Origin of the sequence: Curtobacterium salicis (assembly GCF_011759505.1) — a bacterium.
GTDB lineage: Bacteria > Actinomycetota > Actinomycetes > Actinomycetales > Microbacteriaceae > Curtobacterium > Curtobacterium salicis.
The window spans coordinates 628,606-684,985 of record NZ_JAAOYO010000001.1 but is presented as its reverse complement, the minus strand read 5'-3'; the positions used below and the strand labels follow the sequence as shown (position 1 = coordinate 684,985).

Here is a 56,380-nt window from a genome sequence, read left to right as displayed (position 1 = left end):
GGGTGATCTGCCTCCCGGGCCTGTGTGATGACGAACTCCTCGCGGCAGGATCGGCGTTGATCGCCGCCGCGAGGGACGCCGTCAGCGAGGGATCGAACTACGTCTCCTTCCTCTGGCCACGCGGGAGCCGACGGTCGCCGGACAGCTACGTGCGGGTGACGGTGCTGCCCTGCGAACGCGATCTCGTCACCGTTGCGTGCGGGGTCGTCGTCCTCTCGCCCGCCCCACGCCTCCGGGGGTTGACCCCGCGGGAACTCGAGGTGCTGGGTCACGTGATCGAGGGGTGCTCCAACTTCGAGATCGCCCGCGCGCTGGGTCTGGCTCCACGCTCCGTCGCCGCGCACATCGAGCACATCCTGTTCAAGCTGGACGCCCCGTCTCGGACGCTCGCCGCGGTCCGCGCTGAGCGTGCCGGCCTCTACGTCCCGCTCGCGCGAGCCGGGGCGGAGTGAGCGCCGCGACACCGGACGGTGCGCGGCCAGTCGACGAGGAACCACCAGGAAGGCAGCCTCATGTCCCACCTGTCAGTGAAGGCGTCCGTCGCCGCGGTCATCGGTCTCGTGGTGGCGGTGATCGCCGTGCTCCTCGGCGTCCCCGACCTGTCGCCGCTCCTGGGGTGGACCGCCGCCGCCGCGGTCTTCCTCGTGTGGGTCTGGTCCCGGGCGTGGCCCGCCGATCCCGGACGGACCCGGTCCCTCGCCCGTCATGAGGACGAGTCCCGGAGCCTGGTCGACTCGCTCGTCGTCACGGCCGCGCTCCTGAGCCTGGTGCTGGTGGTCTTCGCGCTCATCCGCAGTCAGCAGAAGGACCCGGTCGGTTCGGCAGCCGCCATCCTCGCGGTCATCGGCGTCGTCGCAGCCTGGGCGCTCATCAACACCGTCTACGCCTTCAAGTACGCGCGGATGTACTACCTCGACGACCGCCACCGGTTCGACTTCGACCAGGACGAGGACCCGTCCTACAGTGACTTCGCCTTCACGGCGTTCTCGATCGGGATGGCGTACAGCGCGAGCAGCATCACGCGTTCATCGACCCCCTCGCGCCGCGTCGCCATGGGCCACGCGCTCCTCTCGTACTTCTTCGGCACCTTCGTGGTCGCTGTCGCCATCAACCTGATCACCGGTCTGACGCAAGGCGGATGAGCAGAGCGGCGGCATGGCCAGAGGCCGATCCGGCCCGCTGTGGTGAGGTCGGCCATCCGTCGAGACCAGTTCGTCGGTACCACGATGCCGCTTCGACCGAACCGCCCATGTGACTGGGCGAGGGCCCGAATCGGAGCGAAGTCCGCTCCGATCCGGGCCCGGCGTACGGAGACCATCACACGGCTGCCGGGGCAGTCAGCGGGTCCGGTGCCCGGCGGGACCGCCCCGCGTCCGAGACGACCGCGAGGCCCTCACGCGCCCAGTACTCGAACCCGCCGATGAGCTCTCGCACGTTCGTGTAGCCGAGCTGCGAAAGCGTGAGTGCGGCTCGGGTGCTGCCGTTGCAGCCCGGCCCCCAGCAGTAGACGACCACGGCCGCGCCGGGGTCGGGCAGGACCTCGGCCACGCGGGCCGCCAGCTCGGCATTCGGCACGTGCACGGCACCCGGAATGCGCCCCTGAGCCCAGGCGGCCGCATCGCGGACGTCGAGCACGGTGAGCGCCGTGCCGGCGGCCCGGTCAGCGGCGAGGTCGGACGGGTCGGTCTCGTAGGTCAGCTTGGCGGCGAAGAAGTCAGCCGCAGTCAGTGTCGTCTGCACCAGACGATCAAAGCGCGACTTGGCGTGCTCGTGGAAGAGCGATCGCACGGTCGTCCGCGCGTCCCGCCGCGGAAAGAACGGTAGATTCCCGTCCGTGCCGTTGAATGCGCAGCAGACCCTCGATACCACCGATCACGACATCATCGCCGAACTGCAACGGGACGGCCGGACGAGCATCGCGCAACTGGCTCGCGTCGTGAACCTGTCCGCGAGCGCAACGGCAGAGCGGGTCCGTCGGCTCACCGATGGTGGCGTGATCACCGGGTACTCGATCACTGTCGACGCCGAGGCCCTCGGCTACACCGTGACCGCTTTCGTGCGACTTGCCTACCCGTCGGGGAACTACCGACCCTTCCACGACCTCGTCGCGGACATGCCCGAGGTGATCGAGGCGCACCACGTCACCGGAGCGGACTGCTTCATCATCAAGGTCCTCGCTCGTTCGATGCGTGACCTCGAGCGGATCACCGGACGACTCGCCACGCTCGGCGGGATCACCACCAACGTCGTCTACTCCAGCCCGGTCCCCGCACGGCACATCACCCCTGCCGAGTGAGCGTCGGGCGGAGGGTCGGACGTCGAGGTGGGGTGCAGCGGGCGACGGTAATTGCGAAGGGGACGAACCCGATCGCGCCGAGGAGGCCGGGCACCATGAGTGCCATGGCTCGGTTCCGCGGGCGGTGCTGATCCCGCCGAGGTCGACGACCCAGTCGTCGTCCCACCCGAGATCGTGCAGGGTCCGCACGAGATGCTTCGCGGCGAGGTCGGAGCGGCCCCGGTCAGAACGACATCGGCGTCAGGAACCACAGCAGGAACAGGCACCCATCGGCGACCAGCGCCAGTGTGCCGAGCGCGGTCCCTGCGCGTGCGGAGCGAGGCCGATCGACAGCGGTGGCGTCGGCGCGGCCGATCCGGATCGCGATGATGCCGAGCAGCACGGACGCCACGCACCACAGGTCGAGCAGGATGCTGACCCAGGGCAGCAGGGGGAACCCGAACTGCGTGGGGAGGTTGCCGGCGACCAACAGGACCGGCCCGGAGAGGCTCAGCGATCCGAACGTCCAGGCCCTCGACCTCGGCGGGGATGTCTGTTCTGCGGTCGTCACGTCGTGTCCCCTCGGTCGGGCGGGTGATCGTCGTCGATCAGGTCGCACTCGTCGACCTGCGACTCCGTCCGTCGACATGGTCCCAGCCCGGCATCGCACGGGGCATCATCCTCGGTGATGACTCACGACCGGATGCCGTGGTGCGGCGTCCGTCGTCGGAGCAGCAGGCACCCTGGTCGCACAGGAGCCCCGGCGGCGTCGTGCGACGCCACGACTGACGCCCGCCGCACCGTCCGCAGTCGTGGGACGTCAGCCGCGGTTCGCCAGCCGAGTGGCGTGCTCGCGGTCCTTCTGGTGTTCACGGACCACGGTGCTCACGGCCAGCCAGGTGACCAGCGTGCTGAACGCGCCGATGAGCAGTGTCCGGGAGATGCTCGACATCCAGACGATGGTCTGCACGTTCGCCGCGATGGTCGCGATGTCACCGCCGGTCTTGGAGAAGACCACGAGCGCGCTCACCCCCGTGCCGATCGCGCCGGCGAACATGATGATCGTGATCGCCGCGAGGGCTCCGCGCCAGCCGTTGTCCATGGTCCGACGGTACTGGGCGTCCTGCTGCACCGCGAGCACCACTCGAAGACACGGGAGGCGCGGTGCGGCACCCCGCGCCGGTCACGCGGGACGTGCCTCCAGGCCGGCCACCGGCCGCCCTCGTCGGTTCCGCGTGACGGGCCCGCGACTCAGACCGCCGGCCTCCAGCCGAGTGCCGGACCGAGTCGCTCCGCGATGTCGGTGATGATCTGGGCGGAGTCGTCCGGCTCGAGGTCGAACGGCAGGGCGAACGCGACCTCGGTGACCGCCTGGTAGCCGGCGTCGGCGCGCAGGCGGTCGGCGATCTCCTCCGAGCTCCCCATCAGGTCCGCGGCGAAGAGCAGCCCGCCGGGCCCGAACGGCACCCCGACCCGTCCGGAGCGCGAGTCGACGTACCGGCGGTACCGGGCCTGCTGTTCCGGTGTCGCGCTGTCCGTCGGGATGACCACGAGGCCCTGGGAGATCCGGGCGGTGTCCGGGGTGGGGTGCGCGTCGAGGTAGGCGTCGATCTGGGCCCGCTGGTTCGTGGCGAAGTCCGTGCCGACCTCGCTGCGTGTGACGCTCGAGGTGAGCAGGTGGAAGCCGTTCTCGGCGGCCCAGACGGCCGACCGGGTGCTCCCCGTCCCGTACCAGAGCCGGTCGACCAGGCCTGCGCTGAGGGGTTGGACCGAGCGCGAGAACTCCTCGATGCCGCGTCGCTCGACGGTGGCGGTGACCGGGTCTCCGCGGACGAGGTCGCGGAAGCGGAGGAGACGGTCGTGGCCGAGGTCCTCCTGGTCGGCGGTGTCCGGGTAGAGCGCGTCACGGTAGAGGTCGTAGTTCATCGGGGGCCCGGCGGAGAAGCCGGGGTTCAGGCGTCCGCCGAGCAGCACGTCCACCGTGCCGAGGTCCTCGGCGAGGCGGAAGGGGTTCTCCGCACCGATCGGCGTGACGGCCGTGCCGAGCTCGATCCGCGACGTCCGCTGCGACGCTGCCGCCATCACCGCGACCGGGGACGAGATGCCGTGCTGCAGGTGTCGATGGCGGAGCCAGGCGCTGTCGAGGCCCAGGGCCTCGCCACGCTCGATCACGCGGAGCGTGTCCTCGATCCCGAGTGCGGGGCGAGCGGGGTCGAACGTCCCGATGGTCAGGAAGCCGACACGGTCCGGGGGAGTTCCGTCGAGGGGCATGCGCCGATCGTGTCAGACATCGACCGCCCGGCGTGCGGGTGTCACGGTCCACCGCCGCGGACGCCGTCGTGGAGCGGCTCCGGAGGCCGGTTCATGACGTCCGGTTTCGTCCCGTGCCGTTGTGTTTCGCGAGGCGTTGTCACGGGGTTGCCGTCCTCGTAGCGTCGGGCCACCGACCGGGTCCCACTGGTCGGACGACGACCTGGGGACATGATGACCGACACGGCAGACGCCACACGAGTGCGATCCCGGACGCTCACCTTCCGCACGGTGCGGCCGGACGACCCGGCTGCCGCTCCGATGCTCGCCGACCTCGAGCGCGAGTACGACGACCGCTACGGCGACGACCTGGGGGAGCCGGCGTCGGTGGAGATCCACCGGTACCCGCCGGAGCAGTTCACCGCGCCGCTCGGCACGTTCGTCCTGCTGTACGAGGGTGGCCAGCTCGTCGCCGGGGGTGCGTTCAAGCCGTACGACGAGCAGACCGTGGAGTTGAAGCGCATCTGGACGGCCCCGTCGGAACGCGGCCGCGGTCTCGCCGCCGAGGTGGTCCGGGAACTCGAGGCGGAGGCTCGTGGCCGCGGCTACTCGCGGGTGTACCTGACGACGGGGCCGCGTCAGCCCGAGGCGGTCCGCCTGTACCGCCGGCTCGGGTACACCCCGCTGTACGACGTCACCCTGCCGGCGGAGGAGGTCGGCATCCACCCGTTCGAGAAGACCCTCCCGTCGGCCGTGCCGCCCGTGCAGGCCGGACCGGCAGCGCCGGACGTGTCGGGGGCCCTGAGCCGTCCGGTCGTGCCGCTGCGGCACCCGTTGCGGTGGATCGCTGCCGCGCTCGTGCTCGTCCTGCTCCTGAACCTCGTGCAGACGCTGTTCACCAACCCGTCCTGGGAGTGGCCGCGGGTCGGGAAGTGGCTGTTCAGTCCCGCGATCCTCACGGGCCTGCAGCTCACCCTGGTGGCGACGGCCCTCAGCGCGGTGATCAGCTTCGCCGGGGGAGTCCTGCTGGCGATCGCCCGGCTGTCCCGCAACCCCGTCCTGTCGAGCCTGGCGTGGGGGTACGTCTGGCTCTTCCGGTCGGTGCCGCTGATCCTCGTGCTGGTGTTCCTCTACAACCTCGGCAACCTGTACCCGTCGGTCGGGATCGGGATCCCGTTCGGACCGCAGTTCTCGGTCCCGACGGCGAACCTGCTCAGCGACCTGGCGATCGGGGTGACCGCGCTGAGCCTGAGCGAGATCGCGTACGCGTCCGAGATCGTCCGCGCCGGGGTCCTCGCCGTCGACCACGGTCAGCGCGAGGCGGCACAGGCCCTCGGGCTGCCGCGGCACCGGCAGTTCCTGCGCATCGTGCTGCCGCAGGCGCTGCGGTCGATCGTCCCCGCGTTCGTGAACCAGGTCGTCGGGCTCCTCAAGGCCAGTTCGCTGCTGTTCTACGTGTCCCTGCTCGACCTGTTCGGGGTGGTGCAGAACCTCAGCAGCACCTACCCGACGGACATCATCCCGCTGCTCGTCGTCGCGACGATCTGGTACCTCGTGCTCACCAGCGCCGTGTCGGTCGTCCAGTACCACGTCGAACGGTGGACGGCCCGCGGCACGGTCCGGGTCCTGCCCGCGACACCGCTGCAGCGCGTGTGGTTGGCGGTCCGGCGACACCGACCGGTGGTCCGGACGAGCGCGGAGACCACGACGGCGAACCACGACGACGGGAAGGTCATCTGATGTCCGCGACGATCAGCATCCGCGGTGCGGTGAAGGCGTACGGCGACCACCGCGTCGTCGACGGCATCGACCTCGACCTGCCGGCCGGCAGCGTGACCGTCGTCATCGGGCCCTCCGGCTCCGGGAAGTCGACGCTCCTCCGGGCGGTCAACCACCTGGAGCCGCTCGACCGCGGTGTGGTGACGATCGGCGACGAGACCATCGGGGTCCGCCTGCACCGGGGCCGTGACGGCACGGCCCGGTACCGGGAGCTGCCGGAACGGACGATCCTGCGGCAGCGCGCCCGGATCGGCTTCGTGTTCCAGCACTTCAACCTCTTCCCGCACCTGACCGCGCTCGAGAACGTGGCCGAGGGGCCGATCGCGCAGGGGGTGGCAGCGGACGTCGCGAAGCAGCGGGCTCGTGACCTCCTCGGCCAGGTCGGTCTCGCCGACCGCGCCGACTCCCGCCCCCGTCAGCTGTCGGGCGGGCAGCAGCAGCGGGTCGCGATCGCGCGTGCACTCGCCCTGTCGCCCGAGGTGGTCCTGCTCGACGAACCGACCTCCGCGCTCGACCCGGAACTGGTCGGGGAGGTGCTCGGTGTGATCCGGGACCTCGCCGCGACGGGCTGCACCCTCGTCATCGTCACCCACGAGGTGGCGTTCGCCCGGGAGGTCGCGGACCACGTCGTGTTCCTCGACCACGGACGGATCGTCGAACAGGGGCAGCCCGCAGAGGTCCTCGACGACCCGCGACACCCCAGGACCCGGTCCTTCCTCGCCCGCTTGCGCTGAGCACGCCAGCGACGGACGAACCAGATCCGGACCGGGACCCAGACCCGGACCCAGACCGCACCACGCCGCACCACGACCCAGGAGAACCATGTCCCGCACCCACACCCACCGCTGGCGCACACATGCCGGCGCGCTCGTCCTCGCCGCCGGAGTGGCCGTCGCCCTCACCGGATGCAGCCCGTCCGCGAACGCCGACCCGTCGTCCGCCGACGGGACCGTCACCATCGGCGCGGCCTCGAACGGCGCGGCGAAGGAGACCCGGATCGCCGTCCAGGAGGACGCGGCACTGCACGACGCCCTGCCGTCGGCGGTGCGGAAGTCGGGCGAACTCGTCATCGGCATCGGGGCACTGCCGGCGGGCTTCCCGCCGCTCGCGTTCACGGGCGACGACCAGAAGACGCTGACCGGTGCCGAGCCCGACCTCGGACGGCTGGTCGCCGCGAAGCTCGGGCTCGAGCCGAAGGTGCAGAACTCGACGTGGGACAACCTGTTCGTCGGCATCGACACCGGCCGGGTCGACGTCGGCTTCTCGAACGTGACGGACACCGAGCAACGGAAGGAGAAGTACGACTTCGCGTCCTACCGGCAGGACAACCTGGCGTTCCAGGTGCCGAAGTCGTCCGACTGGACCTTCGCCGGTGACCCGTCCGTCCTGGCGGGCAAGACGGTCGCGGTGTCCTCCGGGACGAACCAGGAGAAGATCCTCCTGGAGTGGCAGAAGCAGCTGGAGGCCGCCGGCGAGACCCTGACGATCAAGTACTACCCGGACGCGAACGCGACGCTGCTGGCGTTGCGTTCGGGCAAGATCGACGCCGCGTTCGGGCCGAACCCGTCCATCGCCTACCAGAACACCCAGAGCGCGGGGAGCGCGAACCCGACGAAGACAGCGGGCACGTACTCCGGCGCCGGGTCGTCACTGCAGGGCCTCATCGCGGCGACGACGAAGAAGGACAACGGCCTCGTCGAGCCGCTGCAGAAGGCGATCGACGAGCTCATCGACGACGGCGCGTACGCCACCTGGCTGCAGACCTACAACCTGTCGAACGAGGCCGTCCCGCGGTCCGAGGTGAACCCTCCCGGCCTGCCGCTCGACAACGGGTGACGGTCCGGCGGGTGACCGCCATGACGGGAGGCCGGTCAGCGATCCGCTGGCCGGCCTCCCGTCTCCTCGACCTCGGGTCTCAGACACCCCAGGCGTCGGCGAGGAGCCGGTACGACCGGACACGGGCGTCGTGCGCATGGGTGATCGTGGTGACGAGCAGCTCGTCCGCGCCCGTCACCCGGCGCAGGGTCTCCAGCCGCTCCACGACGTGCTCGGGTGTCCCGACGAACCGGGTCGCCAGGCGGTCGGCGACCGTGGCGACGAGGTCATCGGACAGCTCCGGGGCGTCGTCGGGGGACGGGTACGGGATCGCGCCGATGCCGGAGCGGATGGAACGCACCCAGGCGCCGTACCCGCGGGCCAGCCGCGTCGCCTCCGTGTCCGTGTCGGCGACGACGACGTCCGCTGACACGACGACGTGCGGCGCGTCGAGGACGCCCGGTCGGAACGCCTCCCGGTAGGCCCGGACCGAGTCGAGCACGGTGCCGGGTGAGGAGTGGTAGTTCGCACCGTAGGGGAGTCCGAGGGAACCGGCGATCCGGGCGCTCTCGCCACCGGTGGACCCGTGGATCCACAGCTCCGGAGCCGAGTCCGGACGGGAGGCAGGGGTCGCCTCGACGACGACACCGTCCCGTTCGAAGGTGCCCGCGAAGAAGGCGCGGATCGTGCTGAGTTCGTCGGCGAAGCGTTCCACGTCCCCGGGCACGCGGCCGAGGAGTTCGCCCTGGAGGGCGAACCGGCTGCCCGGCGCGACACGGAACGGGAACGGGGCCGGCACGACGAGACCGTCCACGACCTCGTCCGACCGCGCGGCTGCGGTCGCCGGTGCCGGCGGGCGGACACCCGTGCCGGGCGCGGGCGCGCCGGAGCGGCCGAGTCCGAGGTCGAACCGCGGGCCGTGGAGGCCGACGAGCGTGCCGAAGGCCTCAACGATCTGCAGCGCCCGGACGTTGCCGACGAGGGTGGCCGCGCTGCCGACCCGGATGGTCGACGTGGCAGCGGCGACCGCACCCATCACGAGGTTCGGCGCGCTCCCCGCGACGCCCGGGTTCAGGTGGTGCTCGGCGAGCCAGTACCGGGCGTAGCCGGCGGCTTCGGCCTCGCGAGCCAGGTCGACGGTGTTGAGGAGGGCTTCGGATGCGGTCGAGCCCGCGCTGACGGGCACGAGGTCCAGGACGGACAGCGGGACGCGGGTCATGCTGCGTCCAGCCCGAGGGTCTGCCGCAGCGTCGCGTCCGGGTCGTACGCCTGCCGGTACACGCCCCGCTCCTGCAGCAGCGGGATGACACGGCCCACGAACTCGTCGAGCCCGTAGGGGTTCGTGTGCGGCACGACGACGAAACCGTCGGTCGCCCGCGCCTGCACGTACCGGTCGATCTCCGCAGCGATGTGCTCCGGCGTGCCGACGAAGCCGCCCCGGGTGGACACCTCGATCACCAGGTCCCGGATCGACAGGTGTTCCGCCTCGGCACGCTCGCGCCATCCCCGGACCAGCGGCTCGACGTCACGGACGTGCCGGACCCGGCCGCGGGTGATCGGTCCGCCGTCCAGGTCCGGTTCGACCTCGGGGAGCGGACCGTCGACGTCGTACGCGGAGAGGTCGCGGTTCCAGACCTGCTCGAGGAACGCGATGGCGGTCGCCGGACTCACCTGGGCGCGTCGGATGGCCCGTGCACGCTCCTCGGCCTCGGCGGTGGTGTCACCGAGGACGAACGTCGCCCCCGGCAGGATCACCAGGTCGTCCGCCGACCGTCCGGCCCGCTGCAGCCGCGCCCGGAGGTCCTCGGAGAACCGTCGGGCGTCCTCGAACTCGGTGTGCAGCGAGAACACCACCTCCGCCCGGGTCGCAGCGAGGTGCCGGCCCTCGTCGGAGTCGCCCGCCTGCACGACCACCGGGCGCCCCTGCGGGCTCCGCGGCACCGGGAACGTCCCGGTCACGTCGAACTGTGGCCCGTGGTGGTCCACGTCGCGGATCCGGGAGCGGTCGGCGAAGCGCCCCGACGCACGGTCCACGACGACCGCGTCGGCCTGCCACGAGTCCCAGAGGTCCCGAGCGGTGTCGACGAACTCCGCGGCCCGGATGTACCGGTCGGCGTGGTCCAGAAAGCCACCGCGTCGGAAGTTCGCCCCGTGGAAGGCGTCCGAGCTCGTCACGACGTTCCACCCGGCTCGGCCACCACTGAGGTGGTCGAGGGTCGCCAACTGCTTCGCGAGCTCGAGCGGCTCGTTGAAGGTCGTCTGCAGGGTCCCGACGAGACCGATGTGGTCGGTGACCCCGGCCAGGGCCGCGAGGATCGTCAGCGTGTTCGGGCGCCCGACGACGTCGAGATCGTGGATCCGGCCCTTCTGCTCCCGCAGCCGCAGCCCCTCGGCGAGGAACAGGAAGTCGAACAGGCCGCGTTCGGCGTTCCGGGCGAAGTGCTCGAACGACGAGAACGCGATCTGGCTCTCCGCCCGGTCGTCGCTCCAGACCGTGGTGTTGTTCACGCCGGGGAAGTGCGCGGCGAGGTGGACCTGGCGCTTGCTCATGCGCGGACCTCCGGAGTTCGGGCGTGGCGGCTGACCGCTGGGGCGATCCCGAGTCGGGAGCGCAGGTCGGCCACGGGGCGGGACGAGACGTCGGCACGGAGGCCGGCGGTGACGAGGGCCGGGACCAGCTGGCGTGCGATGGCCGTGCTGTCCCGCGGCGTGCGGAGCGGCCGGAGCCGGACGCCGGCGATCCCGGCATCTCGGAGCGAACCGATGCGCGCCACCAGCTCCGGGACGGTGGTCGCGAGCACCGCGGCGTCCGACCCGGACCCGAGCGCGTACGGTCGACCGGCGGCCTCGTCGAGCGCGGCCAGTTCGTCCTCGGCCAGGGCTCTCGACTGCTCGATGAGCACCGCGAGGTCGGCGATCACCGGACGGGAGGTCCGCGACGGGTCCGTCTCCTCCAGGTGACGGATCTCGGTCACCAGGTCAGGCGCCTCCCGGCCGTCGAAGCCGGGCGTGACCAGGACGACGTCCGCGACGTCGACCGCCAACGACGCTGCGTCCGCGCGGTGCGCGAGGACGAACACCGGCGGGCGACCCTGCGGCGACCGGGGGACGATCGACGCACCGTGCACCGACACGAACTCGCCCCGGAACTCGGCGTTGTGGATCCGGTCGCGGTCGATGAAGCGACCGGTGCGGACGTCGCGGATGATCGCGTCGTCGTCCCAGCTGTCCCAGAGCCGCGAGACGACCTCGGCGACCTCACGCGCCTCCGCGAACAGGGCGGCGGCGGTCTCGCCGTCCGGTGCCGACGTGGTCGTCGGGAACGTCCGGCGGCCGAACAACGCGGCCTCGCGGGCGGTCGGACTGACCTGCAGACGCCAACCGGCCCGACCGCTCGAGAGGTGGTCGAGGGTCTGCACGCTCGTCGCGACGTGGAACGGTTCCGTGTGCGTGACGCTGACCGTCGGCACCAGACCGATCTGCCGGGTGGCGGGCGCGACCGCAGCCGTCACGAGCAGGGCGTCGAGTCCGCCGACGACGGTCGTCACGTCGAGGTCGCCGTCGTCGCCGAGCGGGCCGGCGGTGAACGAGTCCTCGACGGTCACCGCGTCGACGCCGAGCCGGTCCTGTTCGACGATGACGTCCCGCCAGTGACGGAGGCTGCGGAGTCGTTCGGCGCCGGAGTCGGGGGCACGCCACGCTGCGGGGTGCCACCCGGCTCCACGCAGCGCCGTGACGAGGGCGAAGCGATCAGGCATCTGTACCGCCCCGGTGCGTGCGTCCGGCGGGGGTCTGCTGCTCGTGGACCGTCGCCCAGGTCGTGTCCTGCTCGCGGTCGAGGGGGTCGCTCATGCCGCGACGGTACGACCCCGGCCAGCGTCGGCCTCGCTCTGTTGCGACACATGACCGCGGGTTGCGTCACATGACGCCGTCCCCGGTGCAGGTCAGCGGTCGAACACCTCCGGCAGGGTCGCCACGAAGGCGTCGAAGTGGCTGTACCAGACGGAGTGCGCCGCACCGGGGATGCTCCGGACGTCCACACCGGACGCCGTCAGCGCCGCAGCGGTCGCGTCGTCGACGAAGTGGCTCGGGTCCGCGCGGACGACGATCGAGCCCGGCCGCGGCGGCCACGTCCCACCCGGTCCCGCGGCGATGGCCGCCGCCGTCACCGGGTCGAACCGGGAGGCTGCCCGTGCCTCCACCTGACAGTCGCGCTCGCCGTAGTGCGGCTTCTCCGCGCGGAGCCGGTCCTCGGTCCGGCTGTCCCGTTCGGCCTCGTACTCGGCCTGCACCTCGGCCCGGTCGTACCCGCCGCGGGTCCTGAACGGGGCATCGACGCACACCGTGATGCCGGCGTCGAGCCGTCCGGTCGCGACGGCCGCGGTGAGCACGAGGCCGCCGAACGAGTGTCCGAGCGTGGCGACCGGTCGGACCCCCAGCACGTCGAGCGTCCCGGCCACCGCCGCAGCGGCGTCGAGGACCGTCATCGTCGGACTGCGCGGGGAGCGTCCGTGCCCGGGCAGGTCGAGGGCGACCACACGGAGGCCACGTTCGGCCAGGAGATCCGTGATGCGCCACCAGCTCTCCGCCGCGCCTGTCATGCCGTGGAGGAGCACCACCGTCTCGTCGCCGTCCCCGGCCGTCTCGGCGTGCAGTCGCATCCCCACATCGAAGCACGGCCGATGCGTTCAACGGCGATTCACCGTGAGTTCCGCACGGTGCAGGGAGTTTCGCATGTTCGGCCCATATCGTCATCGCAAGCGCGCTTGCGTGAACTCCTCTGCGCTGGTCGAAGGACCGCGATGACGGAAGGTCGGTCCCTCGTTGACCACCACTCCTGTCCAGTCGGGCTACACCCGCACCCGTCCCGCGACGAGCGGACGGGGTTCGAGCACATCGACGTACTCGGCGGTCCTGGCACAGGTGAAGGAGCACGACCTGCTCCGACGCCGCACCGGCTTCTACTGGTCCCTGTTCGGCTCCCTGGTCGGCGGGCTCGCCCTCGCATGGGTGGCGTTCTCGTTCCTCGGTGACTCCTGGTTCCAGCTCATCGTCGCCGGCGTCCTCGGCGTGCTGTTCACCCAGTTCGCGTTCCTGTCGCACGAAGCGGCACACCGTCAGGTCTTCGCCTCCCAGCGCTGGAACGACCGGGCCGGCCGCTACGTCGGGACGTTCCTGGTGGGCCTGTCGTACTCGTGGTGGATGAACAAGCACACCCGTCACCACGGCAACCCGAACACCGTGGGCAAGGACCCGGACATCGCGCCCGGCGTCATCGCCTTCATCCCGGAGGACGTGCCCGCGTCCGGCCTGAAGCGTGTCTTCACCCGCTTCCAGGGCTGGTTGTTCTTCCCGCTGCTCACGCTCGAGGGCATCAACCTGCACTGGTCCGCCGTCCGCGCCGTCGTGAGCGGCACCGGCACCACCGCCGACCGACGGCACCGCATCATCGAGGGCACCCTGCTCGCTGCTCGGTTCGCGATCTACCTGACTGCCGTGTTCTGGTTCCTGCCGTTCGGGATGGCGTGTGCGTTCCTCGGTGTGCAGCTGGCCGTGTTCGGCGTGATGATGGGTGCCTCGTTCGCCCCGAACCACAAGGGCATGCCGACCATCGCGCACGACGCCAAGGTCGACTTCTTCTCGCGCCAGGTCCGGACCTCGCGCAACATCCGCGGCGGCTGGTGGGTGTCGTTCCTGATGGGCGGCCTGAACTACCAGGTCGAGCACCACCTGTTCCCCTCGATGCCCCGCCCTGCACTGAAGCAGGCACGGCTCCTGGTCCGGGACCACTGCGACAGCCTCGACGTGCCCTACACCGAGACCACCCTGCTGCGCTCGTACGGCATCGTCGTCGCCTACCTCAACCGCGTCGGACTCGCGGCCCGCGACCCGTTCACCTGCCCGATGGTGTCGCAGCTCCGGATCAACTGACCGCAGGCGGATCGTCGGTGCTTCCGCGATCCGCCTGAACCGGGCAGGATCGGAGCATGGTCTTCACCCCGGCGTCGGCTGCCGACATCGCGCAGCTGGGGGAGTTCCTCCGCGATGCCGACCTGACCCTCGCAGGGCTCGACGACGAGTCGGTCCGGCTGTGGGTGGATCGTGACGCGGACGGCACGGTCGTCGGCAGCACCGGGTACGAGTGCAGCCGTGACGGCCGGGACGTGCTCGTCCGCAGCGTCGCGGTCGCTGCCGACCGGCGGTCGGCAGGCGCCGGGACGCAGCTGGCCCAGTTCGCCCTCGATCGGGCGGCGGACGAGGGTGCAGAGCGTGCCTGGTTGTTCTCCGGGCGGTCCGGGCCGTTCTGGCAGGGTCTCGGCTTCGTTCCGGCGGACCGGCAGGCGCTCGTCGCGGCCCTGCCGGAGACGCAGCAGGTGCGCCTCTTCCTGACGACGGGCCAGCTGGACCGGGAGGTCGCGTGGACACGTCCACTCGGCGGAGGACTTCCGGACGCACCGGCGCGCGCCCAGCGCGCTGACCGCAACCGGGCGCGTTCCCGTTCCTGAGCAGGCCGCGAGCAGTCGGTTCGACGCCGCGTCAGGTGCGAACCCACCTCGGCTCGTCGTCCTCGTCCTCGTCCCCGGCGGAGCGCCGCTGCCACCGCTCCCCATCCGGCTCGATCACGATGTCGTCGGTCAGCCAGAACGTCTCGTCCGGTGACCAGCCAGCGAGGACCGTCGCACCGCCGTCGACGTCGATCGCCCGACCGGCTGCGGCGAGGTAGCCCTGCACGGACACGTGCACGGCGTCGTGGTCCGCCGCGACGGCCGCGTAGTCGGGGAGGAACCAGTGCGCCTCGCGCCCGGTCGACTCCCACCACACCCGGCGTCGTGCCCACCGCGCCGGCATCGGGTAGCGCTCGACCAGGCGCGCCCAGTCCGCGGCGCCGTGCACTTCGAACACCCGGGCGCCGACTGGCGGCTGCAGGGATCGGAGCAGGACCTCGTCGTCGCCGAAGGAGTCCTCGACCAGGGTCGACCCGGACGAGCCGAGGCCGTCGATGCGCCGCGTCGACGACGGCAGGATCGCTGCTCCGCCGGGCTCGTCACCGAACTCGTGGGGCGTCGACCACCAAGTGCCACCAACGGCGTCCGCCACGGGCCCGGCGACGCGGGATCGTCCTTCACTGGCGATGACGTTGCGCCGCCACCGGTCGAGCACCTCGGCCATCGGCCCTGCGGACGCGACGACCTCCGGCACACCGTTCCGCACCGGGTGGGTCACCCATTGCGCCGTCCGGTCGACGTCCGTCCCCCACCACGAGGCGGCGGGGGAGGCGATGACCGCCTCAGCCACAGCCCGGAGTGCGTTCCGCACGGCCGGGAGGCCCGTGATCGCGTCCTCGACGAACGGCGGCTGCCACGGCATCGCCGAGTCGACCGAGTGCTGCAGTACGGGGAGGAACCGCATCGGATCGGTCCACGAGGCGAGCTCGGTCGCGTCGACATCGGACAGGACTGCGGCGAGGGCGTCGACGGTGTCCTGCTCCAGCCGGAGGTCGGCGAGCAACCCGTAGCTCGCGGTGATCGGGTCGAGGAGCGCCCTGACGGCCCGGTCCACGCCCGCGTCGAGCCCGGCGGCCACGGCCAGGCAGAGCGTCCGGAACCGGGGACCGTCGAGGAGGTCGTCGAGCGTCGTCTGCTGCACCACCGGATCCTTCCACGCCCGGGCCGCCTGCAGGAGGATGGTGGCGGCGACGACGCTGGTCGCGCCTCCTGTCCGTGCCGACGACGACCGGCGGCTCGACCCGTGAAGGACACCCCATGCAGCCCACCACCCTGACCGGATCCGTCGCCCTGGTGACCGCGGCGTCCCGCGGCATCGGCCGCGCCGTCGCACTCGACCTGGCCGCGCACGGGGCCGATGTCGCGCTCGGGGTCCGCGATCCCGAGGCAGCGGCCGGCCTCGCCGACGAGATCCGCGCGATGGGCCGGCGTGTGGCGGTGGTGGCGATGGACGTCACCGACCTGCCCTCCTGCCGGGCCGCCGTGGACACCGTCGTCACGGAGCTCGGCACGATCGACGTGCTCGTGAACAACGCCGGCGGTGGCATCGTCGAGGACGCCCTCGACGTGACCGAGGAGCACTTCGACACGGTGTGGGCGCTGACGACGAAGTCGACCTTCTTCGTGTCGCAGTACGTGGCCGAGCACATGCGGACCGCCGGTGGCGGATCGATCGTGAACATCGCCTCGCAGGCCGGGCTCGTGGCGCTGCCCGGGGAGTCCGTCTACTGCCTGAGCAAGGCGGCGGTGATCCACCTGACGAAGTGCCTGGCGGTGGAGTGGGGGCCGTACGGCATCCGCGTCAACGCGGTCGCGCCGACCTTCATCGAGACCGACGGCACCGCAGCGGCTCTGTCGGACGAGGCGTTCCGTGCCGACACGGTGGAGCGGATCGCGGCGCTGCACCGGATCGGTCGGCCCGAGGAGGTCGCCGCCGCGGTGACGTTCCTTGCGGGGCCGGGTGCATCGCTCGTCACCGGGACGGCGCTGCCGATCGACGGGGGCTGGACGGCGCGATGACGATCGGACTCCGTCGGATGGCCCCGCGCGACCCCGCACAACGGCACCGCGCAGCGACGCCGTTGGAACTGCTGTTCGACCTGGTGTTCGTCGTCGCGGTCGGTCTGGCGGCGACGAACCTGCACGAGATCGAGGCCGAGGGGCACCTGGCGTCGGCGGTGTTCTCCTACTGCCTGGTGTTCTTCTCGATCTGGTGGGCGTGGGTGAACTTCACCTGGTTCGCGACCTCGTTCGACACCGACGACTGGCTGTACCGGGTGATGACGGTGGTGCAGATGGCCGGCGTGCTGGTGCTCGCCGCCGGGGTGCACGACGCGATGGTGGACGCCGACTTCACGATCGGCATCATCGGGTACGTCCTCATGCGTCTGGCACTCGTCGGGCAGTGGATCCGTGCCGCCGTGTCCTCGCCGCGGTACCGCCGGACCGCCACGCGGTACGCGGTCGGTGTCGTCCTGGTGCAGCTGCTCTGGGTGGCGTCCCTCACCCTGCCGCTCGAACTCCGGCCGGTCGCGGCGCCGTTCCTCATCCTCGCCGAGGTGCTGGTGCCGGTGTGGGCGGAGACCGGTGCCGAGACGACCCAGTGGCACACCCACCACCTGGCCGAGCGGTACTCCCTGTTCACGCTCATCGTCCTCGGTGAGGGGCTCGTCGCCTCGGCGAACGCGGTGATCGACGCCCTGGCCCACACCGAGCACCTCGGCTCGCTGCTCACCCTCGCCGCCTGCGGGCTCGTCATCACGGTCGGCATGTGGTGGATCTACTTCTCGCGCGAGCAGCACGACCACATCCGGTCGCTGCCGACCGCGCTGCTGTTCGGGTACGGGCACTACGTCGTGTTCGCCGCCGCCGGTGCGCTGCCGGCCGGGATCGAGGTCGCCGTCCAGGCCGACGCCGGTCACGGTGGCCTGACCTCGACGGCGGTCGCGGCGACCGTCGCGGTACCCGTCGCCCTGTTCGTCCTCTCCATCTGGTGGCTGGCCATCCGCCCGTCGCTGACCCCGCGGGTGAACGCCGTCGTGGTCGCCCTCACCCTGGCCGTCGTCGCGTCGGTCGCGCTGCCGGCGGTGTCGCTGCCGCTGACCGCGGTGCTCGTCGTGGCGGTCGTCGTGACGCTCGAGGTCGCGTCCTCCAGCGGGCACCGCGAGCACCCCGAGGGCTGACCCTCGCCGTCGTCAGCCGGTCAGGCGCGGGTGCGAGACGCCAGGGCGATCCGGACGCCCCGGTACGCCAGACCGACCACGGTCACCACGACCCCGCCGACGATCGAGGGCACCGGGAGCGCCGCCACGAGGACGACGCAGCCGATCGCGCCACCGACGGCTAGGAGGCGCGGGTACCGCCGGTCGGTCCGCTCCTGGGTCAGGGCGGCCAGGTTCGCGACGAAGTAGTACAGCAGCACCCCGAAGGACGAGAACCCGATCGCGCCCCGCAGGTCGGTCACGGCGACGAGGACGCACACGACCAGGCCGAGCGTGACCTCCGCACGTGCGGGGACCGCCGTCCGCGGGTGCACGGCGGCGAACCACCCCGGCAGGTCGCGGTTCCGCGCCATCGCGAGACTCGTCCGGCCGATGCCCGCGATCATCGCCAGGAGCGCCCCGAGGGCCGCAGCAGCGGCTCCGACCTGCACGACCACGCCGGCCCACGGCTGCCCGGCCGTCGCGACGACGGACCGGAGCGGCGCGTCGGAGGCGGCCGTGCCTCCTGGCCCGAGGGCGTGCAGCGTGGCGATCGCGACCAGCGCGTAGACGACGAGTGCGATGCCGAGCGCGGTCGTGATCGCCCGGGGGATCGTCCGGACCGGGTCGATGACCTCTTCGCCGAGGGTCGCGATGCGGGCGTACCCGGCGAAGGCGAAGAACAGGAAGCCGGCAGCCTGCAGGACACCGGACGGCGTCGGCGCGGTGCCCGGGGCGTCGACGGTCGGTCCGGTGTGGGTGAGTCCGATGACGACCACGACCGTCAGGGCGACCAGTGCGACCGCGACGAGGACGCGGGTGAGGAACGCCGTCCGGGTGATGCCGAGCGTGTTCACCAGGGTGAGCGCGAGGACCGCGGCGATCGCGACGGGCTTCTGCCACGGAGCGGGGGCCACGTAGGCGGCGACCGTGATCGCCATCGCGGCAGAACTCGCGGTCTTGCCGATCACGAACCCCCACCCTGCGGCGAAGCCCGCCCAGGGGCCGAGGCGCGCCCGGCCGGACACGTACGCGCCACCGGACGTCGGGTACTGCGCGGCGAGCTGCGCCGACGACGTGGCGTTGCAGAACGCGATGACACCGGCCACCACGAGGGCGACGAGCAGTCCGCTGCCGGCGACGGCCGCGGCGGGCGCGAAGGCCGCGAACACGCCGGCACCGACCATCGAACCGAGCCCGATCACGACGGCGTCCCGCAACCGCAGTCGTCGGGCGAGCGTGCCGGGGGTCGTGGAGGTCATCCCCGGATCCTGGCGGCGCCAGGTGAACACTCCGGGTGCGCCGCCGACCCGCGCCTCCCGTCCCGCGCCTCCCGTCCCGTCAGTCGGAGCCGACGGCGACCGTCTCCCGACGCTTCTGCCGCCACGCCTCCGCCGGACGGTCCTCGCCGTTCCACACCTGCACCACACCCCACACCGCTGCGACGAGCGGCACCGCGACGATCGCCCCGGTCACGCCCGCGACCACGGTGCCGGCCGTCAGCGCGACCAGGACCACGAGTCCGTGCAACTGCAGTGACCTGCCCATGAGCACCGGCTGCAGGAAGTTGCCCTCGACCTGGTTCACCACCACGACGATGACCACGACCGCCACGGCCTGCCACGGCCCGAGGGTGACGAGCGTCACCAGCGCTGCCAGGAGCCCGATGATCGGCGCACCGATCATCGGGATGAACGACGTCACGAACGCCACCACCGCGAGCGGGACGGCCAACGGCACCCCGAGCAGGAGCAGCGCGGTCCCGATCGCGAACCCGTCGAACGTGGCGATCGCCGCCTTCCCCCGCACGTAGCCGCCCAGGGTCGACACCACCCGGTCCCCGATGCGCCGCGCCCGCTCGTACGACGCGCCCGTGAACGGGCGGAGCAGGAACTCCCACAGCGCCGGACCGTCCTTGACGAAGAAGAACAGGATGACCGCGGTCAGCACCGTTCCGGTCACGAAGCTCGTCAGCGCGGACAGGCCCGCCAACGCGCCCGCACCGAAACGGGAACTCGTCACGAAGCCGACGACCGTGTCCACGAACTGGTCGATCTGCCGGTCCGTGATCGTCACCGGCAGGTGCTCCACCCGGTCGTGCAGCTGCTGCAACCCGTCCACCGCCGACTCCCGCAACGCCGGCATCTGCTGCGACACCGCCGCCACGAGCAACCACCCGATCGCGGTCAGCACAGCCAGGACCGCCACGAAGCACACCAGGGTCGCAGCAAGCGACGGCACCCCGTGCCGACGCAACCACCCCGCCATCGGGTACATCGCGGACGCGATGATGAGCGCCAACAGCACCGGGATCGTCACCACACCGACCTGGGACAGGGCGGTCACCAGGACACCCAGGACGAGCAGCACCCCGATGACCTGGAAGCACCGGACCGCCAGACGGCCGAAGCCGTCCGACCACGGTGACCGACGTCCGGGGAATGCACCCGGTGTCGTCGTCGGATGTGGCGTCGACGACCCGGCCGGGGTCGTCGACGACGAGGCGTGGCGGAGGAAGGGCATGACGCTCCGGACGATCAGCGCGGCACGACGACGGAGCCGTGCCGCTGCAGGTGGACGGGTCACGGCAGCGACGACCCGCCCCGACCGTACCCGGACGGCACCGCACTCGCGTCCCCTGCCGTTCACCCGACCTGCCTACCGTCACCCCTGATGCCGTCCCCGCACGCCCCGTTCCGCACCGACGTCCACGCCGTCCGCGCCGTGGCCGTCGTGCTCGTGCTCGTCTACCACCTCGACGTCGGCTGGCTCCGCGGCGGCTTCGTCGGCGTCGACGCCTTCTTCGTCGTCTCCGGGTTCCTCATCACCGGACAGCTGCTCCGCCGGCTCCGCGACACCGGACGCATCGACCTCCCCGCGTTCTGGGCCCGACGCGCACGCCGACTCGCCCCGGCCGCACTGCTCGTCCTCGCCACCACAGCGACCGCCGCCGTACTGCTCACCCCACGGGAGGACTGGCCCACCCTCGGCACCCAACTGGCCGCCAGCGCGCTCGCCGTCGAGAACTGGGCGCTCGCCGCCTCGAGCACCGACTACCTGGCGGCCGGGGACCCGTCCACACCGTTCGAGCACTTCTGGTCGCTCGGCGTCGAGGAGCAGTTCTACCTGCTGTGGCCGCTCCTGCTGCTCATCGTGTGGCGGGCGGCGCGACGACCGGGGTCACGGACTCCGGCGACCGCGGACCGGGCCCTCCTGGTCACCGTCGTGATCGTCATCGCCGTGTCCCTCACCTGCTCGGTCGTCCTCACCACCCGCGACCCCGCACCCGCCTACTTCTGGCCGCACACCCGCGCGTGGGAGTTCGGCGTCGGCGCGCTCCTCGCGCTCAGCCCGAGTGCGACGACCGATGCCCCGCGTGTCCGCGCGGCGCTCGCCGCCACCGGCTGGCTCGGCCTCGTCGCCTGCGGGCTCCTCCTCACCCCGGCCGTCCCGTACCCGGGGATCGCCGCCGTCCTGCCCGTCACGGCCACCGCCCTCGTCATCGCCGGCCGGACCGAGACCGGCCCGCTCGGCCGAGCCACGCGCCTCCCGCCCGTCCGCTGGCTCGGCCGCGTCTCGTACCCCCTGTACCTCTGGCACTGGCCCGTCGCCCTGCTGCTCCCACGGGCCCTCGACCTGCCCACCGCGGCACGCGTCGCCGCCACGGTGGTCCTCGCCGCCGGACTCGCGCACCTCACCACCGTCCTCGTCGAACGTCCCGTCACGACCGGGAGGCTCGCCCACCTCCGTCCGCGCGTCACCCTGGCCGTCGTGGCCGCGGCCACCGCCCTCGTCCTCGTCGTCCCCGCCGTCGGGTGGGGCGCACTCACCGGACAGCTCCGGCAGGACCGCGCCCTCGCCGCCGAGCTCAGCACCGACGGCGACCGCTGCTGGGGAGCCGCCGCCATCGCCCCGGGCAGCGGCTGCGCGGTCGCCGGGGAGCCCGGACGCGGGACCACCCCGTCGACCATGACCGCCGCCTACGACGTCGACCCCACCTGGGACGACTGCCAGGCCGAGGCGACCGACGCCCGCAGCTGCGTCGTCGGCGTCCGCGGCGGCACCCGGGTCGCCCTGATCGGCGACTCGCACGCCCACCAGTGGTCCTCGGCGCTCATCGCCCTCGCCGAGCGACGCGGATGGGAGCTGCACCTCATCGTGAAGGGCGGGTGCGAGTTCTCGCACGTCCGCTGGAGCGACGTCTCCGCCGGTGACGACCGACGCTGCGGTGCCTGGAACCGTGCCGTCGACCGGTCGCTCGCCACCTCGGCGCCGTACCGTCTGGTCTTCACGTCCTCCCGAGCCGACCTCCGTGGCACACCCGTGGGGACGGACCCGGCGAGGAGCGCACGCGACGGGTACCGGGCCTCCTGGCGACCGCTCATCGACCGCGGGGCGAGGATCGTCGCGATCCCGGACACCCCGGCCGTCGGCAGCGGCGTGCAGCACTGCGTCGATGAGCACCCGGGCGACCCCGGCGCCTGCCGGATCAGCACCGAACGGGCGTTCGCCGCGGGGGACCGGCTCGTCGCGGCAGCCCGGGCGACACCGGGGGCGGTCGTGGCGGACATGACACCGTCGTTCTGCGCCGACGGCGCCTGCCCGGCGGTGATCGGGAACGTGCTGGTCTACCGGGACTCGCAGCACCTCACCCGCACCTACGTGACCACACTCGTCGGGACGCTCGGACGGCGGACGGACGCGGCCCTCCGGGCTGCCGGATGACCATCCCACCAGGGCGGACGCGAGCGGTCCTCGCTGCCAGGCTGGGATCTGTGGACCACAGTGCGGACCGGTGGGTGCAACGACTGCGCGACGGCGTGGCGCCTCCGACGTGGCGGATCGCGCTGGTGACGGTGCTCGTCTCCGCGATCGGGGTGCTCCTGCTCTGGCAGATGACCGCGCGGCCCGACGTCGTCCGCCGTCTCGCCGACGCGACACCGCGGAGCAGCCTGTTCCTCCTCGTGCCGCTCGTCCTCCTGCTGACCGGACCCGGCGTGGCGCTCGCCGCGTGGTCAGCCGGCCGGCGTGACCGTCGGGTGCTCGGCCGCATCCACGCGGCCGGAACCCACTCGTCCTTCCACCTGCCGGTCTCGACCGGTGCACTGGTGTCCGGCGAGGAGTTCGCCGACCCGAAGCCCGTCATCTGGACCATCGACCACGCCGGGCTGCACGGTTGGGCCCCGGATCATGCGGGGCCAGTGCACGAGTTGCCGTGGGAGCGCATCCGCGCGATCGGCGTCGCGAACACGCCGTTCCGGGGCCAACGCAACGACGCCGGCATCTGGGTGAGCACCTCGCGGGGTCACGTCGTGCTCGTGCCGCGGACGACGCTGTGCCGGCCGTTCGCTGCCGGGCCCGGGAAGCTGGACGTCCTGGCACGGGTCCTGCGCTCGCTCCGCCACGAACTCGATCCCAGCAGCGTCACTGGCGGGCAGTGACGTGCTGCGCCCGGGGGACACACCTGTGCCCGCGACGAGAGCGGCCGGGTAGTCAGGACGCATGGGTCATCGTTTCCGCGGCAAGGTCGTCGTCATCACCGGAGCATCGAGCGGCATCGGCCGCGCAGCTGCGCACGAGTTCGCCAAGCAGGGCGCCACGCTCGTCCTCGCCGCACGCGGGACGGAGAGCCTCGAGGCCGCCGCCGCCGAGTGCCGCGCGCTCGGCGTCGAAGCGATCGCGATCCCGACCGACGTCGCCGAAGAGCGGCAGGTCAACGACCTCGTCGCCACGGTCACCGCGCGCTTCGGCCGCATCGACGTCTTCGTCGGCAATGCGGCGCTCTTCGTGTACGGCCTGTTCGAGCAGACGCCGACCGAGGCGTTCAAGCGCGTCGTCGACACGAACCTGCACGGCCACGTCCACGCGGTCAAGGCGCTGCTGCCGCACTGGAAGCAGCAGGGCACGGGCACCTACGTCCTCGTCGGGTCGATCCAGTCGCTGCTCTCGGCGCCGTACCAGTCCGCGTACGTGACGAGCAAGCACGCCGCCCTCGGGCTGATCGACGTCCTCGCCGACGAGCACCAGGGCACCGGCATCCGCTTCGGTGCGGTGCTGCCGTCGACGATCGACACCCCGATCTACCAGAACGGCGCGAACTACACCGACAAGGCCTCGCACCCGCTGCCGCCCACCGTCTCCGTGCAGCGTGCCGCGAAGGCCGTCGTCGCGCAGGCCGTGCACCCGAAGCGGAACCGCTACGTCGGCCGTCTGCAGGCCTCGTTCGTCATCGCCGAGTTCGCCGTGCCGTGGCTGTTCCACCGCATCACCACGCCCGCGGTGGAGATCTTCGCGCTGCGCGGGCACCAGGCACCGACGGACGGCAACCTCTACGCGCCGAACGACGCCGGCAACGCCACCGACGGCGGCTGGGTCGCGAAGCGCCGCCGGGTCACCCGGCCGCTCGTTTGGCTCGGTCTGGCCGGGCTCGTCACGCTCGTCGTGCGCCGCGGTCGCCGCTGACGTCGTCGCCCCTCCCGATCCCGGTACTGTGCTGGGATCGGGCGGGAGGGGCACTGATGGACGGTCACGATGCGCAGGGGGACGAGGTCGCTGTGCACGGCCGGGGCGGGTCGGCATGGGCTGCGGCCCTCGTCCTCGCTTGGACGGTGTTCGGGCTGGGCTTCCTGGCGCTCGCGATCTGGTGGAACGCCTTCGAGCACGTGGACGTCGGTCCCGCGTTCGGCCGTGCCGCGCTCGTCACCCTGCCGCCTCTGGTCGTCGTGCACCTGGTGCACTGGACCGTGCGGCGGCGGGCTGCTCGTCGACTGGTCAACACGGTCCACGCCGCCGTCCCGACGGTCACGGGCCCGCCGACCGCGCGGCCAGCGTCGTCGACGACGCCGATCGCGGCCGACCGCCCACCTGCTGCCGGGGACGCTCGCGCGACGGCGGCAGCCCTCGAAGCCGGCGCGGTCGCGGTCCTCGGCGCCTACCGCTCCTCCGTGCCGGCACCGATCGCAGCGACGCGGATCGGCGGGCTCCCCGCGGTGCCCGAGGACTTCGTGTGGCCCGAGTGCCGGCACCACGGTGAACCGATGCAGTTCACCGCACAGATCGAACACGAGGGAACGCTCGTCTCCGTCTTCGTCTGCCAGTTCGACCCCGGCACCTGTGCCTCGTGGGAAGCGGACTCCGGGGCGAACGCGGCCTTCGTGTTCCGCGGCCGGGACCTCCGGCTCGCCGAGTACCCGGCATCGCCGCACGGGGACCCCGACGACCCGGAACCGGCATGGCCGCCGGTCACCGACGACGAGTACCTGCTCGGCCTCGCCGCGGCGACCACCCCGTCGGACGAGGACGAGCAGCTCGGTGTGCCCGACGACGTGTGGTTCGCCGGGCAGTACGGCGGCGAACCCGACTGGATCCAGGACGACGAGACCCCGGACGGCCTGCGCTTCGTCGCCTCGATCGAGTCCGGTCCGCTCGAGTTCGACTTCGGTGACGGCGGGTGCGCCTACGTGTTCTCGGACGGGCAGCGGGCTGCGGTCCTCTGGCAGTGCTCCTAGGCGTTCCGCCGGACGTCCTCGTCCAGCAGGCGCTCCAGCGCACGCCGCCGCAGTCCCCACAGCACCCAGACGGCGACGACCACCGCAGCGCCGACACCGAGCGCGACGGGCGTCTCCTGGGTCACGGCTGCGGCGAGCAGGACCCCGGCGACACCCGTGATGAGCGACACCGGGAGCATCCACCACCACGCCGGGGTGGCTGCGAGACGAGCGAGACGCTGCCGCCGGCGCTGGGCCTCCCTGAGCGCCGCCGCTTCCCACCGGTCGTCGCCGTGGGCGTCGTACCGGGGACCGGAGCCGGTGACGACCGGAGTATCTCCCGCGACCGTCGGAGCGTCCGCGCCCACCGTCAGTGCGGATGCGGCCGGCAGCAGCGGGGGACGGCTGCGGGGCGCCGGTGAGCCGCCGAAGGTCCACTCGCCGCCGAGCAGGAACGACCGGTCCGGTTCCGCGAGGGCCAGTGCCGACGCCAGGTCCGTGAGCGGCGAGACGGGCGGCACGGCGGACGGCTCGTCCCAGTTCGATGCCTCGCGGCGGACTTCGTCGACGTACTGTCCGACGTCCTCGGCATCGCCCCAGGACATGGCGACGAGTTGGTCCAGCGCCAGGTGCACGACGGCGTGTTCGGTGCGCTCGGCGACCGAGGCCACGTCCGCCAGGAAGGCACGGGCGGGCTCGTCGACCTCGGGCCAGACCGCGGCGACGGTCGGGAGCCGACGCTCGAACGCAGCCTGGGCCTCCCGCCAGTCGACGACCACGTCGGTCACCGACGCGTCCGGGTCGTCGTCGTGCTCGACCGCGCTCCGGAGCCGCGCCACATGGGCGTCCCACGCGGTCGTGGGGACGAGCCCGACCCAGAGGAACGGCAGGAGGTTCTGCACGTCCCACGTGCCGGTGACGGCGGTCAGGTCCTCCGACGCAGCCGCGGTCACCGCCCGTGCCTCGTCGGCCGAGCCCGGACGGATGAGCAGTGTCAGCTGGTTCCCCACCCGTCGGACCCTACCGGCGCGCCCGGTCTGTCATCCGTCCACCCGTAGGGTCGATTCGTGTCATCGACCGCAATCAGCAGCCACACCAGGACCACGCCGACCCTCCGCCGCACCCTCGGCTCGTTGGTCGGTCTCGCCACCGTCCTCGCCGGCCTGGCGACCGCGGCACCGGCGTCGGCGCACTCCGGTCTCACGGGCAGCACGCCCGCCGAGGGAGCCGTCGTGGTGGACGACCTGCGCCAGGTGGACCTGACGTTCACCGAGGCGCCCCTCGCCGGACTCGATGCGGGCCTCCGCATCGAGGTCCGCGACCAGGCCGGGCAGGACGAGTCGACCGGGGACGTCACCGTCGACGGCACGACGATGTCAAAGCGGGTCGACCTGTCCGCCGGCCCCCACACGATGCTCTGGCGGTACGTCTCGCCGGACGGTCACCCGATCGACGGGCAGGTCGCGTTCACGGTGCACGCCGCGCAGCCCGCGGTCGCCGCACCCACCGCCACCACCACGTCCACTGCTTCGCCGAGCGCGAGCCGGGAGGCCCGTGGGTCGTCCGGCACGTCGGTCACGCCCACGCCGGCACCGGTCGCCGACATCGCCGCGGGGACCGCCGAGGACCCATCGTCCGGCCCGCTGCCCTGGGTGATCGGCGGTGCCGCGCTCGTCGTGGTCCTCGGCGTCGTCACGGTCCTGGCGAGTCGCCGGCGAGCGGCCCCCACCGAGGACTGACCCGGTCGGTCTGACGCGTCAGGGTGCGTCGAGGACCGCGGCCACCGCCTCCACCTCGACCAGTTCCGGCTGTCGCCCGTCTGCCGTCACTCGAACATCTCCGCGAGCATCGCCGACGCGTCTCCGTCCACCACGTGCGCCGACCGCGTCGCCGGCCACCGCAGCACCCCGTCGTCCGGCCAGCACGGCACGACGTGGAAGTGCAGGTGCGGCACGCTCTGGCCGGCGTCGACACCGGTCGCGCTGAGCACCACGACCCCGGTCGCTCCGAGCGCAGCACGCATCGCCCGCCCGACCTGCTGCGCGAGCAACGTCGTCGCCCGCAGCGCGTCCGGGGACACGTCCAGCAGGCCCGTGGCGTGCTCCCGCGGGACCACGAGCGTGTGTCCCGGAGCGAGTTCCGACTCCGGCAGCGGACGGAACGCCACGGCGTCGGGTTCGCGTTCGACCCAGACCGTGCCCTGGTCGTCGTGCTCGATGAGGTGGCAGAAGACGCAGTCGTCCGCCGGGCCCGTCCCCGTCACGCGCGCTCGTCGCCGCGTGCGCGGTGGGCACGCAGCGCCTCGACCACGAGGGCGTGGTCGTCGTGCATCTCGAGGCCGCTGACACCGACGGCGCCGACGAGGTTGCCGCGGACGAACAGCGGGAACCCACCACCGGCCGCCTGGTACTGCCGGGGGTCGAGCGCTGCAGCCTCGTCGAACGAGGACCCGCCGAGCTCGTACTGCGTCCGCACGGCCAGCGTGCTGTGCGCGAAGTGCCGGACCACGCGGAACTTCCGGTCGAGCCAGGCGTCGTTGACCGCGGCGGACCCCGGCGTCGCCGCGTGGAAGACGCGCTGCTCGCCGAAGGACACCGAGAAGCCGACGCCGAGCCCGCGTTCGAGGGCGGTGGTGCGCAACCACGAGCCCACCGCCCAGGCGTCGTCGAGGTCGAACGCGTCGTGGTCGAGTTCGCGCTCCTCGGCGAGCAGCACGGCGAGCTTCTCGTCGGTCGGCAGATCGCGGTAGCGGGCTCCGGTGGTGTCGGGCATGGTGCTCCTCACAGGGACGGCGGTGTCGCTCGTCACCGTAGCGGCTTCCTCCTATGGTGGGCACGTGGAGTTCCCGGGGGAGGCGGACGGCGCGCGTGCCGCGCCGACCTCTCCGGGGTCACCCCGGGGCACGCAGTACCAGCAGGACCACACGCCCCGAGAGGCACGGCGCGCTCCGCGCGCTCGCCCTCACGGAGGCACCGACAGGTCCCCCGGGAACCCCACGCCCCTCGACGTGGTCGCCACGGCACTGGGCGACGCGTTCCTCGCCGCGGACGCCTGGGACGCCGACCACCTGACCGCCGCCGGGTACGACGTCGTCGGCCTGGAGCGTGCGTACGTGGGGCTCGCGGTCCGGGCGGCTCTCGAGACGTACCCACGGCCTCCCGTCGGTGCGCCCCGCCAGCTGGCCGCGGTCCTGGCCGGGTCCCCGCCGCTGGTGCGCCTGCACGACGCGCGGCGCGACCGTCGACCGGTGCGGGTGCTGCTCCGACGTGCCGTCCCGGTGCAGGCGGTCCCGACCGTGCCGAGCCGACTGCTCGTCGACACGCTGCCCGAACTCGCACGGGAACTCGACGTGACCGTCGGGCGGCTGCTCTGGCTCGCCGACACCCGAGGGTGGAACCGGCGACCGGGGCCCGCCAGTCCGCTCCACCACCACCGGCACGAGTGGGTACGTCGTCCCGGACGGACGCCGCGACTGCTCGAGAAGCCGATGGACCTGCTCCGCCGGACGCAGCGCACCGTGCTCGACGAGCTGCTCGCGGTGCTGCCGGTGCACGACGCGGCGCACGGTTTCGTCCCCGGCCGCAGCGTCGTCACGGGCGCTGCCGTCCACGTCGGTCAGCAGGTGGTGGTGTCGGCGGACCTCACGACCTTCTTCGCCAGTGTCCGCGCGGCGTCGGTGTACGGCGTGTTCCGGAACGCCGGGTTCGCCGAGCCGCTCGCGCACGTCCTCACCGGACTCTGCACGCACCGGGTGCCGCCGCACGTCCTCACCGCGATGCCGGCCGGGGGCGGTCCGGCCGAGCGGGCCGCACTGCGCCGGGTGCTCGCCGCGTCCCACCTGCCGCAGGGTGCGCCGACCTCGCCGGCGCTCGCGAACACCGTCCTGCGACACCTCGACACGAGACTCGCGGGCTGGGCGGCGTCGGTCGGAGCGGCCTACACCCGGTACGCCGACGACCTGACCTTCAGCGGCGGTGTCGAGCTGGCGCGTCGACCGGATGCGTTCCTCCGCGGGGTGGAGCGGATCGTCACCGACCAGGGGTACCGCATCAACGCGCGGAAGACCCGGGTCCGACGTGCCGGCGTCCGCCAGTCCGTGACCGGCGTGGTCGTCAACGAACGGACCGCCCCCGGGCGCCGCGAGGTGGACCGGCTGCACGCGGTCCTGCACAACTGCGTGGTGCACGGACCGGCGTCGCAGGACCGCGGCGGGCACGCGGACTTCCGGGCGCACCTGCTCGGCCGGATCGGCTGGGTCGCCCAGGTGCACCCGGCCCGGGCGGACCGGCTCCGCGAGGAGTTCGCGCGCATCGTCTGGTGACCGGGACCGGGAGCTTCCGCCGGGCACGCCGGGTCGCTACCGTGACGCCATGAGCGAGCACCGCGTGACCGCCCCGGAACCGCCGGCAGACGGCAGCAAGCCGAAGGGACCGGCGTCGTACTTCCCGAGCATCGCGACGACGTACGGTCGGCCCGTGCAGGACTGGTTGGACCTGGCGGCCGAGCGCCTGGACGACCACCGACACATGGACGTGGTCGCGTGGCTGAAGTCCGAGCACGGCCTGGGCCACGGGCACGCGAACGCGGTCGTCGCGTACGTCAAGCAGGCACTCGCTCGCTGACGGATCCGCGGTCGCCGTGGCCCGTGGCGCCTCAGCCGAACAGCTCGCGCAGTCGGGGGAGCGTGTCGGCGTCCTCGTGCGGACCACCGCCCTCGTGGCCGTTGTACTCCCAGACGGTGATCTCCTTCGGGCCCGCCCACGCGTTGTATGCCGCGTACACGGTCGACGGCGGACAGATCGGGTCCATCAGCGCCACCGAGAACCACGCCGGGGCACTCGCGCGGGCCGCGTGCAGCACGCCGTCGAAGTAGGCGAGCGTGCCGAACACCCGGTCGGTCGCGGTGCGGTGCGTCGCCAGGTAGTCGACGAGCTCGTGGTACGGGTACGCGTCGGTGATCTGCGTCGCGTGCCGGTGGTCGCAGAGGAACGGCACGCGCGGGAAGACGCCGGCCAGCCCCTCGACCAGCCCGGCGACGGCGATCGCCAGCCCGCCGCCCTGACTGCCGCCGAGGACCGCGATCCGGTCACCGTCGACCAGGTCGAGGTCCCGCGCGGCGTCGACGGCCCGGACAGCGTCGGTCGTGAGACGCCGGTAGTAGTACGTCTCGGGTGACTCGATGCCGCGCGTCATGACCCCGGGGATCGACGGCCCGGTGCCGTCCGGGTCCGGGGTGTCGCCGGTGGCCCAGCCCGACCCCTGCCCGCGGGTGTCCATGAGCAGGTGCGCGACGCCGGCGGAGGCCCAGAGCAGCCGCTCGGTGGGCAGGCCCCGGCCACCGCCGTACCCGATGTACTCGACGACGGCGGGGAGCGGTGCGTCGGGACCGCTGCCGGCGGGGACGGTGAGCCACCCGGCGATGCGCTGCCCGTCCCACCCGGCGAACGAGACGTCGTAGGTGTCGACGGTGGTCAGGCCCGTGTCGACCCGATCGGCCTGCACGGCGATCGGGTGCTCGCGGGCTGCGGCGAGGGTGCGTCGCCAGAAGTCGTCGAAGTCGTCCGGCTCGGCGACGCTGCCGCGGTACGAGGTGAGGTCCGGTCCGGTGATGTCGGTGTACACGCTCCGACCCTGCCACGACGTCCCACCGGGCGGTAGGCCCTGTCCCGCCAGCGGCCGCGCCGACGCGGTGCGGTGCGCGCGTGCCGGACGGGAGGCACGGCACCGGTCACGCACCGCGCCTCCCGTCCGGCGGTTGACGCGGTTGTCGATACAGGAGTACCGTGAGGTTGACACGGTTGTCGAGAGGAGTCCTGATGGAATCGACACTGCACCGCACACGGGCCGCTACCGCGGCGGAGGAACTCAGCCCGGCCGAGTCCGCGCTCCTGCGGGCGTTGACCGACCGGATCCGGCTCGGCGAGGCGGACGCCGCCCTCACCGACACCGCGGACGTCGACGCACTGGCCGAGCGGATGCTCGCCGCGCTGCCGACCGTCAAGCACGAGGCCGACGCACTGATCGGCCCCTTCTACGACACTGCCTCGCTGGCGAACTGGCGGGGCGTCACCCGCCAGGCGATCCACAAGGCCACGCAGAAGCGCGACCTGATCGGGTTGAAGATCGGCGACGGCACCCGGGTCTTCCCCGCGTTCCAGTTCGGTCGGACCGGCACGCCGCTCCCGCACCTGCGTCAGGTGCTCGACCTGATCGACCGCGACGGCATCGACCCGTGGGGCAGTGCGCTGTGGCTCAACACCGTCGCCGACGAGTTCGGCGGGACGACGGCCGCCCAGGCGCTCCGTGACGGCCGGGTCGAACCGGTCCTCATCGCCGCCCGCCGAGCCGCGCACGCCTGGCATGCCGACGCCTGAGCGGGGACCGGCGCGGACCGAGGTCGCCCAGCAGGGCCCGGCTCCCGACGTCGACCTGACGGGCTTCCCGGCCACGGAGTCGCGGGGGACGACCTTCTACCGGGCGAAGCGACACGACCGCGGGGCGTGGTGGTTCGCGTCGACGCCCGCCGATGCCGACGGCGTCGACGGCGGCCGGTTCGACCTCGCCGACCCGCGGGGCACCTGCTACTGGGCGGACTCGGTCGAGGTCGCCGTGCGGGAACGGCTCGCACACCACACCCTCACCACGAACACCGTGTTCGCCGCCCGGGCGCGCGAGATGGTCGTCGTGGCGGCCCGGGCCTCGCGGGGTCGACGGTTCGCGGACGTCACCGACCCGGCCGCCGTCCGCTCCGGGGTCGGCGCCGAGCTGCAGACGATGGTGGACTACCGCGTGCCCCAGGCCTGGGCGCGGGCGTTCGACGCGGCCGGGTTCGCCGGGGTCCGCTACAGCACCCGCTTCACCAGCGCCGCCGCGGCGAACGCGTGGGCGGTCTTCGGTGACGCCGGCATCCCCCGGAAGCCCCGACCCGAACGGGTGCACCGTGACGGCATCGCGGCCTGTCGGGAGTCCGGCATCCGGGTGCTCGAGGACGGCTCGCAGGCCGGACCCGAGCGGTTCACGTTCGTCACCCCGCCGCGCTGAGGGGACCCGGTACCGCCGCGCTGGGGGACCCGGCGCCGCTGCTGTCGGTGGCTCGTCCTACCGTGCGGGTCGTGGCCGAACCAGTGGATGCGTGGTGGCGCCGGCGGCAGTGGTCGCGCGGCGTCCCGGTGCCGTACGCCGTGGGCGAGTTCCGTGCCGAGTGGGCGTCCTGGCCCGTCCTCGTGCGCCAGTACCACCCGGACTGGAACGCCGGCGTCGTCCTCACCCAGATCCCACCCGCCGCCGACGTGCTGTTGACGTGGGAGTGCGATGTCGGACACGTCTTCGTCGCCACCCCGACCGAGCAGCGTTCCCGACCCGGCCGTGAGCGTCGACGGTCGGTGTGGTGCCCGGAGTGTGCCGTGCTGGCGCAGCCGCAGCGCTGGCCGGTGCTGCCCGAGGACTGGCCGTCCGCCGTCCCGGTCCCGCAGCGGGCCGTCCGCTCGAGCGGGCGACAGACCCTGCCCGCAGCGCCCGCACGCGGCCTGCCGGGTGGCGCCGTCGCCTCGTCCCGACGCACGCCCACCCGCACCCGCGCCGGCAGCAGCGCCGGTCGCGGGCGCAGCACCCGGACGGCCGCGCCCCGGACGATCTGCCCGAAGACGCCGCGGCTGCCGTCGGGGGAGTCGTTCGTCAGCCAGTGCGCGCCGGCACCCGCCTCGGCGGTCGAGGCCGAGCTCCGCGCCGGGCTGCGCGACCGTCTCGACCTGACGTTCGAGCACACCGCGATCCGCCTCGACCGGCCCTTCCACGAGCACGTCGAGGTCTGGCCGGACATCATCCTGCCGGAGCTCCGCGTCGCGATCGAGTACGACTCCACCGGTCGGCACGGGCTCGAGCACGTCGGCTCGCGTGAGGAGTCCGACCGTCGGAAGGACCGCGCCACCCGTGCCGTCGGGTGGGAGGTCGTCCGGATCCGCACGGGTCGTCTGCCGGTGCTCGGGCCGTGGGACCTGCAGGAGTCCGGGGTGTCCGGTCGCACGATCGACCGGTTGGTCGACGTCCTGCGCGAGATCCGCGGTCCGCTGCTCGTCGACGCCTACGCACGCTGACGGCCGCCGACCTCGATCAGGACCGGAGCGCCAGCGCCTCGCTCATCCACCGCGTGTGCAGCGCCCACGGGTCCGGCACGCCGGCGGCCACGACGGCGACGTGCGCCAGGAGCTCCGGCGTCACCCGGAACCACTCGGTGCCGGGGTAGCGCGTGCCGGCGAACTCCGCGTGTCGCTGCCGCTCGAGGGCGCGGTCGCCGCGCTCGAACCCGAGCAGGTCCTGGTGGGCGATCCGACCGAGCCGTTGCCGCGGGTTCGCGGTCGTGCCGATCTTGATCCGGTCGCCGGTGTCGTCGCGCATCCGCAGGTAGTACACGACGTCGACCCGCGGCGCCCCGAGTTCGCCGTCCGGCACGTCACCGAAGCGCCACTCGCACACCGCACACACCGAGCCGGAGGGGAACCGCACCCCGATCCGGCCGCCGCAGACCAGGCACGGTCCGGGCAGGACGTCCTCGACCCCGACGTGTTCAGCGGCGAACTCACCGACGAGCGCCACGTGGCCGGTGCAGAGCGGCACCGGCGCGTCGGGGGCGATGACCCGCACGCAGCCGGGGACGCAGCAGCGTGCAGGGCTCTCCGACCGGACCATGCGCGGCACGCTACCGACGGCCACCGACGCGGCCTGGTCAGTCGTCGAAGACGACACCGATCGGTTCGCGCTTCTCTTCCTGGAACCGGTCCTCGGCGCGTCCCAGCGCCCAGTACGCGGACAGGGACAGGTCGGCCTTGTCGAGTCCCCAGTCGTCCTGCAGCACCCGACGGATCGCCTTCACCGCGGCCCGCTCGCCGTGCGCGAAGACCCGCACCGCACCCGGCCCCCGGTCGCCGCCGCCGGTGCGCTCCGGAGCGGGCGGAGCGGCGTGACGGCCGAGGGCCCGAGGATCGGGACGGGTCAGCTCCCGGGTCGCCGCCAGCAGCAGCGTGCCCGGCTCCGCACCGGCCGCGTCGCGGTGCAGCCAGCGCAGCTCGACCCCGGTCGGGTGCACGAGCGGCTGCTCGTCGGCGGGGCCGGCCACCTCGACCAGGGCGACACCCGTGGCGGTGGGGACCATGGCCTCCAGGGCGGCACCGATCGCGGGCAGGGCGCTGTCGTCGCCGAGCAGCACGTGCGTGACCTCCGGGTCGGTGGAGGGCGCCCAGCCGCCACCGGGGCCGGAGAGGGCGACGCGGTCGCCCGGGCGGGCCGCGGCGGCCCAGGGTCCGGCGAGCCCGTCGGTGCCGTGCACGACGAAGTCGATCGCGATGGTCCGCGCGACGGGGTCGACGGCACGGACGGTGTAGGTGCGGCGCGACGGCAGGTCTGACTTCGGCACAGTGGCACGGAGGGCGTCGAGGTCGTACGGCGGTTCCAGGCCCGTGCCCGGCTGCGGGAGCATGAGCTTGACGTACTTGTCGGTGGTGGCGAGACGGTCGGGGTCGGCGTGCTCGACGAACGCGTCGTACCCGGTGCCGCCGAGGTGGACGCGCACCATGTGCGGGGTGAGGCGCTCGGTGCGGTCGACGACCAGGACGTGCTGCGGGCGGTTCGGCTTCGGGCTCATCGTCGGACGAGCTCCTTTCCTGCATCTTCCCGTCGGAGGGTGACGACGGACACCTTGTGAGGTTAGCCTCACCTCATGAGCACGAACGTCGTCCCGTTCTCCGAGGCCCTGCGGGTCCGGACGCGGCGCTCGCACGGGGTCTCCGCCGGCCACGGTTTCATGCACGACCTGGTCGAGGGCCGGTGCGACGTCGCCGACTACGCGACGCTCCTGGGGCAGTACGCGTTCGTCTACGACGCCCTCGAGTGCGCGGCGGACCGGATGGCGGACCACCCGGTCGCCGCCCCGTTCGTGACCAGCCGACTGACCCGCATGCCGGGCATCCGCGCGGACCTGGAGTACCTGGTCGGCCCGGACTGGGACGAGTTGCTCACCCCGCTGCCCGCGACGACCGCCTACGTCCGACGGCTCAACGAGGTCGCCGCGACCTGGCCCGGAGGCTTCGTCGCGCACCACTACACCCGCTACCTCGGCGACCTGACCGGCGGCCACGCCATCGGACGCCTGCTCGCCGACCAGTTCGGCTTCGAGACCAACGGCGTGCTGCTCTGGATCTTCGACCAGGTCGCGGACCCGGCTGCGTTCACCGACACGTACCGGTTCGAACTCGACGCGGCGCCGTGGAGCGACGACGAGCGGGAGCGGGTGATCGCGGAGGTCGAGCTGGCCTACCGTCTCGACGCCGGCCTCCTCGCCGCCGTGGACGGGATGCGGTTGCCGTCCGTCCTCGCCGACCCCGCCTGAGCGCGAGTCGCGACGGTCTACCGGGCCGTCCGGACGGTCGTCGTCACGTGACGTCGACGCCCGGTACGCTGCTGCAACGCCGGGACAGCCCGGACCGACCCGGGAAGGACGAGATGACGGCGATCGACGGTTCGACGCGCTTCGGACGCGCGCGTGACGACGTCAGTGGAGCGGTCGACAGCGACCTGCGTGCTGACGTGCGGTACCTCGGCAACCTGCTCGGGCGGGTGCTCCGCGAGACCGGCGGTGACGACCTGCTGCGCGACGTCGAGTCGCTCCGCCAGGCGGTCATCGACGCGTACGAGGGCACCGACGAAGACGGAGCCACCCGCGCCGAAGCGGTGGTGGCCACGTTCTCCGCCGAGCGTGCGGAAGAGGTCGCCCGCGCCTTCACCTCGTACTTCCACCTGGTCAACCTCGCCGAGGAGCACCACCGTGTCCGGGTCCTCCGCGCACGCGGCGACGACGGCGGGCAGCCCGGGGACTCGTTCCCGGCGACGTTCGTCGAGCTCGTCGAACAGGTCGGTGCCGACGAAGCCGCAGCCCGTCTCGAGGGACTGCGGTTCCACCCGGTCCTCACCGCGCACCCGACCGAGGCCCGCCGTCGTGCGGTGACCACGGGCGTCCGGCGCATCACGGACCTCATCGACGAGCGCGACCGCACGAAGAACGCGACCGCCCGGGCCGAGAACGAGCGCCGTCTCCTCGAGGAGATCGCGACGCTCCTCCGCACCTCTCCGCTCCGCACGACCCGCCCGACCCCACTCGACGAGGTCCGGACCGCCATGAGCGTGTTCGACCAGACCCTGTTCGAGATCGTGCCGCAGGTGTACCGCCTGCTCGACGACCGGCTGCAGGGCGACGACGCCGGCCGCGCACCCGTGCAGGCCCCGGCGTTCGTGCGCTTCGGCACGTGGATCGGCGGGGACCGCGACGGCAACCCGCACGTCACCGCCGACGTCACGCGTCAGGCCGCCGAGATCGCCGCGGAGCACATCCTGCTCGGGCTGACCCGTGCCGCCACGCGCATCGGCAGCGCCCTGACGCTCGACGCCGACCACACCCCGGGCGACGCCGGCCTCACCGCGCTGGTCGCGGCACAGGAGTCGCTCGACCCCGACGTCGCCGAGCGCATCGGCATCCGCGCGCCCACCGAGACGCACCGTCGGGCGCTGCTGTTCATCGCCGCCCGCATCGACGCCACCCGCCGCGACGACCAGCCGTTGGCGTACCGCGGGCCGGAGGAACTGCTCGCCGACCTGCACGTCGTCCAGGCCTCGTTGACCGCCGCCGGTGCCCTCCGCGCCGCGAACGGCGAACTGCAGAACCTGGTGTGGCAGGTCGAGACCTTCGGGTTCCACCTGGCCGAGCTGGAGATCCGCCAGCACTCCCAGGTGCACCGCACGGCCCTCGCCGAGATCCGTGCCGGGGGAGACCGGAGCGAGATGACCGAGGAGGTCCTCGCCGTCTTCCGCACCGTCGCCGACCTGCAGCGCCGCTACGGTGTCCGGTCGGCCAGCCGGTACATCGTCTCGTTCACCCAGTCCGCCGAGGACCTGGCGAACGTGCACGAGCTCGCCGTCGCCGCGCTCGGGTCGGTCGAGGCCGCCCCGGTGCTCGACGTCATCCCGCTGTTCGAGACCTTCGCCGACCTGCACGCCAGCGTCGACATCCTCGAGGAAGCCGTCCGCACCGAGCCGTTCCAGCGTCGCCTGGCCGCGACCGGGCGTCGGCTCGAGGTCATGCTCGGCTACTCGGACTCGTCGAAGGACGTCGGCCCGGTGTCGGCGAACCTCGCGCTGTACGACGCCCAGGCACGGATCGCGTCGTGGGCCACCGCGCACGAGGTCGAACTGACGCTGTTCCACGGTCGCGGTGGATCGCTCGGCCGGGGTGGTGGGCCCGCGAACGAGGCCGTGCTCGCGCAGCCGCCGGGGTCCATCGACGGACGCCTGAAGCTCACGGAGCAGGGCGAGGTCATCTTCGCCCAGTACGGCGACCAGGACATCGCGGCCCGGCACCTCGAGCAGATGGCCTCGGCCACGCTGTTCGCGTCGTCGCCGTCGAACGAAGCCCGCACCCGAGCGGCCGCCGAGCGCTTCGCCGACCTGGCGCAGCAGCTCGACGACGTCTCGCGCGCCGCCTTCTACGACCTCGTCAAGGCCGACGGCTTCGCGCCGTGGTTCGCCCGCGTCACCCCGATGGAGGAACTCGGGCTCCTGCCGCTCGGGTCCCGTCCGGCCCGGCGTGGCCTGAGCGTCGAGTCGCTCGAGGACCTCCGGGCCATCCCCTGGGTGTTCTCCTGGACGCAGGCCCGCATCAACCTCGCCGGCTGGTACGGCCTGGGCTCGGCGCTCGAAGCCGTCGGCGACCTCGACCTGCTGCGCACCGCCGCTGCCGAGTGGCCGCTGTTCGCCGCGCTCGTCAAGAACGTCGAGATGTCGCTGGCGAAGACCGACGTGCAGATCGCCCGCCGCTACCTCGCACTCGCCGACCGCGGCGACCTCGGGCAGAAGGTCCTCGACGAGATGGACCGGACCCGGTCGTGGGTGCTGCGGATCAGCGGCGCCGAGGACGTGCTCGAGGACCGACCGGTGCTCGCGCGGGCCGTCCGCCTGCGCTCCCCGTACGTGGACGCCCTGTCGCACCTGCAGCTGCGGGCGCTCCGGGCGATCCGGTCGTCCGGCAGCTCCGACACGACCGACGCCGACCACCGGCTGCTCCTGCTCACGGTGAACGGCATCGCCGCCGGCCTGCAGAACACGGGGTGATCCCCCGGACCGGGGGCACGGACGCCAGCGCGTCCTGTTCCGCCGGTCGTCCGGACCCGTTAGCCTCCGATGAGGCACGCGCAGACTCTCGAGGGGGCCCCACACACAATGGACATCGTCGTACACGAAGCCGGAACGGAAGCGGCGGTGCTGGAGTGCTCCGGCCGCCTCAACATGGTCTCGGCGCCCGCCTTCCGCGAGACCGTCGCGACGGTCATCGAGGGCGGTCGTCCTCGTGTCGCCGTCGAGCTGTCGCGGGTCGAGTTCCTCGACTCGTCGGGCCTCGGCGCGCTCGTCGGTGCGTTGAAGACCGCTCGGCAGGCCGGTGGTGACCTCCGGATCGCCGCACCGTCGGAGCAGGTCGCGATGGTGCTGAAGCTGTCGAACATCGACAAGATCCTCCGCAGCTACGCCGACGGTGACGAAGCCGTCCGCGAATGGGTCTGACCGGGGCCGTCGTGGGCGAGCACCGGCTGGACTTCGCGTCGCCGCCCGACGACGTCTCCTCGGTGCACGACTTCCTCAGTGACGTCTGGACGGCCGAGCCCGCCGTCAGCGTCGAGGACCGGATGGCCCTCGAACTCGCGATCATCGAGTTGGCGTCCAACGTGATCGAGCACGCCACGGCCGGTGTCCCGCTCACGTGCTCGCTGACGCTCGCGGTCGCCAGCGACGCACTGGAGGCCCGGATCACCGACGACGGTCGCCCCGCGTCCGTCGACGTGGCCGGTGCCACCCTGCCGGACGACATGGCGGAGAGTGGCCGTGGCCTCGCCCTCGTGCAGATGGTCGTCGACGAGCTCCGGTACGACCGCCACGGTGACGAGAACCGCTGGACCGTCCGGAAGTCCACCCGCGCGGTGTGAGCCGCTTCCCGCGTCAGGTCCATCCAGATGCATGAAGATCCCGCGGTGCATGCCACGATTCCCGAGATGACCGCCACCATGGACCCCCGGACCGTCTTCGAGACGTCCGGGTCGGACCTCGACGCCGCCCGGTCGATGTTCGAGCAGGCCTACGAAGCTTCCGGCTTCCTGCCCGAGCGGACCGAGCGGGCCTTCGGGTACCGCTTCCGCACGGTGGGGGACCGGACGGTGTCGTTGCGGTCCACCCGGTTCGACGCGCGCATGGTCGGCGAGGTCGACCCCGCGGACCAGATCAGCGTCGCCTGGGTGACCGACGGTGGCGGCGTGCTCGACGTCGGTCGTGACGAGGTCGCCCTCGCACCGGGTCGCCCGGTGGTCTTCCCGGTCGGACGTCCCTACCGCTTCGACCTGGCCGACGTGCGACAGAGCGTGGTGCAGTTCGACCGCACCTTCCTCGAACGCATCGCTGCCGAGGCCTACGGCACCGAGCCCGGCACCCTGGTGTTCGACCACACGGCGGTCCCCGGCGCCGAGGCCGTGCGCGCCTGGAACCACCAGGTGCAGGAGGCCTCCCGCATCGTGCTCGGCAACACCCCGGTGTCCGTGCTCGCCCTCGCCGACACCGCCCGTCGCACCGCGTTGGCGCTCCTCAGCACGTTCCCGCACCGCATCGCCACGAAGCAGGTCCCGCTGCCGGCGGGCGCCACCGGACGCGTCCGGACCGCGGTCGAGTACATGCACGCCGCCGCCCACACGCCGATCACCACGACCGACGTCGCCGAGCACGTCGGACTGAGCGTCCGCGGCCTGCAGCAGGCGTTCCAGCGGCAGATCGGCGTCGCCCCGAACGCCCTGCTGCGCGGGATCCGCCTGGACCGCGTCCGTGAGGAACTGCGTGCCGGGACACCCGCCGACACCACCGTCGCGAGCGTCGCCGTCCAGTGGGGCTTCGCACACCTCGGTCGGTTCTCGGCCGCGTACGCGCGGCGCTTCAACGAGTACCCCCGCGACACCCTCCACAGCTGACGCGCTCGACGGGTCACCGAGCCGTCCCGGCCCGGCGACACGCCGCTCGGCTCCGGGCGACATGCCACCGGATGCCGCGACACTCCGCGGATGTCCGCGCTGATCGGACGCGCGATATTCATACTCCTCACATGGAGACGCAGTCCGGAGCACGCACGCCCCTCGTGGACCCCTTCGGTCGCGAACTCGAGGAGTGGTTGCGCGACGCCCCGGCCACGCGGTCGCCGTACCTCGCGGACCTCGTCGTCCCGCCGGTCACCGGTCCGGTCCGCCGCCCCGTGCTGCCCACGGTGGACGTCGAGGAGCCCGCGGCCGACACCGTCGCGATCGCCGTCGTCGACACCGCCTCCGTCGTCGGGACCGCCTCGGTCACCGGTGACGACCGTGCCTTCCGCCGCGACCGCGCCCGTCACGTCGCCGTCTGCGCCCCGTCGTTCCCCGAGCCGCCCGAGCGGCTCGCCCTCCGCTTCGACGACCTCGCGGTCGCACTCGACGCCTCGAGCGGTCGCACGACGATCGAGCGCATCGACCTCCTCGAGGACGAGGTCCGCGTCCGCGACGAGGACCTGGCCCGCCTGGCCGCGTGGGAGGCCGTCGTCGCCGACAGCACCGACGCCGAGGTCGAGGGTGCCCGCGCCTTCGCCCGCGAGGTCTTCGCCGACCTGCTCGCCGACGCCGCGCTCGAGGCCGACCGCCGCGAGCGGGCCGCCCTGCGCCGCGCGGCCACCTCACCCGTGCGCCTCGGCGCCGTGCGTCCGCTCCTGCCGGCGCCGCACCGTGCGGTCGCCGAGCCGGTCTCGGTCGACCTGTCCGCAGCGGACCAGGCCGACGCCACGGCGACCACCGACGGACCGCAGGTCGCCGTCCGACCGGTGTCGAGCCTCCAGACCGTGTCGCCCTCCTCCCCACCCGTCCCGGCGTCCGGCCGGCCGACGCCGCTGGTCCAGCCGGCGACCGGTCCGACGGTCATCGACCGCGAGGCCTTCGCCGCCGTGCTGCGTGCCCACACCGGCGAGCAGCCGGTCGTCTCCGTCGCGGTCCCGGTGGCCGCGCCGGTCGCCGCCCCCGAGGCCACCGACGACAGCGTCGCGACGGACGTCGTGGACGCTGTCGACCAGGAGGCCCGTGCCGACGCCGCGTCGACCGCTCCGACCGGCTGGTGGTCGCGTCTCGTGGCCCGCCTGCTGCACCTCGTCGGCCGTCGCTGAGACCCGGTCCGGCACCGGCGTCTCGGTACACTGACGGGATGCCGACGCTCCGAGAACTCCAGTCCGTCGTCGAGTCACTGTGGCCGGCGGCCGGGGCGGAGTCCTGGGACTCCGTCGGCCTCGTCTCGGGTGATCCGGACGCCGTGGTCGAGCACGTCCACCTGGCCGTCGACGCCGTGCCGGACACCGCACGCGAAGCGGTCGCCGCCGGGGCGGACCTGCTCCTGACACACCACCCCCTGCTGCTGCGCGGCGTGACCACGATCGACGAGTCCACGTACAAGGGCTCCGTCCTCGCCACCCTCGTCCGCGGTGGGTGCGCGCTCGTGGCGGCGCACACGAACGCCGACGTCGTCACCACCGGCACCTCCGCCGTGCTCGCGGACCGGATCGGACTGCAGGAGCAGCGCCCGCTCGACCCCGCGGCCGACGGCGTCACCGGGATCGGCCGGGTCGGTGTCCTCGCCGAACCCGTGCCCCTGGGTGTCCTCGCCCGGCGGATCGTCGACGTCCTGCCCGCCACCGCGACCGGGGTCCGCGTGTCGGGGGAGTACGACCGGCCCGTCCGCACCGTCGCCCTCTGCGCGGGTGCCGGCGACGCCTACCTCGACAACCCCGAGGTCCGAGCCGCCGACGTGTACGTCACGAGCGACCTGCGCCACCACCCGGCCTCCGAGTTCCGGGAGCAGGCGATGGTGTCCGACGGCCCCGCGCTCATCGACACCTCGCACTGGGCGACCGAGTGGCTCTGGCTCGACGTCGCCGCCGAACAGCTGCGCGCCGCCGCCGGGGTCCGTGTCACCGTGAGCGACCTCCGAACCGACCCGTGGGACTTCGCCGTCCTGCCATCCGCCCCCAACGAAGGAGCCTGACCATGAAGGCAGCACCCGAGGACCAGGCCATCCTGCTCGACGTCCAGCGACTCGACAACGACATCACCCGGCTGGCACACCGGATCAGCTCCCTGCAGAAGGGCGAGCACCTCACCGAGCTCGGCACCCGCGCCGCCGGTCTGCGCAGCCAGCTCGCCGCCGCCACGGGGGACGTGGAGGACGCCGAGCGCGACCTGGCCCGCCTCGAGTCGGACACCGCGACCGCGCGGGCACGCATCGAGCGCGACACCACGCTGTTGCAGAACGTCGGCAACGCGAAGGACGCCGCCGGCCTGCAGAACGAGCTCGACTCACTGAACCGCCGGACGAACGACCTCGAGACGCAGGAGCTCGAGGTGATGGAGACGCTCGACCGTCTCCGCGCGCGGGTCGGCGACATCGAGAAGCAGCTCGCCGACATCGACGCCGAGCGCGGACGGTTGACGGGTGTCCGCGACGACGGCATCGCCCGGTTCGAGAAGGACCGCGTCGCCGCCGTGCAGTCCCGAGCGGACGTCGCCGCGAAGGTGCCGGCCGACCTCCTCGCGCTGTACGAGCGCCAGCGGGCTCGCTACGGCTTCGGAGCGTCGCTGCTGCAGGGCGGCGTGTCGACGGCGTCCGGCGTGGCGCTGAACAACTCCGATCTGGCATCGATCCGGGCCGCGGCGCCCGACGACGTCGTGCTCTGCCCGGACAGCGACGCGATCCTGGTGCGGACGGCCGAGTCCGGCCTGTAGGTCGCGCGGGCCAGCTGCGCCTCGTGCGTTCCGCGGCGTCCGGCGATCATGCGGGCGTCGCGGAGCGCCGGACGGGAGGCGCGGTGCGGCCTGGCCGCGTGCCTCCCGGTCGCGTGCCTCCCGGTCGCCGAGACGCCCCCGTGGACACGACAGCCCGGCACCTCGCGGTGCCGGGCTGTCGTCGTCGTACGGTCTGGGGCGAACGGGCCGGCCGTACGCCGGGTTCTGTCCCGCGACCGAGGTCGCGGTGACGGCCATCTCTCTCGGACCGACGTTGCCGTCGGCCTCCAGCGGTCTACCCGAGGACTCGGCGAGCAGCCTCAGCGTCCTCTGTCTGACCTTGCTCCGGGCGAGGTTTACCGAGCAGATCCGGTCACCCGGATCCCTGGTGGTCTCTTACACCACCGTTTCACCCTTACCGACGTCACCGCCGGCGGTCTGTTCTCTGTGGCACTGTCTCGCGGATTGCTCCGGGTGGGTGTTACCCACCGCCCTGCTCTGTGGAGCCCGGACGTTCCTCGGCACTCCCGGGGGAGTGACGCGACCGTCTCACCGACCCGTTCGCTCAGACGAGTGTAGCGGCCCGCTCGTTCCGCCTGACACCCCGCGCGCCGCCCCCCGAGGGGTCCGATTCGCGCCGCCCGCCGAGGGGTCACGATTCGTCCTTCTCGGGCGCCGAGAGGCGCGAATCGCGGCATCGCGGCGAGGAGCACGCGGGGTGTCGCGACCCCTCGGCGAGGGGCAGGCGGCGTGTCCTGCCCCGACGGCGCGCAGCCCGGTCGGCGCGCAGCAGGCAGGCGCCCGCTACGCCGGACGAGCCGCGCAGGTCGGGCCGGGTCAGCGGGAGCTGCGTGCCGCCAGGGTCGCCGCGCCGATGATGCCCGCGTTGTTGCGGAGTGTCGCGGGAATGATCTCCGCCTGCAGGTCGAGCAGCGGCAGGAACTCCTCGTACTGCTTCGACACGCCACCACCGACGACGAAGAGCTCGGGGGACAGCAGCGCCTCGAGTCGCGAGTAGTACTTCTGCAGACGCTTCGCCCAGTGCTTCCAGGTCAGGTCGTCCCGCTCCTTGGCGGCGAAGGACGCCTTCGTCTCGTAGTCGACGCCCTCGATCTCCAGGTGGCCGAGCTCCGCGTTCACGATGAGCACACCGTCGTTGATGAGGGCGGTGCCGATGCCCGTGCCGAGCGTCGTCATGATGACGAGTCCGTCGCGGCCCTTCGCGGCCCCGAACTGCTGCTCGGCGTACCCGGCGGCGTCGGCGTCGTTGACGAAGTGGATCGAGCGGCCGAGCTCCTTCTCGAAGAGCGCCTCGGCCTCGAAGCCGATCCACTTCTTCGACACGTTCGCCGCGGACATGGTCTTGCCGTCGCGAACGATCGCCGGGAAGCACACGCCGACCGGGACGTCCGAGGCGGGGGAGAGGTCGTCGAGGATCGACTTCGCGACCTCGACGATGTCCTGGGGCTTGCCGCCCTCCGGAGTCGCCTTCTTGATCCGGTCGGTGGTGAGTTCGCCGGTCGCCGTGTCGACGATCGCGCCCTTGATGCCTGTTCCGCCGATGTCGACGCCGACTGCGAGTGAGGTCATGGGGAGCGGTGCCTTCCGTAGGTGACGAGTGTGTCCGACACGGTCCCGGGGTCGGGCGTGCCGCGGGTGGTCAGGAGACGGTGAGGAGTTCGGTGCCGCGCTCGGTCACGAGGAGCGTGTGCTCGAACTGCGCCGTCCACGAGTGGTCGCGGGTGGTGACGGTCCAGTCGTCGGCCCAGATGTCGGCGTCGATGCCACCGAGCGTCAGCATCGGCTCGATCGTGAACACCATGCCGGGCTCGATCACGGTGTCGTAGCGGGCGTCGTCCACGTGCGGGATGATCAGCCCGGAGTGGAAGGCCCGACCGACGCCGTGCCCGGTGTAGTCGCGGACGACCCCGTAGCCGAAGCGCTTGGCGTACGACTCGATGGCCCGGCCGATGACGTTGACCTGCCGGCCCGGGGCGACGGCGCGGATGCCGCGGTGCATTGCCTCTTCGGTACGGGTGACGAGGTCCTGGACCTCCGGCGCCGCCTGCCCGACCACGAAGGTCCGGTTGGTGTCGCCGTGCATGCCGTCCTTGTACGCCGTGATGTCGATGTTCACGATGTCGCCGTCCTGCAGCACGGTGTCGTCGGGGATGCCGTGGCAGATCACCTCGTTCAGCGAGGAGCAGAGCGACTTCGGGTACCCGCGGTAGCCGAGCGTGGAGGGGTAGGCGCCGTGGCCGACGACGAACTCGTGGCCGATCCGGTCGAGTTCGTCGGTCGTGACACCCGGGCGGATCGCCGCACCGACGGCGTCGATGGCCTGCGAGGCGATGCGGCCCGCGGTGCGGATCCGCTCGACCTCGTCCGGGGTGTACGTGTCACCGAGCCCGTGTTCGTGCGGTTCGACCTTGCCGACGTACTCCGGGCGCTCGATGTCCTTCGGGACGGGCCGCTGCGGGGAGATGCGGCCGGCGGTGAGGTGTCCGTGTTCGTCCCGGGGCATGCGCTCCACTCTAGCGGCGTGTCGGAGCCGACCGCCGCCTCCCGGCCGGGCAACCAGCCCCGCACGCCCCGGCCAGCCCGGACACCTCCCAGCCAGCCCGGACGCCCCGGCGCGCGGACGCCCCGGGCCCGCCCGGGTACGGTCGGCCCCATGACCGACGAGCGCATCGAATCCCAGTGGTGGTACAACGACAAGACCGGCGAGGTGGAGCAGGGCCTCAAGTCGACGAACCGACACCACATCGGCCCCTTCGCCACCCGTGACGAGGCCGCGCACGCCCTGGACCGCATCCAGGCCAACAACGAGCGCGCCGACGCCGCAGACACGGAAGGTTGACCACTAGCCTGTGACAACGGTCGTGGACCCGACCAGCTGAACTCGGAAAGGTCGTGCATGGACAAGCAGACGGACTTCGTGCTCCGCACCATCGAGGAGCGCGGGATCAAGTTCATCCGACTCTGGTTCACCGACGTCATCGGCACCCTCAAGTCGGTCGCCATCGCGCCGGCTGAGGTCGAAGGCGCGTTCGCCGAGGGCATCGGGTTCGACGGCTCCGCGATCGAGGGCCTGACCCGCTCGTACGAGGCCGACGTGCTCGCACACCCGGACCCCTCGACGTTCCAGATCCTGCCCTGGCGCGGCGAGATCGACCCCACCGCGCGGATGTTCTGCGACATCACCACGCCGGACGGGCAGCCCGCCGTGGCCGACCCCCGCAACGTGCTGAAGCGCACCCTCGCACGGGCGAGCGACCGCGGGTTCACGTTCTACACGCACCCCGAGATCGAGTTCTACCTGCTCAAGGACCGCGACTGGAAGGACGGCGGACCGAAGCCCGTCGACCAGGCCGGCTACTTCGACAACGTCCCCGGCGGCAGCGCCCACGACTTCCGTCGCCGCTCGGTCCGGATGCTCGAGGACCTCGGCATCTCGGTGGAGTTCAGCCACCACGAGGCCGGACCCGGCCAGAACGAGATCGACCTCCGGTACGCCGACGCGCTCACGATGGCGGACAACATCATGACGTTCCGCACGGTGGTCAAGGAGGTGGCGATCGAGCAGGGGGTCTACGCGACCTTCATGCCGAAGCCGCTCTCCGGGCAGCCCGGCTCGGGGATGCACACCCACGTCTCGCTCTTCGAGGGCGACCAGAACGCGTTCTACGAGCCCGGCGGCGAGTACCAGCTCTCGCCGACCGCCAAGCAGTTCATCGCCGGTGTCCTCAAGCACGCGCCGGAGATCACCGCGGTCACCAACCAGTTCGTCAACTCCTACAAGCGTCTCTGGGGTGGCGACGAGGCCCCGTCCTTCGTGACGTGGGGCCACAACAACCGTTCCGCGCTCGTCCGCGTGCCGCTGTACAAGCCGAACAAGGGCCAGTCCGCCCGCATCGAGTACCGCGGCATCGACTCGGCGGCGAACCCGTACCTGGCGTACTCGCTGCTGCTCGCCGCGGGCCTCAAGGGCATCGAGGAGGGCTACGAGCTCCCCGCCGAGGCCGAGGACAACGTCTGGAGCCTGTCCGACTCGGAGCGCAAGGCCCTGGGCTACAGCCAGCTGCCCGCGAGCCTCGACCACGCACTGTCCCTGATGGAGGACTCGGAGCTCGTCGCCGAGACCCTGGGGGAGCAGGTGTTCAACTTCGTGCTCCTCAACAAGCGCCAGGAGTGGAAGCGGTACCGCGACCAGGTCACCCCGTTCGAGCTGGACACGAACCTCGGCATGCTCTGACCCTCCGGTCAGGACACACCACGGGAGCGCACACGAGATGACCGGCAGGACGGCGACCTCGCGATCGCAGTTGGCCCGTCTCGGGTTCGCCGACCTGTCCGGCACGCTGGAGCGGATCGCCGCCCTGGAGGCACGTCCCGCGTCCGACCTGCACGTCCCGATCGCGGACGCCGAGTGCGTCTGGGCCGCCACCGCCGACCCGGACGGCGCACTGCTGGCGCTCGAGCGGCTCATCGAGTCAGCACCGGACCGACTGCGTCCGGTCTTCGGGGAGCCCGGGGCGACCGAGCGCCTGGTCCGGCTGCTGGGGGCGTCGGTGGGGCTCGCCGAGTTCCTGCAGCGTCGTCCGGACGAGCTCGCCCTGGTGCTCGACCCGGTGACGCCGCCGTGGTCCCAGGAGCGGTACACGGCGTCCCTCGACGAGGCCGTCGACGGCAGTTCGGGGGAGAGGGCACGACGACGCCTCCGTGTGCGCTACCGCCGGCACCTGGCGCAGATCGCCCTGTTCGACGTCCTGCACCCGTCCCCGACGGATGCGTTCCCGGACGTCGCGGCGGGCCTCGCCGACCTCGCCGGTGCCGCGCTCGACGCCGCCGTGACGGTCGCGCGTCGGGAGGTCCCGTTCCCCGCGGCCGACGTCGCCGCGACCCCGCTCGCGGTGATCGCGATGGGCAAGGCCGGAGCGCGGGAGCTCAACTACGTCAGTGACGTCGACGTCATCTTCGTGACCGAACCGACCGAGCCGGCCGAGGGGGACGACGCGCCCCGGATCAGCACCGACCGTGCGGTCCTCATCGCGACGCGGTTGGCGATCGCCGCGACCCACGTCATCACGGACCTCGCCGCCGAACCCGCCCTGTGGGAGGTCGACGCGAACCTCCGACCGGAGGGCAAGGACGGCGCGCTCGTCCGGACGCTCGAGTCGCACGTGGCGTACTACGAGCGCTGGGCGAAGGGGTGGGAGTTCCAGGCGCTGCTGAAGGCGCGGGCGATCGCCGGGTCGATCGACCTCGGGGAGCGTTACGTCGCCGCGGTGGCGCCGTTCGTGTGGGAGTCGTCCAAGCGTCCGGGGTTCGTCGAGTCGGTGCAGCGGATGCGGGAGCGCGTCACCGCCCACATCCCGGACGCCCAGGTCGACCGGCAGTTGAAGCTCGGACCCGGGGGGCTGCGCGACGTCGAGTTCACCGTGCAGCTCCTGCAGCTCGTCCACGGGCGCGACGACGAGTCCGTCCGGGTCCGGTCGACGCTCGAGGCGATGGACGCCCTGGCGACGGCCGGGTACGTCGGTCGCCCGGAAGCGGCCCGGTTCGGCCCCGACTACGCCCTGCTCCGGGTCCTCGAGCACCACATCCAGCTCCGTCGGCTGCAGCGCACGCACCTGATGCCCTCCGACGAGGACGAACTCCGTGTCCTCGCGCGGTCGACCCGCCTGGCGTCCTCGGCGTCGGCGTTGCAGGACCGGTGGCGGTCGGTGAAGCTCGAGGTCCGGGGCCTGCACGAGCGGCTCTTCTACCGGCCCATGCTCGCGGCGGTGGCGTCGACCGACGGCGAGATCGTCCTGACGAGCAGCCAGGTCAGCGACCGCCTCACCGCGATCGGGTTCCTCGATCCGGACGGGGCCGTCACCCACATCCGGGCCCTGACACAGGGGACGACCCGGCGTGCGGCGATCCAGCGGAACCTCCTGCCGGTCCTCCTGCGGTGGATGGCCGAGGGTCCGGCTCCCGACCGGGCGTTGCTCGCCTTCCGCCGGCTCAGCGACACCCTGGGGGAGTCGAGCTGGTTCCTCCGGATGCTCCGTGACTCCTCCGGTGCCGCGCACAGCCTGACGACGGTGCTGAGCGAGTCGGCGTTCCTGTCGGGTCTGCTCGAACGCTTCCCGGAGGCGGTCGCCTGGCTCGACGAGCCGGACACGCTCCTGCGGCCCCGTCCGCTGCCGGCGCTGCTGGCCGAGACCGGCGCGACGACGGCGCGACACGGTGACGCGGTGGACACCGCAGCGTCGCTCCTCCGCGGCGTGCGCCGGCGGGAGACGCTGCGGCTCGGCATGGCTGCGGTGCTCGGCCACCTCGACGTCGACGGTCTGGGTCCGGCGCTCAGCGACGTCACCGAGGCAACCTTGAGCGGGGCGCTCGACCTGGCACGTCGGGACGCGCCGGACGGCCTGGAGTTCGGCGTCATCGCGATGGGTCGGTACGGCGGCCGTGAGCTCGGCTTCGGGTCGGACGCCGACGTCCTGTTCGTGTACCGCTCGTCGACCGTGCCGAACGAGGTCGCGTCCCGGGCGTCACAGGTCGTCGTGCGTGAGCTGAACCGGTTGACCGAGGACGCCATGTACCCCTTCGACCTCGACATCGACCTGCGCCCCGAGGGCAAGAACGGCCCCGTTGTGCGCTCGTTCGACTCCTACGCGGCCTACTACGCCCGCTGGTCGTTGACGTGGGAGGCCCAGGCGCTCCTCCGTGCCCGCGGTGCCGTGGGCGACGAGCAGCTGCTCCGCGACTTCGAACACCTGGCCGACCGCACCCGGTACCCCGCCGCGATCGAGGACCGCGAGGTGCGCGAGGTCCGGCGCATCAAGGCGCGGGTGGAGTCCGAACGACTGCCCCGCGGCGCCGATCCCGCCCGCCACCTGAAGCTCGGACGCGGCTCGTTGAGCGACGTGGAGTGGTTCGTGCAGCTCCTGCAGCTCCAGCACGGTCGCGCGCAGCCGGCGCTCCGGACGACCTCGACGCTCGAGGCGCTGCAGGCTGCCACGGATGCCGGCTGGGTCGCCCCGGAGGACGCCGAGCGCCTGGCGGCCGCGTGGCGGTTCGCCTCCCGGACCCGCAGCGCCCTGGTGCTCTGGTCGGGTCGGACGACGGACGTGCTGCCCGTCGAGCGGACGCAGCTCGAGGGCATCGCGCGTCTGCTCGAGTACCCGCCGGGCTCGGCCTCGCAGCTCGAGGAGGACTACCTCGCGGTGACCCGTCGCGCTCGGCAGGTCTTCGAGCGCGAGTTCTACGGCGCCTGACCCGCCGACTCCTGGCCCGACGACGCCGACACCTGGGCCGCGGATGTCGACACCCGCCGTGGCCGACACCTGTCGGACGTTGCGACACGCCCGGGATGTCGTGAACGGGATCAAGGTGACGAGTTGTCAAAGACAATTTTCGCCCGGATCGATCCGTCCCCCGGTCGCTCGGGCACCGTACCCCGGTCCGTACCGGATGTGAACCGTTGTCAGCGCGTGACCAGACTTTCGGAACACCGGTGGCAGCTCGATCAGCCGTCGGCGTGATGACCGGCGCGACCACCTGCTGACCAGGGCTTTCCTGTGTCCGGATCACGCGCCTCCCGGTCGTTCAGGGGTGGCTTCCCGCCGGCGGGGACCGTGGGACCGGTCCACGCAACTGCTGTCAGCACCAGTGGGGACACGGGGTTGTCCGACGTGCAGTGGACCACTCTGTCCCCCGGTCGCGCCGGGGTGCACCCCCGGGTGAGGGGCACGTTGCACCGGCTGTCTGCGGTCTGCCTGAATGAGGTCACCCGAACCGACCCCGATTTCCCGATGGCGTGGAATCTCCCCTCGAACGTTGAAGCAGGGATCGATGTTCACCTTCATCCTCCAGATCCGGCAGATGGTCGACGGCCACCCTGAGTTCTACCTGTTCACCGTGTACTCACTGGTGATCTGGTTGCTCTGGCTGACCAAAGTCGTCCTCTCCGCCCGGTACCGCCCCTTCACCGGCACGTACACGGGGACGACGAGTGTCGTCGTCCCCGTCGTGGACGAGCCGCTCGACCTGTTCCGTGACGTGATCGGCCGCATGGTCGAGCAGCAGCCCGGCGAGATCATCGTCGTCATCAACGGTGCCCGCAACGAGGCACTCGAAGCCGTCTGCGACGAGTTCGCCCCCCTCGTCCGCTGGACCCACACGCCGATCCCCGGCAAGCGCAACGCCGTCAAGGTCGGCACCGAGATGTCCAACGGCGACATCACGGTGCTCGTCGACTCGGACACGGTGTGGACGCCCGGCACGCTCGTCGAGCTGCTCAAGCCGTTCGCCGACGAGTCCGTCGGCGGCGTGACCACCCGACAGCGCATCCTCGAGCCCACCCGCTCGTGGATCACCCGCTGGGCGGACTGGCTGGAGAACTCCCGCGCGCTGTACTCGATGCCCGCGCAGAGCGTCCTCGGACAGATCGGCTGCCTGCCCGGCCGCACGATCGCGTTCCGCCGGAACATCCTGGTCCGCGTCATGGACCGGTTCATGCACGAGGAGTTCATGGGGGTGTTCCTCGAGGTGTCCGACGACCGGACCCTGACGAACCTCACGCTCAAGGAGGGCTACCGGACCGTCTACCAGTACACGTCGCTCGTGTACACGGACGCTCCGCTGCAGGTGAAGAAGCTGTTCAAGCAGCAGCTCCGCTGGGCCCGCGGCTCGCAGTACAACACGCTGCGGATGCTGCCCTGGATGCTCGGGCACGCCCCGGTCCTGGCCGTCTTCTTCCTCACCGACATCATCCTGCCGTTCATGCTCTTCGGCGTGATCGCGGGGTGGATCTACCGGGCGCTGACGGGGCAGGGACAGAACCTCTACGAGGGCATCCTGCACCAGTACGGCTTCTCGACCGGCTTCGTCTACGTGGCAGGACTCATGGTCGTCTCGAGCGTGCTGAGCATGGCGATCCGCCAGATGCGGCACCTGGCCGAGAAGCCCTCGGACTTCTTCCGCCTGCCGATGTTCATCATCGTGTCGACGTTCTTCCTCATGCCGATCCGGCTCATCGGGTTCTTCCGTCTGGCGCACGCCAGCGGCTGGGGCACCCGGGCCGGTGCCTACGCCGGCGGACCGATGGAGGAGGACCCGGCGCAGCCGCAGCTCTCCGGCACCACCGTGCCGATGAGCCCGGTCGACCGCGGACTGGCGGCCCCGTCCGAGCACCCGGCCGATCAGGCCGACGTGGACCGCGCGTTCGACGAGCTCTTCGGACCGGACGCGACCACGGCCTCCACCTCGACCGTGCTCGCCACCCGACGTGACGTCGCGACCGCAGCCGGCCGCGCACCGCAGCGCCTGGCGAAGCCCGCCCGTCGCCGACTCAACCCCTACGCATCGATCCCGTACTGCATCGGGATCGCGGTCTTCGCTCTGGAGGCGTTCCTCATTGTCTGAACTCGACCGCCCCACCGGCACCTGGTGGGCACCGTCCACGAAGCACGCCAAGCGCACCGCGCTGGGCATGGCGGCGATCGTCGCCGTCCTCGCCCTGATCACCTGGTCCGTGTGGATCTCACCCTCCGGGCCGGTCTCCTCCGCGGTGAGTCGGGCGCTCGGCGTCCCGACCAAGCAGGAACCCGCCGCCGACGTCGACGCCATGCAGGCGAAGCTCGCCGCCGCCCAGCAGCAGATCTGGAAGCTCGAGGGGAAGCTGCAGAGCACCACGGCGCAGTCCGGCTCCCGGAGTGACCAGGTCACCCAGCTGAAGGCGCAGATCGACGACCTGCGGTCGCAGCTCGGGCACGCGCGCTCGGTCACGGCCTCCGGTCACGGCTCCGGTTCGGGAGGCTCGACCTCCTCCGGCACGTCCGCCTCGGCGGGCAAGGGGGCCGGCTCCGGCGGGTCGTCGTCCGGCGGGTCGTCCTCGGGCGGGTCGTCGTCCGGCGGCTCCGGGTCCGGCGGCTTCGGACACGGCAGCACGCCGGGTCAGGGCGGCGGACCGACCGTCGTCCCCGGTACCGGTGGCCCCTCGAACGACCCGGATCCGACGATCCCGGTCGACGTCCCGACCAAGGCCGAGGTCCTCGCCCAGCAGTCCCGCTGGTACGGCCTCTACACGGCGCAGTCGCCCTTCAACTGGGCCGAGTACGACCAGGTGTCCCAGCAGGTCGGCAAGTCGACGAACATGGTCGGGTACTTCCAGGGCTTCGACCAGGACTTCAACGCCGACGCCGTCCAGCGCTCCTGGACGAACGGGCGGGTCCCGCTCCTGACCTGGGAGACGGCTCCCGCACAGAGCGGCAACGACCAGAAGTACATCCCCGGGTACACCAACGGCGACATCACCGGCGGGGCGTTCGACGACTACCTGACGAAGTACGCGAAGGCGCTGAAGTCGAACGGGCAGCCGGTCGTCATCCGTCTCGACCACGAGATGAACGGCACCTGGTACAACTGGGCCGACGGCACCACCCAGCAGAACGCGCCCGGTTCGTTCGTCGCCATGTGGCAGCACGTGCACGACGTGTTCCAGCGTGAGGGCGCCAACGACTACGTCATCTGGAACTGGGCACCGACCCGCATCGACGCCCTGGGGAACGCGAAGTACCAGACGCTCGACTACCTCAAGGCGTACTACCCGGGCGACGACTACGTCGACTGGGTCGGCATGAGCGGGTACTACCGCAAGGCCGCCGAGTCGCCGACGTTCGCCACCACGTTCGCCGCGACCATCGCCCAGCTGCGCCAGGTCGCCCCGGACAAGCGGATCCTGCTCAGCGAGGTCGGCGCGACCGAGACCGGAGCCGCCATCACCGACGGGCAGAAGGCGCGGTGGATCACCTCGCTGTTCGACGCCCTGGCGGACCCCGCGAACTCGGACGTCATCGGCTTCGCGTACTTCAGCGAGACCGCCACCACCATCGTCGACGGTGCCCGCACCACGAACGACTGGCGACTCAACTCCCGGGCGGACAGCATGGCGGCCTTCGTCGCCGGGATCGCCCGCACCGACACCGACTACGACCTGCAGGAGGTCAAGAAGTGACCGCATCGAAGAAGTCCGCCGACTCCCGCCCCGCACCCGTCATCAGCGTGATCGGCACCGGGTACCTCGGCGCCACGCACGCCGCCGCCATGGCGGAGATGGGCTTCGAGACCATCGGCGTGGACGTCGACCCGGCGAAGCTCGCCGCGCTGTCCGCCGGTCAGGTCCCGTTCTACGAGCCCGGGCTGCCCGAGCTCATCACCAAGCACGTCGCCAGCGGGAAGCTCCGGTTCACCGCCGACATCGCGTCGGCCGTGGCCGCAGCGGACGTCCACTTCGTCTGCGTCGGCACTCCGCAGAAGGCCGGCTCGCACGCCGCGAACCTGGCCTACGTCGAGAGCGCCACCCGCGGCGTCGCCGAGAACCTCACCCACCCGGGCCTCATCGTCGGCAAGTCGACGGTGCCGGTCGGTACCGCGGCACGGCTCCGCGGCATCGTCAGCGAGTTCACGCCCGCCGGCATCGACGCAGAGCTCATCTGGAACCCCGAGTTCCTCCGCGAGGGCAAGGCCGTCGAGGACACCCTGCACCCGGACCGCCTCGTCTGGGGCGGCGCTTCGGAGGCCGCCGACGCCGTCATCCGCGAGGTCTACGCCGCCCCGATCAGCGAGGGCACCCCGGTCATCACGACGGACCTCGCCACCGCCGAGCTCGTCAAGGTCAGCGCGAACGCGTTCCTCGCCACCAAGATCTCGTTCATCAACGCGATCTCGGAGATGTGCGCGATCGCCGGCGCCGACGTGACCACGCTCGCCGACGCACTCGGACACGACGCCCGCATCGGTCGGAAGTTCCTCAACGCCGGCCTCGGCTTCGGTGGCGGCTGCCTGCCGAAGGACATCCGGGCGCTGATGCACCGCGCGAACGAGATCGGCGCCGGTCGGGTGGTCGGGCTCATGCAGCAGGTCGACGAGATCAACATGGGCCAGCGTCAGCGGGTCATCGACATGGCGATCGAGTCCGCCGGGGGATCGGTCCTCAACCGACGCATCGCCGTCGTCGGCGCTGCGTTCAAGCCGCTCACCGACGACGTCCGGGACTCCCCGGCGCTCAACGTCGCGGCGGCCCTGCACCTCCGCGGCGCCCAGGTGACCCTCTGGGACCCGGAGGCGATGGAGACCGCGCGCCGCTCGTTCCCGACCCTGACCTACGCCGGGTCGATGACCGAGGCGATCGAGGGCGCCGACCTCGTCCTCGTCCTCACCGAGTGGGACGAGGTCGTCGAGGCCGACCCGGTCGCCCTCGCCGCCGTCGTCGGCCAGCGTGTCGTGATCGACGCGCGCAACTGCCTCCCGACCGGACGCTGGGTCGGGGCGGGGTGGACCGTCCGTTCCCTGGGACGGCCCACCCCGGTCGCGGGCACGCCCGTGAGCGTCGCCGCGGGCACGATCGACGCGCTGGCCACCAGCCGCTGACGCGGCGGCCGCGGGCGCCGCGCGCGAGCCCGCCGCCCGTGCGCGCTGCGTGCGGGACCGCCGCCCGTGGCCGAGCCTCGGCCTGGCGGACACGCTGCGTCGTTCGTGTGCCGAAGGATGCCCGCCCAGCCGAGGCTCGCCGCCGCGGTGGAGGTGACGGCCGGGAGGCCCGGTGCCGGTCCGACGGACTGGCACCGGGCCTCCCGGCCGTCGCCGCACGTCCGCAGTCCGCCGTACCCGCGCCGAGCCTCGGCCTGGCGGACACGCTGCGCCGTCCGCGTGCCGAAGGATGCCCGCCCAGCCGAGGCTCGGCCCCGCCGGCCGGCCGCCACCGGCATGCGCGCGGGGGGCACGCGGAAGGGCCCCGCACCTGACGGTGCGGGGCCCTTCGCGGTGGTGCGTGGAGCGTCAGACGCCGAAGTACAGCTCGTACTCGAACGGGTGCGGACGCTGCGCCATCGGGAGGATCTCCTTCTCGCGCTTGTAGTCGATCCAGGTCTGGATCAGGTCCTCGGTGAAGACGTTGCCCTTGAGGAGGAACTCGTGGTCCGCCTCGAGCGCGTCGAGCGCAGCACCGAGCGACGCCGGCACCTGCGGGATGTTCTTCGCCTCCTCCGGGGGGAGCTCGTAGAGGTCCTTGTCGACCGGCTCGTGCGGCTCGATGCGGTTCTGGATGCCGTCGAGCCCCGCCATCAACTGCACCGCGAAGGCCAGGTACGGGTTGCCGGAGGCGTCGGGCGCGCGGAACTCGATGCGCTTGGCCTTCGGGTTCGTGCCGGTGATC

At 72.2% G+C, this 56,380-nt stretch carries 54 protein-coding genes and 1 other RNA gene (2 of these 55 running past the window's edge); 34 read left to right on the top strand and 21 right to left on the bottom strand.

Annotated features, from left to right (window positions below):
• Together E9228_RS03265 and E9228_RS03260 are read left to right on the top strand one after the other, a co-directional pair.
• On the top strand, positions 1–452 hold the end of the coding sequence (locus E9228_RS03265; protein ID WP_166779138.1) for a LuxR C-terminal-related transcriptional regulator. The gene continues 559 nt to the left of window position 1, outside the view; the window shows 452 of its 1,011 coding nt (coding positions 560–1,011); its start codon lies off the left edge, out of view; it ends in the stop codon at positions 450–452.
• A 60-nt stretch (positions 453–512) separates the two neighbouring features.
• The gene (locus E9228_RS03260) at positions 513–1,142 is read left to right on the top strand and encodes a DUF1345 domain-containing protein (RefSeq protein ID WP_166779137.1); all 630 of its coding nucleotides are present in this window, start codon (positions 513–515) and stop codon (positions 1,140–1,142) included.
• A 175-nt stretch (positions 1,143–1,317) separates the two neighbouring features.
• Here the strand turns inward: E9228_RS03260 and E9228_RS03255 are convergent, their stop codons facing one another.
• Positions 1,318–1,740 (bottom strand): rhodanese-like domain-containing protein, encoded by a 423-nt coding sequence (locus tag E9228_RS03255; protein WP_341849744.1) that lies wholly within the window; start codon positions 1,738–1,740, stop codon positions 1,318–1,320.
• A gap of 94 nt (positions 1,741–1,834) precedes the next feature.
• Between E9228_RS03255 and E9228_RS03250 the strand changes: the two genes are divergently transcribed.
• Complete coding sequence (locus tag E9228_RS03250; protein WP_166779136.1) at positions 1,835–2,296, top strand: winged helix-turn-helix transcriptional regulator; 462 nt, start codon at positions 1,835–1,837, stop codon at positions 2,294–2,296.
• Between the two features lie 223 nt (positions 2,297–2,519).
• On the opposite strand, the gene E9228_RS03245 is transcribed toward E9228_RS03250, so the two are convergent.
• The 3 genes from E9228_RS03245 to E9228_RS03235 form a co-directional block, all read right to left on the bottom strand.
• Complete coding sequence (locus E9228_RS03245) at positions 2,520–2,846, bottom strand: hypothetical protein (RefSeq protein ID WP_166779135.1); 327 nt, start codon at positions 2,844–2,846, stop codon at positions 2,520–2,522.
• Between the two features lie 249 nt (positions 2,847–3,095).
• A complete protein-coding gene (locus tag E9228_RS03240; protein ID WP_166779134.1) occupies positions 3,096–3,377 on the bottom strand; it encodes a hypothetical protein in 282 nt (93 codons plus the stop codon).
• A gap of 149 nt (positions 3,378–3,526) precedes the next feature.
• Positions 3,527–4,546 carry an LLM class flavin-dependent oxidoreductase gene (locus E9228_RS03235; RefSeq protein WP_166779133.1) on the bottom strand — a complete coding sequence of 340 codons (1,020 nt, stop codon included), beginning with the start codon at positions 4,544–4,546 and terminating at the stop codon, positions 3,527–3,529.
• Positions 4,547–4,759: 213 nt separating this feature from the next.
• Between E9228_RS03235 and E9228_RS03230 the strand changes: the two genes are divergently transcribed.
• From E9228_RS03230 to E9228_RS03220, 3 genes are all read left to right on the top strand, one after another.
• Entirely contained in the window at positions 4,760–6,265 is a 1,506-nt protein-coding gene (locus E9228_RS03230; RefSeq protein ID WP_166779132.1) for a GNAT family N-acetyltransferase, read from the top strand.
• Positions 6,265–7,038, top strand: a complete 774-nt coding sequence (locus tag E9228_RS03225) for an amino acid ABC transporter ATP-binding protein (protein ID WP_166779131.1) — start codon at positions 6,265–6,267, stop codon at positions 7,036–7,038. The genes E9228_RS03230 and E9228_RS03225 overlap by 1 nt, the downstream gene beginning before the upstream one ends.
• Positions 7,039–7,126: 88 nt before the next feature.
• Positions 7,127–8,140: an ABC transporter substrate-binding protein gene (locus tag E9228_RS03220; RefSeq protein WP_166779130.1), complete on the top strand. Its 1,014-nt coding sequence runs from the start codon at positions 7,127–7,129 to the stop codon at positions 8,138–8,140.
• Between the two features lie 79 nt (positions 8,141–8,219).
• Here the strand turns inward: E9228_RS03220 and E9228_RS03215 are convergent, their stop codons facing one another.
• The 4 genes from E9228_RS03215 to E9228_RS03200 all read right to left on the bottom strand — a co-directional run bounded on the left by E9228_RS03215 (position 8,220) and on the right by E9228_RS03200 (position 12,780).
• Positions 8,220–9,338, bottom strand: coding sequence for an LLM class flavin-dependent oxidoreductase (locus E9228_RS03215; RefSeq protein WP_166779129.1), 1,119 nt, complete (start codon positions 9,336–9,338; stop codon positions 8,220–8,222).
• Positions 9,335–10,669 carry an NtaA/DmoA family FMN-dependent monooxygenase gene (locus E9228_RS03210; RefSeq protein ID WP_166779128.1) on the bottom strand — a complete coding sequence of 445 codons (1,335 nt, stop codon included), beginning with the start codon at positions 10,667–10,669 and terminating at the stop codon, positions 9,335–9,337. The genes E9228_RS03215 and E9228_RS03210 overlap by 4 nt, the downstream gene beginning before the upstream one ends.
• Positions 10,666–11,877 (bottom strand): LLM class flavin-dependent oxidoreductase, encoded by a 1,212-nt coding sequence (locus tag E9228_RS03205; RefSeq protein WP_166779127.1) that lies wholly within the window; start codon positions 11,875–11,877, stop codon positions 10,666–10,668. The genes E9228_RS03210 and E9228_RS03205 overlap by 4 nt, the downstream gene beginning before the upstream one ends.
• Positions 11,878–12,063: 186 nt before the next feature.
• Positions 12,064–12,780, bottom strand: a complete 717-nt coding sequence (locus E9228_RS03200; protein WP_166779126.1) for an alpha/beta fold hydrolase — start codon at positions 12,778–12,780, stop codon at positions 12,064–12,066.
• A 163-nt stretch (positions 12,781–12,943) separates the two neighbouring features.
• Here E9228_RS03200 and E9228_RS03195 point away from each other — a divergent pair, with 163 nt between their 5' ends.
• Together E9228_RS03195 and E9228_RS03190 are read left to right on the top strand one after the other, a co-directional pair.
• Entirely contained in the window at positions 12,944–14,050 is a 1,107-nt protein-coding gene (locus tag E9228_RS03195; protein ID WP_166779125.1) for a fatty acid desaturase family protein, read from the top strand.
• 56 nt (positions 14,051–14,106) lie between these two features.
• A complete protein-coding gene (locus E9228_RS03190; protein ID WP_166779124.1) occupies positions 14,107–14,625 on the top strand; it encodes a GNAT family N-acetyltransferase in 519 nt (172 codons plus the stop codon).
• A gap of 31 nt (positions 14,626–14,656) precedes the next feature.
• On the opposite strand, the gene E9228_RS03185 is transcribed toward E9228_RS03190, so the two are convergent.
• Positions 14,657–15,766, bottom strand: a complete 1,110-nt coding sequence (locus tag E9228_RS03185) for a hypothetical protein (RefSeq protein ID WP_166779123.1) — start codon at positions 15,764–15,766, stop codon at positions 14,657–14,659.
• 116 nt (positions 15,767–15,882) lie between these two features.
• On the opposite strand from E9228_RS03185, the gene E9228_RS03180 reads away from it, so the two are divergent.
• Positions 15,883–16,644, top strand: a complete 762-nt coding sequence (locus E9228_RS03180) for an SDR family NAD(P)-dependent oxidoreductase (RefSeq protein WP_166779122.1) — start codon at positions 15,883–15,885, stop codon at positions 16,642–16,644.
• Positions 16,641–17,807, top strand: a complete 1,167-nt coding sequence (locus tag E9228_RS03175) for a low temperature requirement protein A (protein WP_252727522.1) — start codon at positions 16,641–16,643, stop codon at positions 17,805–17,807. Before E9228_RS03180 ends, E9228_RS03175 begins: the two co-directional genes overlap by 4 nt.
• Before the next feature lie 20 nt (positions 17,808–17,827).
• Here the strand turns inward: E9228_RS03175 and E9228_RS03170 are convergent, their stop codons facing one another.
• Together E9228_RS03170 and E9228_RS03165 are read right to left on the bottom strand one after the other, a co-directional pair.
• A complete protein-coding gene (locus tag E9228_RS03170) occupies positions 17,828–19,087 on the bottom strand; it encodes an APC family permease (RefSeq protein ID WP_166779121.1) in 1,260 nt (419 codons plus the stop codon).
• 79 nt (positions 19,088–19,166) lie between these two features.
• Positions 19,167–20,411 (bottom strand): AI-2E family transporter, encoded by a 1,245-nt coding sequence (locus E9228_RS03165; RefSeq protein ID WP_341849743.1) that lies wholly within the window; start codon positions 20,409–20,411, stop codon positions 19,167–19,169.
• A gap of 87 nt (positions 20,412–20,498) precedes the next feature.
• Here E9228_RS03165 and E9228_RS03160 point away from each other — a divergent pair, with 87 nt between their 5' ends.
• The 4 genes from E9228_RS03160 to E9228_RS03145 all read left to right on the top strand — a co-directional run bounded on the left by E9228_RS03160 (position 20,499) and on the right by E9228_RS03145 (position 25,333).
• Positions 20,499–22,550: an acyltransferase family protein gene (locus tag E9228_RS03160; RefSeq protein WP_166779120.1), complete on the top strand. Its 2,052-nt coding sequence runs from the start codon at positions 20,499–20,501 to the stop codon at positions 22,548–22,550.
• Between the two features lie 50 nt (positions 22,551–22,600).
• A complete protein-coding gene (locus tag E9228_RS03155) occupies positions 22,601–23,266 on the top strand; it encodes a hypothetical protein (RefSeq protein ID WP_166779119.1) in 666 nt (221 codons plus the stop codon).
• Positions 23,267–23,327: 61 nt separating this feature from the next.
• A complete protein-coding gene (locus E9228_RS03150; protein ID WP_166779118.1) occupies positions 23,328–24,287 on the top strand; it encodes an SDR family NAD(P)-dependent oxidoreductase in 960 nt (319 codons plus the stop codon).
• A 56-nt stretch (positions 24,288–24,343) separates the two neighbouring features.
• Entirely contained in the window at positions 24,344–25,333 is a 990-nt protein-coding gene (locus tag E9228_RS03145; RefSeq protein WP_166779117.1) for a YwqG family protein, read from the top strand.
• On the opposite strand, the gene E9228_RS03140 is transcribed toward E9228_RS03145, so the two are convergent.
• Positions 25,330–26,322 (bottom strand): hypothetical protein, encoded by a 993-nt coding sequence (locus E9228_RS03140; protein ID WP_166779116.1) that lies wholly within the window; start codon positions 26,320–26,322, stop codon positions 25,330–25,332. The two genes, E9228_RS03145 and E9228_RS03140, sit on opposite strands and share 4 nt — an antisense overlap.
• Before the next feature lie 57 nt (positions 26,323–26,379).
• On the opposite strand from E9228_RS03140, the gene E9228_RS03135 reads away from it, so the two are divergent.
• The gene (locus tag E9228_RS03135) at positions 26,380–27,051 is read left to right on the top strand and encodes a copper resistance protein CopC (RefSeq protein WP_166779115.1); all 672 of its coding nucleotides are present in this window, start codon (positions 26,380–26,382) and stop codon (positions 27,049–27,051) included.
• Between the two features lie 86 nt (positions 27,052–27,137).
• Here the strand turns inward: E9228_RS03135 and E9228_RS03130 are convergent, their stop codons facing one another.
• Together E9228_RS03130 and E9228_RS03125 are read right to left on the bottom strand one after the other, a co-directional pair.
• Positions 27,138–27,575, bottom strand: coding sequence for an HIT domain-containing protein (locus tag E9228_RS03130; protein ID WP_166779114.1), 438 nt, complete (start codon positions 27,573–27,575; stop codon positions 27,138–27,140).
• A complete protein-coding gene (locus tag E9228_RS03125; protein WP_166779113.1) occupies positions 27,572–28,084 on the bottom strand; it encodes a heme-degrading domain-containing protein in 513 nt (170 codons plus the stop codon). The genes E9228_RS03130 and E9228_RS03125 overlap by 4 nt, the downstream gene beginning before the upstream one ends.
• Before the next feature lie 235 nt (positions 28,085–28,319).
• On the opposite strand from E9228_RS03125, the gene E9228_RS17275 reads away from it, so the two are divergent.
• Both E9228_RS17275 and E9228_RS03115 read left to right on the top strand, forming a co-directional pair.
• Positions 28,320–29,633, top strand: a complete 1,314-nt coding sequence (locus E9228_RS17275; RefSeq protein ID WP_208385452.1) for a reverse transcriptase domain-containing protein — start codon at positions 28,320–28,322, stop codon at positions 29,631–29,633.
• A 49-nt stretch (positions 29,634–29,682) separates the two neighbouring features.
• The gene (locus tag E9228_RS03115) at positions 29,683–29,934 is read left to right on the top strand and encodes a DUF4287 domain-containing protein (RefSeq protein WP_166779112.1); all 252 of its coding nucleotides are present in this window, start codon (positions 29,683–29,685) and stop codon (positions 29,932–29,934) included.
• Positions 29,935–29,965: 31 nt separating this feature from the next.
• On the opposite strand, the gene E9228_RS03110 is transcribed toward E9228_RS03115, so the two are convergent.
• A complete protein-coding gene (locus tag E9228_RS03110) occupies positions 29,966–30,934 on the bottom strand; it encodes an acetylxylan esterase (protein WP_166779111.1) in 969 nt (322 codons plus the stop codon).
• Positions 30,935–31,128: 194 nt separating this feature from the next.
• On the opposite strand from E9228_RS03110, the gene E9228_RS03105 reads away from it, so the two are divergent.
• The 3 genes from E9228_RS03105 (at position 31,129) to E9228_RS03095 (ending at position 33,405) form a co-directional block, all read left to right on the top strand.
• Positions 31,129–31,686 carry a hypothetical protein gene (locus E9228_RS03105; RefSeq protein WP_166779110.1) on the top strand — a complete coding sequence of 186 codons (558 nt, stop codon included), beginning with the start codon at positions 31,129–31,131 and terminating at the stop codon, positions 31,684–31,686.
• The gene (locus E9228_RS03100; protein ID WP_166779109.1) at positions 31,673–32,353 is read left to right on the top strand and encodes an RES family NAD+ phosphorylase; all 681 of its coding nucleotides are present in this window, start codon (positions 31,673–31,675) and stop codon (positions 32,351–32,353) included. Before E9228_RS03105 ends, E9228_RS03100 begins: the two co-directional genes overlap by 14 nt.
• A 71-nt stretch (positions 32,354–32,424) precedes the next feature.
• Complete coding sequence (locus tag E9228_RS03095; protein WP_166779108.1) at positions 32,425–33,405, top strand: hypothetical protein; 981 nt, start codon at positions 32,425–32,427, stop codon at positions 33,403–33,405.
• A gap of 16 nt (positions 33,406–33,421) precedes the next feature.
• Here the strand turns inward: E9228_RS03095 and E9228_RS03090 are convergent, their stop codons facing one another.
• Positions 33,422–33,997, bottom strand: a complete 576-nt coding sequence (locus E9228_RS03090) for a GIY-YIG nuclease family protein (RefSeq protein WP_166779107.1) — start codon at positions 33,995–33,997, stop codon at positions 33,422–33,424.
• Between the two features lie 37 nt (positions 33,998–34,034).
• Entirely contained in the window at positions 34,035–34,949 is a 915-nt protein-coding gene (locus E9228_RS03085; protein ID WP_166779106.1) for a siderophore-interacting protein, read from the bottom strand.
• Positions 34,950–35,024: 75 nt separating this feature from the next.
• Between E9228_RS03085 and E9228_RS03080 the strand changes: the two genes are divergently transcribed.
• The 8 genes from E9228_RS03080 to E9228_RS03045 all read left to right on the top strand — a co-directional run bounded on the left by E9228_RS03080 (position 35,025) and on the right by E9228_RS03045 (position 43,173).
• Complete coding sequence (locus E9228_RS03080; protein WP_166779105.1) at positions 35,025–35,693, top strand: biliverdin-producing heme oxygenase; 669 nt, start codon at positions 35,025–35,027, stop codon at positions 35,691–35,693.
• Between the two features lie 113 nt (positions 35,694–35,806).
• Entirely contained in the window at positions 35,807–38,464 is a 2,658-nt protein-coding gene (locus E9228_RS03075) for a phosphoenolpyruvate carboxylase (RefSeq protein ID WP_166779104.1), read from the top strand.
• A gap of 108 nt (positions 38,465–38,572) precedes the next feature.
• Positions 38,573–38,911 (top strand): STAS domain-containing protein, encoded by a 339-nt coding sequence (locus tag E9228_RS03070; RefSeq protein WP_111073258.1) that lies wholly within the window; start codon positions 38,573–38,575, stop codon positions 38,909–38,911.
• Positions 38,902–39,330 carry an ATP-binding protein gene (locus E9228_RS03065; RefSeq protein ID WP_166779103.1) on the top strand — a complete coding sequence of 143 codons (429 nt, stop codon included), beginning with the start codon at positions 38,902–38,904 and terminating at the stop codon, positions 39,328–39,330. Before E9228_RS03070 ends, E9228_RS03065 begins: the two co-directional genes overlap by 10 nt.
• Before the next feature lie 66 nt (positions 39,331–39,396).
• Positions 39,397–40,356, top strand: a complete 960-nt coding sequence (locus E9228_RS03060; protein WP_166779102.1) for a helix-turn-helix domain-containing protein — start codon at positions 39,397–39,399, stop codon at positions 40,354–40,356.
• A 131-nt stretch (positions 40,357–40,487) separates the two neighbouring features.
• Positions 40,488–41,564 (top strand): hypothetical protein, encoded by a 1,077-nt coding sequence (locus E9228_RS03055; RefSeq protein WP_166779101.1) that lies wholly within the window; start codon positions 40,488–40,490, stop codon positions 41,562–41,564.
• A 38-nt stretch (positions 41,565–41,602) separates the two neighbouring features.
• A complete protein-coding gene (locus E9228_RS03050; protein ID WP_166779100.1) occupies positions 41,603–42,436 on the top strand; it encodes a Nif3-like dinuclear metal center hexameric protein in 834 nt (277 codons plus the stop codon).
• 2 nt (positions 42,437–42,438) lie between these two features.
• Positions 42,439–43,173, top strand: a complete 735-nt coding sequence (locus E9228_RS03045; RefSeq protein WP_166779099.1) for a zinc ribbon domain-containing protein — start codon at positions 42,439–42,441, stop codon at positions 43,171–43,173.
• 199 nt (positions 43,174–43,372) lie between these two features.
• Here the strand turns inward: E9228_RS03045 and rnpB are convergent.
• From rnpB to map, 3 genes are all read right to left on the bottom strand, one after another.
• Positions 43,373–43,733, bottom strand: an RNA gene (gene rnpB, locus E9228_RS03040) — RNase P RNA component class A.
• 277 nt (positions 43,734–44,010) lie between these two features.
• On the bottom strand, positions 44,011–44,763 hold the full coding sequence (ppgK, locus tag E9228_RS03035; RefSeq protein WP_166779098.1) for a polyphosphate--glucose phosphotransferase: 753 nt from the start codon (positions 44,761–44,763) through the stop codon (positions 44,011–44,013).
• A gap of 70 nt (positions 44,764–44,833) precedes the next feature.
• On the bottom strand, positions 44,834–45,697 hold the full coding sequence (map, locus tag E9228_RS03030; protein WP_166779097.1) for a type I methionyl aminopeptidase: 864 nt from the start codon (positions 45,695–45,697) through the stop codon (positions 44,834–44,836).
• A gap of 150 nt (positions 45,698–45,847) precedes the next feature.
• Between map and E9228_RS03025 the strand changes: the two genes are divergently transcribed.
• The 6 genes from E9228_RS03025 (at position 45,848) to E9228_RS03000 (ending at position 55,596) form a co-directional block, all read left to right on the top strand.
• Positions 45,848–46,033 (top strand): SPOR domain-containing protein, encoded by a 186-nt coding sequence (locus tag E9228_RS03025; protein WP_166779096.1) that lies wholly within the window; start codon positions 45,848–45,850, stop codon positions 46,031–46,033.
• A gap of 57 nt (positions 46,034–46,090) precedes the next feature.
• Complete coding sequence (gene glnA / locus E9228_RS03020; protein ID WP_111073267.1) at positions 46,091–47,428, top strand: type I glutamate--ammonia ligase; 1,338 nt, start codon at positions 46,091–46,093, stop codon at positions 47,426–47,428.
• A 37-nt stretch (positions 47,429–47,465) separates the two neighbouring features.
• Positions 47,466–50,441 carry a bifunctional [glutamine synthetase] adenylyltransferase/[glutamine synthetase]-adenylyl-L-tyrosine phosphorylase gene (locus E9228_RS03015; RefSeq protein ID WP_166779095.1) on the top strand — a complete coding sequence of 992 codons (2,976 nt, stop codon included), beginning with the start codon at positions 47,466–47,468 and terminating at the stop codon, positions 50,439–50,441.
• Between the two features lie 577 nt (positions 50,442–51,018).
• Positions 51,019–52,590 (top strand): glycosyltransferase family 2 protein, encoded by a 1,572-nt coding sequence (locus tag E9228_RS03010; protein ID WP_166779094.1) that lies wholly within the window; start codon positions 51,019–51,021, stop codon positions 52,588–52,590.
• A complete protein-coding gene (locus tag E9228_RS17485) occupies positions 52,583–54,181 on the top strand; it encodes a glycosyl hydrolase (protein ID WP_166779093.1) in 1,599 nt (532 codons plus the stop codon). The genes E9228_RS03010 and E9228_RS17485 overlap by 8 nt, the downstream gene beginning before the upstream one ends.
• Positions 54,178–55,596, top strand: coding sequence for a nucleotide sugar dehydrogenase (locus E9228_RS03000; RefSeq protein ID WP_166779092.1), 1,419 nt, complete (start codon positions 54,178–54,180; stop codon positions 55,594–55,596). Before E9228_RS17485 ends, E9228_RS03000 begins: the two co-directional genes overlap by 4 nt.
• Before the next feature lie 408 nt (positions 55,597–56,004).
• On the opposite strand, the gene glnA (E9228_RS02995) is transcribed toward E9228_RS03000, so the two are convergent.
• Positions 56,005–56,380, bottom strand: the 3' portion of a protein-coding gene (glnA, locus tag E9228_RS02995; protein ID WP_166779091.1) for a type I glutamate--ammonia ligase. It continues 1,049 nt past the right edge of the window; the window shows 376 of its 1,425 coding nt (coding positions 1,050–1,425); the start codon falls outside the window, past its right edge; its stop codon occupies positions 56,005–56,007.

What these genes read in the sequence shown, in the direction of transcription:
- E9228_RS03260 (WP_166779137.1), top strand. Translation starts at nt 513, where the DNA reads ATGTCCCACCTGTCAGTGAAGGCGTCCGTCGCCGCGGTCATCGGTCTC.
- E9228_RS03240 (WP_166779134.1), bottom strand. Translation starts at nt 3,377, where the DNA reads ATGGACAACGGCTGGCGCGGAGCCCTCGCGGCGATCACGATCATCATG.
- E9228_RS03235 (WP_166779133.1), bottom strand. Translation starts at nt 4,546, where the DNA reads ATGCCCCTCGACGGAACTCCCCCGGACCGTGTCGGCTTCCTGACCATC.
- E9228_RS03230 (WP_166779132.1), top strand. Translation starts at nt 4,760, where the DNA reads ATGACCGACACGGCAGACGCCACACGAGTGCGATCCCGGACGCTCACC.
- E9228_RS03225 (WP_166779131.1), top strand. Translation starts at nt 6,265, where the DNA reads ATGTCCGCGACGATCAGCATCCGCGGTGCGGTGAAGGCGTACGGCGAC.
- E9228_RS03220 (WP_166779130.1), top strand. Translation starts at nt 7,127, where the DNA reads ATGTCCCGCACCCACACCCACCGCTGGCGCACACATGCCGGCGCGCTC.
- E9228_RS03215 (WP_166779129.1), bottom strand. Translation starts at nt 9,338, where the DNA reads ATGACCCGCGTCCCGCTGTCCGTCCTGGACCTCGTGCCCGTCAGCGCG.
- E9228_RS03210 (WP_166779128.1), bottom strand. Translation starts at nt 10,669, where the DNA reads ATGAGCAAGCGCCAGGTCCACCTCGCCGCGCACTTCCCCGGCGTGAAC.
- E9228_RS03205 (WP_166779127.1), bottom strand. Translation starts at nt 11,877, where the DNA reads ATGCCTGATCGCTTCGCCCTCGTCACGGCGCTGCGTGGAGCCGGGTGG.
- E9228_RS03200 (WP_166779126.1), bottom strand. Translation starts at nt 12,780, where the DNA reads ATGCGACTGCACGCCGAGACGGCCGGGGACGGCGACGAGACGGTGGTG.
- E9228_RS03190 (WP_166779124.1), top strand. Translation starts at nt 14,107, where the DNA reads ATGGTCTTCACCCCGGCGTCGGCTGCCGACATCGCGCAGCTGGGGGAG.
- E9228_RS03180 (WP_166779122.1), top strand. Translation starts at nt 15,883, where the DNA reads ATGCAGCCCACCACCCTGACCGGATCCGTCGCCCTGGTGACCGCGGCG.
- E9228_RS03175 (WP_252727522.1), top strand. Translation starts at nt 16,641, where the DNA reads ATGACGATCGGACTCCGTCGGATGGCCCCGCGCGACCCCGCACAACGG.
- E9228_RS03170 (WP_166779121.1), bottom strand. Translation starts at nt 19,087, where the DNA reads ATGACCTCCACGACCCCCGGCACGCTCGCCCGACGACTGCGGTTGCGG.
- E9228_RS03160 (WP_166779120.1), top strand. Translation starts at nt 20,499, where the DNA reads ATGCCGTCCCCGCACGCCCCGTTCCGCACCGACGTCCACGCCGTCCGC.
- E9228_RS03150 (WP_166779118.1), top strand. Translation starts at nt 23,328, where the DNA reads ATGGGTCATCGTTTCCGCGGCAAGGTCGTCGTCATCACCGGAGCATCG.
- E9228_RS03145 (WP_166779117.1), top strand. Translation starts at nt 24,344, where the DNA reads ATGGACGGTCACGATGCGCAGGGGGACGAGGTCGCTGTGCACGGCCGG.
- E9228_RS03125 (WP_166779113.1), bottom strand. Translation starts at nt 28,084, where the DNA reads ATGCCCGACACCACCGGAGCCCGCTACCGCGATCTGCCGACCGACGAG.
- E9228_RS03115 (WP_166779112.1), top strand. Translation starts at nt 29,683, where the DNA reads ATGAGCGAGCACCGCGTGACCGCCCCGGAACCGCCGGCAGACGGCAGC.
- E9228_RS03105 (WP_166779110.1), top strand. Translation starts at nt 31,129, where the DNA reads ATGGAATCGACACTGCACCGCACACGGGCCGCTACCGCGGCGGAGGAA.
- E9228_RS03100 (WP_166779109.1), top strand. Translation starts at nt 31,673, where the DNA reads ATGCCGACGCCTGAGCGGGGACCGGCGCGGACCGAGGTCGCCCAGCAG.
- E9228_RS03090 (WP_166779107.1), bottom strand. Translation starts at nt 33,997, where the DNA reads ATGGTCCGGTCGGAGAGCCCTGCACGCTGCTGCGTCCCCGGCTGCGTG.
- E9228_RS03085 (WP_166779106.1), bottom strand. Translation starts at nt 34,949, where the DNA reads ATGAGCCCGAAGCCGAACCGCCCGCAGCACGTCCTGGTCGTCGACCGC.
- E9228_RS03080 (WP_166779105.1), top strand. Translation starts at nt 35,025, where the DNA reads ATGAGCACGAACGTCGTCCCGTTCTCCGAGGCCCTGCGGGTCCGGACG.
- E9228_RS03075 (WP_166779104.1), top strand. Translation starts at nt 35,807, where the DNA reads ATGACGGCGATCGACGGTTCGACGCGCTTCGGACGCGCGCGTGACGAC.
- E9228_RS03070 (WP_111073258.1), top strand. Translation starts at nt 38,573, where the DNA reads ATGGACATCGTCGTACACGAAGCCGGAACGGAAGCGGCGGTGCTGGAG.
- E9228_RS03065 (WP_166779103.1), top strand. Translation starts at nt 38,902, where the DNA reads ATGGGTCTGACCGGGGCCGTCGTGGGCGAGCACCGGCTGGACTTCGCG.
- E9228_RS03060 (WP_166779102.1), top strand. Translation starts at nt 39,397, where the DNA reads ATGACCGCCACCATGGACCCCCGGACCGTCTTCGAGACGTCCGGGTCG.
- E9228_RS03055 (WP_166779101.1), top strand. Translation starts at nt 40,488, where the DNA reads ATGGAGACGCAGTCCGGAGCACGCACGCCCCTCGTGGACCCCTTCGGT.
- E9228_RS03050 (WP_166779100.1), top strand. Translation starts at nt 41,603, where the DNA reads ATGCCGACGCTCCGAGAACTCCAGTCCGTCGTCGAGTCACTGTGGCCG.
- E9228_RS03045 (WP_166779099.1), top strand. Translation starts at nt 42,439, where the DNA reads ATGAAGGCAGCACCCGAGGACCAGGCCATCCTGCTCGACGTCCAGCGA.
- ppgK (WP_166779098.1), bottom strand. Translation starts at nt 44,763, where the DNA reads ATGACCTCACTCGCAGTCGGCGTCGACATCGGCGGAACAGGCATCAAG.
- map (WP_166779097.1), bottom strand. Translation starts at nt 45,697, where the DNA reads ATGCCCCGGGACGAACACGGACACCTCACCGCCGGCCGCATCTCCCCG.
- E9228_RS03025 (WP_166779096.1), top strand. Translation starts at nt 45,848, where the DNA reads ATGACCGACGAGCGCATCGAATCCCAGTGGTGGTACAACGACAAGACC.
- glnA (WP_111073267.1), top strand. Translation starts at nt 46,091, where the DNA reads ATGGACAAGCAGACGGACTTCGTGCTCCGCACCATCGAGGAGCGCGGG.
- E9228_RS03015 (WP_166779095.1), top strand. Translation starts at nt 47,466, where the DNA reads ATGACCGGCAGGACGGCGACCTCGCGATCGCAGTTGGCCCGTCTCGGG.
- E9228_RS03010 (WP_166779094.1), top strand. Translation starts at nt 51,019, where the DNA reads ATGTTCACCTTCATCCTCCAGATCCGGCAGATGGTCGACGGCCACCCT.